The following is a 57,671-nucleotide window of genomic DNA, read 5'->3' as shown; positions in this document are numbered from 1 at the left end:
GACGTTTTCCAAGTCTCATCCATAACCATGCAAAAATTGGAGCTAAAGTAATAATAAATAATGGATTTAAAGATTGGAACCAAGCTGGAGAAATCGAAAACCCAGCAAATTCAAGCTGTGTCCGTTTATCAGCGTAATTCGCTAAAATGGTTGACCCTTGTTCTTGAATGGCCCAGAACATTACAGATGCAACAAATAACGGGATATAAGCAATTAATCTAGAACGTTCTACAGATGTCGTTTTCTTGCTTCGATACATCACAGTGAAGTAAATAATTGGTAAGCCAATTCCTAAAATCCCTACGAGGGCGACAAAGCTATCAAACGTAAGAAGCCCCATCGGAATCGCCACAGCAATCATGATGGCAAGAATAATTATCGATAAGCTAACGATTGTAAAAGTCTTCTTCTTTTCAGATGCTGACATCGGGTTTGGAACAATGGTACCAGCAAGCCCTAAGTTCTTTTTCTTTGTAAAAATAAATAATAGAAGTCCGATGAACATACCTACGGCCGCAATTGCAAATCCTAAATGGAAATCATGTTTCATTCCTACCTCACCAACGATAAGCGGTGAAAGGAAACCACCAAGATTAATCCCCATGTAGAAAATACTAAAACCAGAATCACGACGGTTGTCTTGTTCGCTATAAATATCCCCAACGACGCTTGATACGTTTGGCTTCAGTAAACCTGTTCCAAGTACAATAAGAACCATGGAGATAAAGAATAAAGGAAGATTTCCTGGTATGGCAAGCGCAATATGACCAAGCATAATCAAAATTCCGCCGTAGAAAACAGCTTTAGATGTACCGAATATGCGGTCTGCTAACCAACCACCGATAATTCCGGACATATAAACTAAAGAGCCGTAAATAGACATAATTGATAGTGCTGTCGTCTGATCTAAACCAAGACCACCTTTTGAAACCTCATAATACATATAATAAACAAGGATGGCTCTCATTCCGTAGTAAGAAAATCTTTCCCAAAACTCTGTAAAGAAAAGGGTAAATAATCCTTTAGGATGTCCAAAAAATCCCTTTTGAGGTACACTTTCCACAATTTTCTGTTTCATTTCATTACTCATACTGAATCCTCCTTAACATTATTCCATAATACTTTTAATAGTTTAGTATTGTCAAAATAATTTGTTGGATTGGGAGTAAATTCCTATTTTTAAAGTGTTTACACTGGTTCAAATGGAATATATTAACGTTTTAATATTATTTTTAAATATTAATCATGAGGATGATACTTTTTTTTCTTTCCCATTCATTACCACGATAAACATCATCCATGTAAAATAGGAGGAAAAAGAAGGAGAGGGAGATAAAGTGAGAATTGGAGCATTGAAAGAAATCATCCGTCACCCTGTAAAATCATTTCGAGGTGAAAATGTTTTAAAAACGAAAGTTGTTTCCTACGGTTTATATGGAGATCGTAGCCATGCTTTTTTAGACGAGAAAAGACCTGGAAAATACTTGACCCTTACTCAAGTACCCGAGCTAGCAAACTATCATGCCATATTTGTTGGAGAAGAAAGCTTAGATAGATTTCCATCCATCAAAATACAATCACCATCAGGGAGTAGTTTCCAATGGGAAGATGTGAAGTTAGCGGAAGAATTGGAGGAGTTGTCTGGTAGAAAAGTGAAGCCAGTTCAATATTCTCCAGACTATGTTCCATTTGGAGCGATCGAAGAAGAGCATATATTAATTACGACAGAGGCTTCTCTCTTAAAAATGTCAGAGATTTGGGGCAAACAAGTAGACTATAGGAGGTTTCGACCTAATTTAGTTCTCTCTCTTAACGAACATGAACCTTTTATTGAAGAAACATGGTTTGGGAAGAGAATGCAGATAGGTGAAGCAGAAATCATTGTGAAAAGGCATTGCGAACGTTGCCAAATTATTAACATTGATCCCGAAACCGGATTATCTGATCCAACGTTATTAAAAACTGTATACAAGGAAAGACACAATTGCTTTGGAGTTTATGCTTCTGTTGTAAAGACTGGAAATATTGCAGTTGGAGATAGTATTTCGCTTTTCGATTAATAATGAAAGCTCATTTCACAAACTTACGTTCAAAAATAATTTTCAGCTTATATTCCAATAAAAGCGATTATGAAAGAGGAACATCATTTACACTGTTCCTCTTTCAATCAGCTTTGCTTGAATTTCTATAGAAGATATTTCTTCATGAATCGCTTGAAGGAAAAGATCTTTTCCGATGTCCTCGAGTGGAATTTCGATCGTGGTAATGTCCAGCATTCTCGCAATCGGTTGATTATCGAAGCCGATAAGAGCAAGCTCTTCAGGAATGGAGATTTGCTCGTTCTGACAATGAGTAATGATTCCAGCTGCAACTTGATCCGAAGTAACTAGTATTGCACTTGGAGGCTCTTCCATCTCTTGAATGCGCTTGACTATCTGTTCACCGTCTTCTAAATGATAGTATCCGTAAATGATGTAATCTGGGTTTAACGGCAACTGATATTTTTTAATGAAATCCTCATAAGCTAATTGACGCTCATGACTATTCGTCCCCTTTTTTCTGCCAATCGTATAACCAATCCTTCTATGACCCTTTTCGTATAAATACTCCAATGCCATCATAAATGCTTGATATTGATTGACGAAAGTGGCTGCCAATTCTTCATCTTCTACCTTTTCGCATAAGACGATTGGACCGTAGGGGAGGTATTCCTTAATAATGGCCATTTCACAAGCTCTAGAGCAAATAATTAAGGAGTCGATTTGTTTTTGCTTTAACATTTGCAGGGCTTCTAACTCTCTGCTCTCGATATAGTCAGTTTGGAATAACATAAGCTTATAATTATGTTCGAGTGCTTGACTAGCAATCCCTTTTAGTAACTGTCCAAAATAAGGAATATCGGTAAAAGGAAGGACGACTCCTATTAGTTGCGTTTTTCCCTTACTTAAGTGAACAGCATTGATGTTTTGCTGATAATTACTTTTCCTGATCGCTTCTAATACGGCTAGTCTTTTTTCTTCCTTTACATAAGGATGGTTATTCAATACTCGAGATACAGTTGAGACAGATACATTCGCCATTTTGGCTAAGTCTTTAATATTTGTCATAAACATCATCCTTTTAAAGCGTCAATAATCGCCGTGTAATTAACTAAAATAGTCATCAAATTTCTCAAATGGCTGAACATCCATGGATTGGCCAGAGGCCCTCAAACAATAATATGAAGAAGATAAAATAATGAAACAAAGAATGATTAATCCGAACATACATATACGCCTCCTTATCTCTTTGATAAGAGCGTAAAGGATGAAACGCGTTTCATGTCAATATATAGATTTAGAACGATTAAAAGAAGCTCCTATATTAGTTTACACATGCTGTTGAGTTTGTGGATTCAATATACATGTTAATAGGGTTCTAACAATCAAACAAGCATGGAATAATTATGGATACAGTATTGTTCATTGTGGGGAATATACAAATTTCTTTCAAAAAAGAAATGAAAATAAGGAAGAGCGATTTCAGTGATAGTATAATAGTTATAAAAAAACAACCCAGCCCAGCAAGTATGGTAGCTGAGAAAGGTTGTTTTATCTGAGCATTCACCAGCCTCGCAAAATGGTAGCAAAGAAAGTGAATACTCAACCGTATATTTTGTAAAGTAAATTATAATATACATACAAATAAAAGTCAATTTCTTAAAGGAAAGCAAGGGGGAATTTTTGTTGAATTATACTATTTATTTTGATGAATCAAATAAATTAGATCAACCAAATGGAGGATATTCCTATTATGGAGCGTTTGGTACTAGTGAAGTAAAAATGAACCAAATTATAGAAAATATTAAGTGTATAACTAACAGTAAAAGTGAATTACACTTTGCGGAGTATACAAGCGATACTAATTTTGGAAATTATTTTAAGGCATTAGACTATGTTATAAAACAAGATATAAATATTAATATTTTCATTATAAACAACGAGGATGCTAAAAATATTGCTGATAAAATGGGAATAACGATGACTCAATTCCGCGAACTATTTTACGTAAAAATTCCTGAGCGCCTGTTTTATGGTGTTACGAGAAACCTGAAAAATGGAGAACAAGTACGAATTGTTGTTGATGAAAATGAGGAATATGAAACTTGGAATGTTTACACTAAATTGGAAGAACAAATGAATGCTCATTCTGCGTATAGGAATAAAGGTTATAAAGTTAATTCTGTAACACCTGAGTCTTCCGAAAAATCAATCCCGTTACAAATTATAGATGTTTTTATGGGGATTGTAGTTTTTCTGTTGGAAAAACATTATAAAAACGTAAATGAAAAAAACGATGATATTACATTGAAAGTTAAAAGCGATTTAATTTATCGCTTTTTAATACAAGATGAGAATTTAAACTTGTTTCAAAGTAAAATTACATTATTTAAGTGGGAAGGAAATAGTGATCAAATACAAGATGTGAAAATAAGTGATTTTACATCGGAATTTATTATTGATAAAACACACTATGACATTAAAGAACTGAACTACCTCCAAAAACTTATGATTGAAAACCCTGGTGAGGAGACACGTTTCTATAGAGAAAAAATGGGCTACAAAAATCGAGAACTAAAAAAAATTCAAGGATATATTGATGTGATAAACGGAAAAGGTCGAAATAGCTTTTTTATTAAAGATGTATAGGTGTAGATAATTAAGCAAATTCCCTCGCAATGATTCAATTTTTTATTATCGTTTTTTTATGTTGTACAATTAGATAAAAAACCAAATCAACACGATTTGGTTATTTTAAAGACTTGCTAATTGTTGATGAAGGGCCTTCAATTCCACTTCAATCTCACTAATTTGTTTTTCAAGTGGAGAGAGCTTTCCTTGGACAAACTCCAATTTTTCTAAATCGTTTTGCAAACGGACATATTCATACTTCAATTCTTGAATTTTATATTCAATTTCTTTTTTATTCATTCGTTAGCACCTCGATTCTTACTTATATTCATAACATATATTCCTCAATTCGTCATTGCTAAAGGGTATGAATTGCTCCTCTTTTTTCTTCTAATACGTATTGATTTCGTCCAGCTCCAATTCCAGCAACAGTCATGATAATAGTAAGAACCATTAGGAGAAACAAGGCAATGGTCCAAGAATGAAAAACGTCATAAATAAAGCCTAAGAGGATGGGACCTAATGCTGCTAAAAAATAGCCAATCGACTGGGACATAGCTGAAAGATTAGCAGCCTGTTTGGCATTGGCTGCTCGTAAAACCATTAGAGTTAAAGCAAGACTTATGGCGGCTCCTGTTCCTAGACCAATTGAAATAATCGAAAGGCACAAAAGAACCAAATTTCCTCCAACGAGTAACCCAATAAGGCCACTCATACAAAGTGCGCCGATGGCAATGACGATTCCCTTTTGATTTGGTACTCGGTCTGCGAGAATCGGGATGATAAAATTGGCTGGGATTCCGGAAAACTGAAGAATCGAGACCATCCATCCAGCTGTAGAAATATGAACACCATGACTATAAAGCATTTCGGGAAGCCAGGTGATAAAACAAAAGTATATCGTCGATTGTAGACCCATAAATAATGTTACCTGCCATGCGAGTCCAGAAGAAAGCAGAGAAGAATGAGCTGGTGTAACTTGGAAATATTGACCAGGAATTTTTTCTTTGCGTTTGCTTTGAACGAGCCAAATAAATAGGGCAGGAATAATTAAAATCATCCAAACACGAAGTGAACCTTGCCAGCCTAAATGTAAGGTTTCAGCTAAAGGAACACTAATTCCAGGTGCAATTCCAGCCATTGTTCCCATAGACACAGTATACATACCGGTCATCAAACCCACTTTAGTAGGAAAGCTTTGCTTCACAATCCCTGGTAAAATGACATTACAAATCGCAACACCGAGTCCAATAATGCCCGTTCCAAGAAATAATGTAAAGAGCATTCCTGATGACCTTATAAATAAACCGATCCCTAGGAAAACAAGTGCAATAAGGACGGTAAGTTCTTTGCCAATTTTTTGCGAAAGCCTTGGTGCTAAGGGAGAAAGAAACGCAAATGCGAGTAAAGGAAGTGTTGTGATAAATCCAGCTGCACTATTTGACATTCCTGTATCCTCTTTTATAAAGCTAATCAGTGGTCCGACAGAAGTGATCGATGGTCTTAAGTTGAAGGCCACGAAAATAATTCCGAAGATTAATAGGGTGTTTCTTGATACCATCACTTTAGGTGTTATTTTGCGGGCCTTTTCCATATATATGCACTCCCAAAATAAAGTTATAAACATTCTATAACAATTCTGACTATTATGAAAGTGTTGGATTGCTTATAGAGAAACGATAAAAGAGAACTTATGTTAAGATTATTTATGAGGGAATTTTCCCCGAGAAAATAGATTACTAAAAAGGAAAGGTCGTATGATGAAAACAAATCGCAAATTTTTACTCGTAATGTTTACCCTACTATTTGTAAGTTTAGCTGCTTGTGAAAAATCTACTGATGAATCAAATGCTTCACCGGACATTGACGAAGAATCGACAGAGACATCTTCGAATACCGATAAACCTGGATCAGAAGGTAATAATGCTAACTCAGAAAATGATAATACGGATTCAGAGAGTAATAGCTCAATTAAAAACGAGGAAACATCAGTTAATACAAAGGAAAAGGAAGATGAAGTTAGTCTCAAGGAAGATTATCTTAAGAAACTAGATGAGACGAAAATCGAAATGGACTATCTACGACAAAATCCAACTGATTCCAGTACATACGCTATGAAAAATGCGGAAGGGCAGCGATTTGATGTTTGGGATGGATTATTAAATGAAGTTTATGGTGTTCTTCAAGGGCAACTTTCTCCTGAAGAAATGAATAAGCTTCGCGAAGAGCAGCGTGCATGGATTAAGCACCGAGATAGCACTGCGTTGGAGGCATCTGAAAAATACAAAGGTGGAACACAGGAACAATTAGAATATACAACGGTCTTGAATAATCTCACCGAAGAAAGATGTTTCGAATTAGTGGAAGTGTATATGAAATAATTTCAAAGCTCAGGAGACATGATGCTCCTGAGCTTTGCTATGTGAGTTCTATGCCTTTTTTTCAAATAAGCGCAGGATTTCAACCATCACTTTTGTTGCTTTTTCCATATTATCAACGGAAATGTATTCAAATTTCCCATGATAATTTTCTCCACCAGTAAAGATATTAGGAGTTGGCAGTCCCATATAGGACAGCTGCGAACCATCTGTCCCACCACGGACTGGTTCAATCACTGGTTTAATGTTGAGATTTGTCATCGCTTCATGGGCAATGTCAACAATCTCCATCACGGGCTCAATTTTTTCACGCATATTGTAATATTGATCATTCATGTCAAGAACAACCTTGTCTTGACCATATTTCTCGCGGAGTTCTTCGACAATTTTAACGATTGTTTCTTTACGATGGTTAAAATTGTCACGATCAAAGTCACGGATGATGTAAGAAAGAGTCGTCTGTTCCACATCTCCATTAATAGAGAGAAGATGGTAGAAGCCCTCATACCCTTCTGTATATTCAGGTGCTTCATCAGCAGGAAGTTTGCTATTAAATTCCATCGCCATTTTTCCCGAGTTGACCATTTTTCCTTTCGCAGTTCCAGGGTGGATATTATTGCCCTTAAACGTTACTTTCGCATAAGCGGCACTAAAGCTTTCATATTGAAGCTGTCCAAGTGGGCCGCCATCCATCGTATAAGCATATTTTGCACCGAATGCCTCTACGTCAAATTTATGAGGTCCTCGACCAATTTCTTCATCAGGAGTAAAAGCAACTCTTACTTTTCCATGTTTAAGTTCAGGGTGTTCGATCAAGTACACAAGCGCAGTCATGATTTCAGCGATGCCAGCTTTATTATCTGCACCTAAAAGAGTCGTTCCATCTGTGGTCATTAAGGTATGGCCTATGTAATTCTTTAGATTTGGATAGTCTTTTGGAGAAAGAATGACACTCAAGCTTTCATTAAGGACTAGATCATTTCCATCATAGCTTTCAACAATTTGTGGGTTGACACCAGCACCAGTAAAGTCAGTTGCTGTGTCCACATGAGCTAAGAAGCCAATTGTTGGTACATCCTTATCTGTGTTGGCAGGGAGTGTTGCCATCACATATCCGTTTTTGTCGATCGTTACGTCGCTCATACCAATCGATTTAAGCTCATCCACAAGCATATTGGCAAGCTCCAGCTGACCTGGTGTTGAAGGACATGTTGGGGAGTCTTCATTAGATTGGGTATCGATTTTCGCATAGCGAACGAGTCTTTCAATTAAATCTTGTTTCAATTTTCTCAACTCCTAATGATTGTTTACTGCTATTATGAAGATCGCTACATTTTTGAAATATTTCGATAAAATGTAAAATCTGTTTTCATTATACTACCAAATTGTCGTTTTTGTCGTAGGTGAAACTTTTTCATTCCATAATCGTAAAAAAATTACAAAAAAAAAGTAAAGTAGGGAAGATGTTGAGGACGGTAAAAGAACATATAAGTTTGAAATTTCTCTTGTTCATTGGAATGGCTATTTTGTTGACAAATGTCCCTTTCCTTGGAAATTATGTCAGGGTCGTCAATACTTTAGTACATGAGTCAGGTCATGCCCTTATTGCCTTGATTGGCGGAGACGTCCATTCGATTTCTCTTTTTATGAACACAGAGGGTGTCACATACACGAGTCATAAATCATGGTTAGGAGGCCTCTTTACAGGGGCAGCGGGATATGTAGCTTCATCGGCTATGGCGTTCGTAGCACTCTGGCTGATTAGTAGAAAAAGGTATAAGGTTTTAACAGGCATATTAATCGGCTTCATCCTCCTTAATTCTATTTTTTGGGTGCGTAATCCGTATGGCATATTTTGGCTTATTTCTTTTGGTGCTGCCTTTCTTTTATTGTTATACAAAGGATCGACGAATTTGATTCAAAACTGCTTACTTCTTATTGCAAGTATTTTATTCGTCGAATCTGTTTCAAGTGCTTTTACGATTCAAATATTAGGATTCATGCAGCCACATGCTGCTGGAGACGCTACTGGTCTTGCAAGAGCAACAAAGATCATCCCTGCCCAAATATGGGGAATCATTCTTTTTGTCCAATCCCTTCTGTTTGTATGGTTGGGATATAAAAATAAAATCTATCGTATTGACTAGAGATGATATCGATCACACCTTTAATAGTCGAAAATGATTATGATGAGGATGTAAAACATCCTATAGGAATAGAAAGGTGTGCATGATATTGAAACAAGCTAACATTCATGATTATATAGAGTATAGTGCAGAGCGATTTACGAAACGAATCGTATTTAAAGAAGGAGAAAGCACCGTTTTTGTCCTTAACTTCACCCCAAAGCAGTCATTGCCGACTCACAAACATCCAGGAACAAATGTTTATCTACTCGTTGTTAACGGTGGAGGGACTTTCACGATTGATGGGAAGGAAGTAGTGGCAAAGGCAAATGACGTCATCGTAGCAGACGGAGAAGAAGAGTTTGCTTTCGTGAATGACACAGATGAAAATACGAGCTTATATGTCATGCTGAACAAAATTCCAAGTGAGCAATATGTTCAAAATATATAACGATGAGAAAAGTGTCCAATTTGAGAGTGAACTCAAATTTGGGCACTTTTGTTCTGTTTAAGATTCTCGTTTACTTACCATCTCAATCAATAGCTTAGAGACAAGAGATAATGTTTTCATTTCATTATAAACAAGATAAAAATAGCGCTCATCTTCAAATCCTTGTAGCTCATGAAGATGAAGTTTGTTTGAAACGGCATATTCCTGTGCTGCAATTTCTGAAATAATGGCAATGCCGATTCCTTGTTTGACAAATTCAATTAATGTTTGACTGCTATCTGTATGGGCAACAATATTCAATTGATCCTCTTTGATATGCTGCTTCTTTAGAAACTTTTCTAAAATGGCCTTCGTTCCAGAATCAGACTTTCTCATCACAAAAGGGTAATGAAGGATATTTTCGATTGAGAGGCGCTCCTCTAATTGAAACTCATCTGATGAAATCACTACTAACCTCTCTTTTTGTAGAGGGTGGTAATGAAGTCTCTCGTCATCGTATTTTTCACCTAGAAATCCTACATCTACTTTTCCGCTCATGACTTTTTCGGCAACAATTTTTGATGGGAATTCACTTAGCATAAACGTAACATTTGGGTATTGGAGTCGGAATTCCTTCACGATTTTCGGCACTAAAAATTGTCCTGGAACAGAGCTAACACCAATATGAATCTTTCCTTTCAGATCGGTAACACTTTCTTTGATATCGTAGAGCGCCTGATCCTTTAGTTCTAGTAATTTCAATGCCCAGTAATATAAGCGCTCCCCGTATGGAGTAACAATGGTGTCCCTGCCAACTCGATCAAATAGGCGCACATTCAACATTTTTTCCAATGATTGAATATGGGAGCTGACAGTCGATTGACTTAAATAGACAGCTTCGGCAGCCTTTGAAAAGCTCTTATGTTCAACCACTTTCGTGAAAACGAAAAGCTGATGTAATTCCATTCTCAAAAACCTCCTACTATATATATTTATCAAAACGATTCATTTATATAGGTATTATCGATAACTTGAATTTATATAAGTTTATCACTTTTTTATAATGAAAGAGGGCTTTAAATAGTAATAGATTATGACAAGTGTGTGCTCCATATTTATTTAGTATACGCTTTCATGTGGAGGAGGTAGCAAAGTGACATCTGAATTAGAACCGGACTTTATCTATGATGCAGGACCTACTGGTTGTGGAGAGCTGATTATGAATCTGTTTTTAACGATAAAAAAGATGCAAACAGGACAGGTGATTAAGGTTATTTCATATGATGCCGGAGCTCGAGAAGATATTCCAGCATGGTGTAGGCTACAGAAACATACTCTAGTGAAACGTGAAGATGAAGGAAAAGTAAGTCAGTATTACATTCAAAAAAACAAAATGGAGGAATGAACATGTCAGGAAAATTTCTAGTCAGTATAACAAATGCAACTAATGATGGGGACAAAGCAACAGTTGGATTTGTAGTTGCGAATGCCGCTGTCGCTTCAGGTCAAGAAACGGTTGTGTTTTTAAATGTGGAAGGAGCCTATCTTGCTGCAAAAGGATATGCAGAGGACATTAATGAAGAAGGCTTTGCACCGTTAAAACAGTTAATGGATCAATTTGTGGAAGCGGGTGGCACCCTTTGGGTATGTAGCCCTTGTTATAAAAAACGTGGTCTTGAAGAGGAAGATCTTATCGAGGGAGCTACAATTGTTGGTGGTGCAAAATTAGTAGAGTTCCTCAGTCAGGGAGCGGCGTCTATTACCTATTAATTCATTTAAAAATGAGAGTTAGAGGGTGAAGAAGTGTACAATCCTCAAGCAGTTTGTGATGGAGGAGATTTGGACTGTGGTTCAGGTCTTCTCCTCATTATAAAGAAAACGATGGATCCACTCGAGTCAGGTGAAATATTAGAGGTTCGTAGTAGAGAAAGAACCGTTTCAGAAGATTTACCTGCTTGGTGTCGGATGGTTGATCATGAATTTCTTGGTTCGGAACAAGGAGAGGGAACAACCTGTTATTTTATCCGCAAAGGGCAAACACAATCTAATTTAAACCATGAATTAGAAGCAGCCAAAGGCTATCAATGGAGCGTCCGTGTTCAAAGTGGAAACCAACTTACAGCAAAAGTTCATACTCGAAACCATACTTTTGTGGCTGGACAACCTGCTGACTTTAGCTCAAAGGTAGATGCACCAAGTGCGATAGACTACTTACTCGCTTCGTTAGGGAGCTGTTTGACTGTTGGCTATAAAGCACTTTCTTCGAAAAGAAATGTGGTGATTGATCATGCTGAGCTTAGTCTAAAAGGCAGCTTAGATAATATTCTCTACCATATGGAAATTGAAGAGGTGGGGAGCCCAAAAATCAGTAAAATAGTGGGAACATTCTATGTTTCTTCTCCTAGTGAGGAAGATTTAGTAGAAGAGATTTGGAAAGAGACGTTAAAACGTTCACCGATTTATCAAACATTAATCAATACGATTGAAATCGACATAAAGCTTGCGATTGTGTTTTAAACGGTGGAAAAAGGATGAGATTGATATGACGAATGTGAAGTTTTTAACGAGCATGATAGGAAGTTGGCCAAGAACGAAAGAAGTGCAAAGGGCAATGCGTGATAAAAAGGCAGGGCGAATCAGCGAAGAACAATTTAATGAAATCGCAGATCAGGCCATTTTACAAATTCTGAAGTGGCAAGAAGAAGCTGGACTTGATTATGTTTCAGATGGTGAACAAAGAAGAGACAATTACATCTCTTTTGTAGCTGAGCATTTACACAATGTTCGCATGCTTTCAGTTGCTGAACTCCTCGACTATGTGGAAGATAAAGCAAGTTTTGAGGAGATTCTCGGAACTTTGGATGTCCCTGCTTATTCGATGACGAATCCAGCAGCGACTGGAAAAATCAGTCGGAAGAAACCATTGGCATTAAATGATTTTTTATTTCTTAAAAAACATACGAATAAAGCCATTAAAGTTACGTTGCCAGGACCGTATCTTTTAACACGCTCGATGTGGGTTGAGGGATTATCAAAAGAGTCATACCCTACTAAAGAAGATTTGGCCATAGATATTATTCATGTGCTTAGAGAAGAACTAGGAGACTTAATCGAAGCAGGAGCTGATTTTGTTCAATTTGATGAACCGGTTTTAACAGAGGTTGTATTTACGAAGAAAAATGCTAACCGTACCTTTATGTGTGGGGCTCTTACTGCTAAAGCGGACGCAGAAGAAGAGATTGCCTTTGCACTTGATTTAATGAACCAGGTGACAGAAGGAATGCTTGAGCGTAAAACGAAAATAGGCGTTCATGTTTGCCGTGGAAATTGGAGCACAGAAGAGGATGTTCTTCTAAGAGGGCCATATGATCCATTAATTCCGTATCTTGCTGAAGTGAAAGTAGACCAGCTTGTCCTAGAGTATTCGACCCCTCGTGCTGGTGAAATAGAAGTAATTAAGGAATTCGCTGGTAAAGAACTAGGGTTTGGGGTCATCAATCCTAGAACAGAAGCAGTTGAGTCGGTGGAAGAGGTTGTAAGCCGTGTACAAGAGGTTCGTAAAATATTGGCTGATGAGATGATCTTTTTGAATCCTGATTGTGGCTTTGGCACTTTTGCTCAACGACCAATGAATCGTGACGAGACTGCTTTCAATAAATTAAAGACGATGGTAGAAGCTGCAAAAGTTTTACGAGAAATGGTCTAGGAGGAGAAAAAATGGCACAGATTTTAGATGTAAAGGTTGAGGGAACTGGTTCAGGAATGCGCTTGGATGCAAGTGCGGGAAAACATAATATTGCTGTCGATGAACCAGTAGCAATGGGTGGTAAGGACTCAGCGGCAGATCCGTTATCGACGTTTTTAGGCGCACTTCTAGCTTGTGAAAATGTAATGGCGCAGATCATCGCAAAGGAAATGGAATTTGACCTCCAAGGTATTACCTTTGAAGCGGAAGGAAATATCGATATTAGCGGCTTGATGGGGAATTTGGAAGTGGACCCGAAATTTCAGGAAGTAACGATTAAGGCTTCCATTCAAACGAGTGAAAGCAAAGAGAGAGTGAAAGAAATGCAAGAAGCTGTGGACTTACGTTGCCCTCTATTTAGAACGGTAAAGGACGCAGGAATCCCAATTCAAAATATATGGGTAAAGGCGTAAAAAAAAAGTCCAACTGAGGACTTTTTTTTTATTCGATCAGTTTAAATTCCACTGATAAATTCTCTTCCTGTAGCTTTTTATTAAATTTGTAGGAGGCGTCACGTAAATAACGGTTATCTTTAATCTTCATCTGATTCCCATCCGCAAAGACGAATGCGTACTCTGATTTATCTCCGATTTCATCTCGATAACGGATGACTTCTGTCACTTCTTCCCAAGAATAAGTTTCTTTTTCAAAGGAAAATAATGGACTATAGGAAATATGATCCGTTGCTAATGCCCGATAGGATTGTGAACCAATAAAGAAAGTAGTCAGCGCCAAGCATAAAAAAATGATGCTGATGATGATGGATAGCTTTCTAATGTTTAATAAAAATAATGTAATAGCAGCTAAAAAAATAAATCCATAGCCAAAAGCAAAAACGGTGAAATTTTCATCTGGTACAGAGACGAAAAATACGTTCTCTTTATGGTGTACAATGTCAGCAACCGTTTGTGGAAGGAAAAAGTAAAGAATCGGTGCAAACACAGCTGTAATAATCGCAATGGCAAGAAAAAGGTGCTTTGTTTGATCATTTTTTTCCATATATAATTCTCCTTAAAAATTCGTTACATTTATATTGAAACAAAGATTACCTCATGTGTATAGATATAAATGTAAAAATTTAGTTAATTATCTCCAATGTTTTTCCACAGCAAAAAAGCTTAAATAGCAGTCATCCACAAAGTTATACACATTATCCACAAAAAACGAGAGGCTTTTTATTAACAATTTTTATCAGGGGAAAAAGCTTATGGAAAATAGCGTTATGAATTGTCATCCACATAATTAACACGCTTGTGGATAAATATGTACACAATTCATTCACAGTTGAACTATAAAATTGTGAAAGAATTGTGAAAAGCATTGTTTTCACTATGCATAAGGTATATATTATAACTGTAGAGAATAAGTGGAAAACTTCACAAGATATGACAATAAATTCTCTACTAAATAAGCAGGCCGGCTTAATGAAGAACGAAAAAAATTTTTTTACTTCGCTTTGTGAAATAAATCACAAATAAAGGGGACGGTTAAAATGAAATGGTGGACAAATCCGAAAGTAGCGATCATTTGGACAATAGCAAGAATCTGGCTTGGAATCCAATGGATTGAAGGCGGTTGGCATAAAGTAGTAGATGGTTTTGATGCAACAGGATTTATACAAGGGGCAATTGCCAAAGCAGCGGGTGAGAATCCGGCAGTACAAGGTTGGTATGCAGCGTTTCTAGAAAACATCGCTTTGCCAAATGGAGATATTTTCAGTGTGTTGGTTGCGTATGGTGAAGTGCTAGTTGGATTAGGATTAATTTTTGGAGTAGCAACAATCCCAGCCTTAATTGCAGGTGCATTCATGAACTTCAACTTCCTAATGGCTGGAACAGTAAGTACAAACCCAATTCTCTTTACAACAGCAGTCATTCTTCTATTCGCAGGTAAGGGAAGCTACTACTGGGGTGTTGACCGATATGCAATTCCATATGTAAAAGAACTGCTAAACAGAAGTAAGAACCTAGCAAATACTCATTAATTTAGATAGAAGTGCTCTAAAAGCCTAAGCTCTAGAGCACTTCTTTTTTCTGATGGCTGTTTTTGTATAGAGTGTAGTTTTTATGAAAAAAACGAGAAGTGAAACTTAAATCCTAGTAAACCAAATCTATAAAATTCATCCACTTGTCTTCTCCACAAATCCTCTATAATATAGAAAGTATTCAACAGGCAGGAAGGAGTCATACATTTTGGAAACAAGGCTTACACTCAAACAAATAAAAGAAATGTGTGGAGATCTCTCCTTCAAAAAAGGCGAAACCTTTTATCACAAAAATAAAGTGCAATTTCAACAAAATAACTCCGACTCCTGCGAAGCGCTCGTCATGGCAGGAGATGAATTTCAAGTATCGATACATTTAAATGACCAAGGAGATGTGCTAACAAGCTGTAGTTGTCCAACCCTTGCTTCTTTCCAAAAAGATTGCCAGCATATTGCAGCCGTTTTAATCGCGCTTTATCATCAACAAACTGCTCCTCAACATTCTGAATTAGCAGAAGGGTTATTATCGATTTTTCAAGAAAAGCCGAAACGTTCAAGTGGGCAACAGCTTCATTTTGAAGACAGACAAGTACTAAATCCCGTTTTCACATGTACACCGATTACAGGAGAAAATGGGCAAATGATGATCGGTATCGCTATTCAAATAGAGGCAACTCCAGTCTTGAATATCAGTAACTTCTTAGAGTCTGTAGGAAGTGGAAAAAGAAGTGTCCTTTCCATTACCTATACGTATGATCCAAGTGCTCATTGTTTTCAAAGAGAAGCTGATCAAGTGATTCATGAGATGATTCAGGTTAATCGTGACGAGGAACTTTTGTCTGAGCAAGCATCTTCTGATAGTAGCATGTTAATCGTTCCTCCAACTTCATGGAAAAGAATTCTACCATTACTCACGACTATCCCGCAAACAAGACTTAACTATGGTAGAAATGCTTATCAAGGACCACAAGTCTCAAACAAGTCATTAGATTTGCATTTTGAATTTCAAGCTACTAATGGAGCTGCTTATCAATTAGCCGTAACAGGGTTAGATCGCTTCGTTGTTTTATCCACCTATGAAACCGTACTTTGTGATGGACAAATCTTTCACTTAGACTATGACGACTGCGTAAGATTAGCTCATTTGCAGGAAATGCTATTTTCATCAAAAACCAATCATATTCCAATTCCGAAAGAGCAAGTTCACTTCTTTTTAGAAAAAATATTGCCTGGCTTAAAAAAGCTAGGGACGGTAACGATTGCAAGTGAATTAGAAAAGAATCTGGTAAGAACTCCTCTTGTTGCGAAGTTGTTTTTAGACAGAGTGAAAAATCGGCTCCTTGTTGGGCTTGAATTTCATTATGGGAAACTAGTCATTAATCCACTTGGAAACTCCAATATTACCTCAATGATCGTGAGAGACATAGGAAAAGAAGAGGCCATTTTGTCGTTAATCGAAGAGAGTGATTTAGCAAATACAGATGAGGGCTATTTTCTTCATAATGAAGAACTCGAATATGAATTTTTAACTTATACCGTTCCGAAGTTGCAAAAGCTAACAAAGGTGTATGCCACGACAGCGGTACGAAATCGAATTTTCAAAGGACATGCCCCACCAAAAATAAGAGTGAAATTTAAGAAAGAGCGGACAAACTGGCTTGAATTTAAATTTGAAATGGATGGAATTCCAGAAACTCAAATTCGCGAACTTCTTCAAGCATTAGAAGAAAAAAGGAAGTACTATCGTTTGCGTAATGGTTCCCTGCTTTCCCTTGAGACAAAAGAGTTTGAAGAGATGCAACGTTTTTTAAATTCGGTGCCGTTACAAGAGGATGCCGATCATTCATTCGAGCTTCCGTTGTTAAAGGGGATTGCTTATCTCGATTCCATTATGGAAAATGAACTCTTTACCCCAGAACAATCGTTTCGCCAGTTTTTAAAAGAGATGACCGACCCAGACGTGAGTCGAGCAAAAGTTCCTGGAAATTTAGCGCATTTTCTTCGCGATTATCAGAAGAAGGGTTATCAGTGGATGAAAACTCTTGCCAGTTATGGTTTTGGTGGTATTTTAGCAGATGATATGGGTCTTGGAAAAACCATTCAAAGTATCACCTATATCCAATCTGTGATAGATGAAATTCGCAAAAGTAGTCTGCCGGTACTAATCGTCTCTCCATCTTCTGTCACATACAATTGGTTAAGTGAGTTAAAGAAATTTACACCAGAGATTGATGCTGTTGTGGTGGACGGAGACAGGAAGAAAAGAACAAGTCTATATGCTGAATTGAAAAATACAGATGTCTGCATTACTTCTTACACCTTACTTAGGAAAGATTTACATTTACTTGAACGGGAAAAATTCCATACGGTATTCTTTGATGAAGCGCAGAGCTTTAAAAATCCAACGACGCAAACGGCGAAAGCAGTTAAAAAAATTCAAGCTGATTATCGCTTTGCTTTAACTGGAACACCAGTCGAGAACTCTAGTGAAGAACTTTGGTCGATTTATCATGTCGTTTTTCCAGAACTTTTTAGAGGATTAAAAAGTTACGCAAACCTAACTAGTAAACAAATTGCAAGAAGAACAAGACCATTTCTTCTGCGCAGATTGAAAGAGGATGTACTGGAAGAACTTCCGGAGAAAATTGCTCTTCAGGAATCGGTGGAGCTGGTTACTGAGCAGAAGGAGTTGTATGCTGCCTATTTAGCAAAACTCAGACATGACACCCTTAAACATTTAGACAAAGATACGATTCGGAAAAATCGCATTCGGATTTTGGCAGGCTTAACAAGACTGAGACAAATTTGTTGTCATCCGGCTCTATTTGTTGATGGATACAAGGGTAGGGCTGCTAAGTTTGAAAAGCTTATGCAAATCGTCGAAGAAGCTAAACTAGCAGGCAGAAGAGTATTGATTTTTTCACAATTTACAAAAATGCTCGATTTAATTGGCAGAGAGTTAGCTGAAAAAGGCGATCCGTTTTTCTATCTAGATGGTACTACGCCATCAGAAGAACGAATTGAGATCTGCAATCGATTTAATCAAGGGGAAAATAGTTTCTTTCTCATTTCATTAAAGGCTGGTGGAACAGGGTTGAATTTGACTGGAGCGGACACGGTTATTCTTTATGATATTTGGTGGAATCCCGCTGTTGAGGAACAAGCTGCAGACCGGGCCCATCGGATTGGCCAAGAGAATACAGTTAAAGTCATTAAATTAATTTCCAGGGGAACAATTGAAGAAAAAATGGATCAGCTTCAAGATAAGAAACGACATCTCATCGATGAGTTGGTGAAATCCTCAGGCAATCAAGCATGGGCATTAACAGATGAAGATATTCGTGAGCTTTTAGAAGTATAAAGTCAGTGGGGAAGGACCCCACTGAAATTAAAGAATAATCTACAGCAGTTCCCATCAGGCTGATTGAAAACGTTTGTCTTTCGAGGCGCGAAGTCTTGGGAGGAGCGGAGTTACCATAGTAGGTAATGAGCACCGGACAAGGCGAAGCAACGAAGAAAGCGAGCGTTTGTCAACAGCCTGAGTCAGTGGGGAAGGACCCCACTGACAAAATGCTATTTTTTTGTTTTCGCTCGTTTGTCAGCTGCGTTTGAGCGAGCCATTGCTTCTAAATCTTCATGATCGGCTAAGTCACGATCAAACTCCACATCAAGTCCATCAGATTTCATGTTTTTTGGAACCTGTGGTAATTTCGCTTTGTTCTTATCTCTTGTTTTATGTCCATGTGCACGACCCATAAGGTAATACCCCTTTCAAAGAAAAAAGTACGGAAAACACGAATGTTTCCGTACTTATTTTCTCTTAAGATGCGAGAAAATATGTTAGTGTCTCGCTTTCTTTTTTGTAAATCCTCCTGCTTGATCGGCAAGTTTAAACTCATGGGAATAGATGACTTCCTGCATACTGGATAAAGTACTTTTCGATTTATCTTTTCTTTTTTTATCAGACATCAAAATCATCCCTTCTAGAATTATGTACACTTCCTATTTTTCCCTTGTTAAGTGGGAATGATACTTTATTTCTGATAAATATCATTAAGGGCCGAATCAATTTGCTCATATTGAAAAGAATAGCCTGCACTTTTAAGTTTTGTCGGCAATACACGCTGTCCTTCTAATACTAACAAGCTCATCTCTCCAAGTGCTGCCTTTAAAACAAAAGCTGGTGTGGGGAGCCAGTGCGGTCTTTTCATCGCTTGAGCGAGCGCTTTTCCCAAGTCGGTCATTTTTACAGGTTTTGGTGCGGTGAAATTAACAGGACCTGAAAGCTTCTCATTCTCCATGGCAAAAATGATTCCATTTACGACATCTTTAAGATGAATCCATGACATCCATTGCTGTCCCGAACCTAAGTTTCCACCTGCAAATAATTTATAAGGAAGTGCCATTCTTGGTAAAGCTCCTTCTTTGTTGTCTAAAATAATGCCGAACCGACATAGAACAGTGCGAATATCGAGTTTGTGCGCTTCCAACGCTTTTGCTTCCCATTGCTTGACGGTATCTGCCAGAAAATCGTCTCCAGGAGTGATTTCATTTTCTGTAAAGGTATCGTGTAGTGAAGTACCGTAAAAACCAATTGCACTTGCGCTAAGGAACACCTTTGGCTTTTTTCGGAGGTCTTTCATAAGCTGTAACACTTCTGCGACTGTTTGTAGTCGACTTTGGAGGATACGGTTTTTTCGTTGTGGTGTCCATCGTCCAGCACCTATTGATTCACCGGCTAAATTTATCATGACATCAATGTCTTGTAGATGTTTTAAGGGGTCACTTTCATTAGTAAGCCATTGTACGTATGTCATATTGTTTCCGTTCCTTGAAGGATTTCGGGTGAGAATAAATACGTCGTGCTCAAGTTCTACCAGTCTTTTTGCTAAAGCTTTTCCAACAAAGCCTGATCCACCTGCAATGGCAATTCTCATATAAATGCCTCCTCTTTTTTCTTATATGGACTAATTAGCTTTCAGATGTGAAAATCCCTCTTTTTTAAACGCTGTTTTCATAATGATTGTGGTTTTATCGTAAATGTCCAGATTTTTTCCTTGAAAGAAATTAGAATCCCTTCGATTAGGTTTTGAAGTCCAACTTATTTTTGCACAGCATTTTTCGCCATTATCATTATTGAATTCACATGCTGTATGCGAAAAGAACCTTTTTTTATAGAGAATATGGTACATTTATAGTGAGGTGAGGATATGGCTATAATTACGAAAATCACCGTCCAAAAAAAGAACACAGATCGATATAATATCTTCTTGGACCATGGAAAAGGTGAGGAATACGCTTTTAGCGTTGATGAAGATGTGTTGATAAAGTTTAATTTAAAAAAGGGTCTTGAGCTTGATGACTTTGCATTCATGGAAATTCATTATCATGATGATATCCGCAAAGCATATAATTTGGCAGTCCACTTTTTATCTAGGAAAATGAGATCAGAGCATGAAGTTCGCAAATATTTAAGCGAAAAAGAAGTGGAAGCCCCCGTTATTCAAGAAGTTATTCATAAATTGTATGAGTATCGGTTTCTCAACGATGAAGAATATGCTCTGGCTTTCGTCAGAACGCAAATGAACACAACGGATAAAGGGCTTGAGGTAATTCGCCGTGAATTGAAGGAGAAGGGAATTGTCCCCACTTTAATTGAACAAGCCTTGGAGGAGTACCCGTTGGAAAGACAAGTGGAAAAAGCAACTGAACTATTGGAAAAGGCATTTAAGAAAGGTTCCCGTGATTCAGAAAGAATAGTAAAGCAGAAAGCAGAACAACATTTGATCCGAAAAGGATTCCCTTTTGATGTCATCCAGGTTGCAGCAGAAACCATTGATGATTCTAAAGATGTCGATGAGGAAATGGACGCCTTGAGATATCAAGGGGAAAAGGTTCATAAGAAATATGCGAAGTACGAGGGATATGAGTATGAACAAAGGATGAAACAAGCCTTGTATCGAAAAGGCTTTTCACTCGATATGATTGAAGTATTTTTAGAGGAAAAAAAGGAGCTATAATCAGAGGTGACAATAATGGAAGATAAAAGATTCAGCGAATTGAGTGAGCACGAACTTAGACAGGAAATTGCCAAGCTTAAAGAACAAGCTCGAAAAGCGGAACAAATGGGGATGGTCAACGAATTTGCTGTCCTAGAGCGCAAAGCAATTATGGCAAAGGCATATTTAATGAACCCGAAGGATATTAAGAAAAAAGACATTTATGAAATAGAAGGGGATCCAGGGAAGTATTTTCAAGTATCGTATTTGAACGGGGTCTTTGCTTGGGGATACCGACTTGGTGAAAGTAAGGAAGAAGAGGCATTACCCATCTCGATGCTAAAAAACTTAAAATAACCAGAGCCAAAAAAGCTCTGGTTATTGGTTTGACGAAGGTGTGTGAAATTTTAAGAATTTTTCCGGATTTGGTGATGGAGGATAATGATATCTTGCGTTTCCTTTGTTTCTCCGTTAACTTGAGAATGTGCATGCTTCGTACGAAAATTTGGCGAAGTAAATGGGCTTGAATACGGATTCTTGTCAAAGAATTTTTTCGAATTTCCCATTTTATGCAGCCTCCCGAAAAAAAGTATTTTTCAGAGAAAAACATGGATGCAAGCAAAATCAAAATTCCTACTCAAACAGTTCTGATGTGTCTGATTCTCGGTTATTCGATGCCCTCATCCGTTCTTGTGGATGAGTATTCGTTGTGCCATTTGCCCTCTTGGAGGCATATTCTGCTTTAGCTCGAGGTTCTCCCTCGAACTTATTTTGATTCTCATATGGGAAACCTTTAGCTTTATTACGCAAAACAGTTACCCCCTAAAAACGTAATCAAAAACGTGAAGAACATCAATCAATCATGCTAATCACGTACTAATAGTATGAGCACATTTACAATGAAGTATCATAATTATGACAGACTAAAAGTTGCCAGTGAGGTGGAAAGAAATGCAGGAATACCAACAGAAGTTAGTGGAACTTTTACTTTCAAAAAACAAAAAAATGTCGGTTCATCAAGCACAAACATGGGTGGAGCTTCTTTGGGATGATTTTGAAACAACGCGGGCAAAGGCAGGGAGAGAGTATAAAGGCAGCGAAATGACCGAACGAATCGTCCGCCAATGGATTGACAATTACGGTGAAAAGCTACATGAATTTTTCGCAAGCAATCCGAAATATAGTCATTTATTTGAGGACAAGAACGAGAACTAAAAATGTCCAATTCCACCGAGGAATTGGACATTTCAAATTAGCCTGGAATAATTTCTAACTTCTTTCTCAGCTTCTCTTCGCTAAAGATCCAACCTGTATAAGAGGTTAGAATATTTAAGTCTTGATCAAGCTGAACGACGGCAACAAAAGGATAATGGTCTTTACTACGATAACGTAAGTCAATGAACTTCACTTCGTAATAATCATCGTATTCGTCTACTTCCCAGCGATATACAGGAGAGAAGGAAAGAAAGGCAGATAAATTCTCATCCTTTTTGGCTGCATCAATGACAGGTGAAGATGGAACTTTTACTCGATCAAATTGGTCAAGAATGGTTACATCGTTATCATGGGCACGGCCCACGAAAAATTGATTTTTGTTCATTACAGCAATACGCCATTGATGGAACTTCATTGTCGGTGCAATGATAATATCCGTCGCATCTGGGATGAGGCTCCGCACTTCATTCATCACTTTTCGCTGTGTGAAATAGCGCATAATATAATAGGCCACAAGGATGACATATAAGGTTAAGAACGTATATCCGGGGTCAGCTCCCATTAACCAAATAAACAATCCAAGTACATGTAAGCCAAAAATATAAGGGTCAAACGTATTAATTACTCCTAAAGCTACCCACTTGCTCGAAAATGGCCGTAATGCCTGAGTTCCATAGGCATTGAAAATGTCGACAAAGACGTGAAGAAAGACGGCAAGAAAGGTCCATAACCAAAGATGCAGAAGGTTCGCTTCTGGGAAAAATGGATAGATAACTGCTGTGATGGCAATTGGCCATAATAACACAGCTGGAATTGAGTGAGTAATTCCTCGGTGATTTCGAATATATACAGCATTATTTCTTAGTTTAAGAACGGTATCAACATCCGGAGCTTGTGAGCCAACGATCGTTCCAATCATGACGCTCGTTGCCGTGGCGGCACTACCTGCAACGACTGGATCGAGAGTAGCAAGTCCCCCGAGGGCTATCCCCATAACTAAGTGAGTACCAGTGTCCAAAAGGATGAACCTCCTTATAGGATAGAATTAAAGTGATCTTATGAAAGAAAAAAGATCTACTTGCAAGATTGACTAATATATAATAATTTTAACAACATCTGTGGTGTAAATATAGTTGCATTACACAATTTTTAAAACTGATTTAAAAAAAGTTCACAAATAATTATTAATATAATTTACAGCCGGAGGCATAATCATGACAGATTCACTTAAAAACCTAAAATTAGTTAACAAAAATGCCTTCCAAAATGATCTGATTGATTGGTTCACGAAAGAACAACGGGTTCTTCCTTGGCGAAAGGATCAGGATCCATATAAGGTATGGGTTTCAGAAATCATGCTTCAGCAAACAAGAGTAGACACTGTTATACCTTACTTCAATCGATTTATTGACCAATTTCCCACTTTGGAGGATTTAGCAGATGCCGATGAAGAAAAGGTGTTAAAAGCCTGGGAAGGATTAGGATACTACTCAAGAGTAAGAAATCTTCAGTCAGCTGTTAAAGAAGTCAAGGAAAAGTACGGTGGAACTGTCCCTGACACAAAGGATGAAATTTCTACTTTAAAAGGGGTAGGACCTTATACAGCAGGAGCCATTTTATCGATTGCTTACGGAGTTCCTGAACCTGCCGTGGACGGCAATGTGATGAGAGTTATTTCTCGTATTTTATCGATTTGGGATGATATTGCGAAACCGTCAACACGAAAAATTTTTGAGAAAGCAATTGAAGAAATGATCTCACATGAAAATCCATCTTATTTTAACCAAGCCTTGATGGAACTTGGTGCTCTTATTTGTACACCAACTTCTCCATCGTGTTTACTATGTCCGGTTCGAGAGCATTGCCACGCCTTTCATGAAGGAGTGGAAAAAGAACTACCAGTCAAAACAAAGGCAAAAAAACAGAGACTCGTTCGCCTTGCAGCAGTTGTATTGAAAGATAGTGAAGGTAAAACCGTCATTCATAAGCGTCCAAGCAGCGGCTTATTAGCGAATATGTGGGAATTTCCTAACGTCGAAATATCCATCCCTTTTGCTCGAGAAAAGAGTCATATTCAAAGCTTACTATCAGACCAGCTCGGAATAGACGTAAAACTGGGAAAAAATATGGGGCAATTAGAACATATCTTTTCACATTTAAAATGGGATATTCAAGTGTATGAAGGACAACTTGTTAACCAGATAACAGAGACTGATACCTTAAAATACGCAACCCTAGAAAATATTGATGAGTATCCATTTCCCGTGTCCCATCAGAAAATCATGAAACAATATTATAAAGATGTGTCTACATTAAAAAGCGCCGATTAAATACGGCGTTTTTTTCTCATAGTATGAAGTTTATTTTCAATGGAGTGGGCCGATCAGCCTTTTTTTAAACCACCGCGATTTTCGATTTCTTCCATAATTTCGCGATGAATCGTTTGACCTTCAGCGTTTAAGTAAGGCATCATTTGTTGCAAAGAATGATGAAAATAGGCAAGTTCTTCTTCATCCCAGTTTGCTATCGACATCATTGAGAGTTCTGTCATATCTCTTCCTTCGTACATTTTTTAACATTCCTTTCAAATATGTATATGAGTATAGTCTTTTGTTCTGAATTGATATCTATGCAAAGAATGACTAAAATTGAAGAAGAATAATTGGTAGATAGGGGATTAGATATTATGGCAAAAGTTGCATTGGTTACAGGAAGTAGTCGAGGAATTGGTAAAGCAACAGCTCTTCGTTTAGCAAAAGAAGGTTATGACATTGTCATCAACTATGCTAGAAGTAAAAAGGCAGCATTAGAAACAGCAGGAGAAATTGAAGCATTAGGAAGAAAAGTATTAGTGGTCAAAGCGAATGTTGGGGATGTTGAGAAAATAAAAGGGATGTTTGAGGAAATTGATCAAGTATTCGATCGTTTAGATATTTTGGTCAGCAATGCTGCATCTGGAGTACAAAGACCAATTATGGAGCTAGAAGAGTCTCACTGGAATTGGACGATGAACATTAATAGTAAAGCCCTTCTTTTTTGTGCCCAAGAAGCGGCAAAACGAATGGAAAAAAACGGTGGCGGAAAAATCGTGAGCATAAGCTCATTAGGGGCGATTCGCTATTTAGAGAATTACACAACAGTTGGAGTATCAAAAGCGGCAGTCGAAGCACTTACCCGCTATTTAGCAGTGGAACTTTCTGAGAAAAATATCGTTGTAAATGCGGTATCAGGTGGTGCAGTCGATACGGAGGCTTTGAAATCATTCCCGAATCGAGAAGAGCTTCTTGCTGAGGCGCGAGCGAAAACACCTGCTGGAAAAATGGTTGAAATCGATGATATTGTCGATACGGTTATGTTTTTAGTAAGTGAAAAAGCAAGCATGATAAGAGGACAAACGATTATAGTTGATGGTGGAATCTCATTGTTAGTGTAAGTAATTATTTTCCAATAAAATAATTGGATAGTAATCTCCATGCATGGATAAATTAATATGCGTGGAGGTGATATCAGTGGCAAAGCCAAACAAATCTCAAGCTGGAACTAACATTCAACAAGTTCGCCAACAAAACGCTCAATCAGCTGGCTCACAAGGGCAATTCGGTACTGAATTTGGTAGCGAAACAAACGCTCAAGAGGTAAAGAAGCAAAACCAACAAGCTGAATCTAAAAAATCTCAAAACTCTGGCCAATTCGGACAGTCTTAACAGCGCATATACTTAGAAAAAGAGTGCCCCTTCTTATGGTAGAAGGGGCATTCTTTTGTTTTTGTGAAAAGGCTAGGGAATTTTCGATTTTTTAGAAGAAATCTCGGGTTTTCGATGGGAGTCCGAATGAAAGGGGAATTCGGACAGGTCGAGCAGGAAAAGGAGGAAGGGAGTCCGAATAGAAGGGGAATTCGGACAGGTTGAGCAGGAAAAGGAGGAAGGGAGTCCGAATAGAAGGGGAATTCGGACAGGTCGAGCAGGAAAAGGTGAAAGGGAGTCCGAATGGAAGGGGAATTCGGACAGAGCGAGCTAGGAAAGGTGAAAGGGAGTCCGAATGAAAGCGGAATTCGGACAGGTCGAGCAGGAAATAGGCCAAGGGAGTCCGAATAGAAGGGGAATTCGGACAGAGCGAGCGGAAAAAGTGGAAGGGAGTCCGAATAGAAGGGGAATTCGGACAGGTCGAGCAGGAAAAGGAGGAAGGGAGTCCGAATAGAAGGGGAATTCGGACAGAACGAGCTAGGAATGAGGAGAAGGAGTCCGAATAAGCTTATTAAGCTAAGGACGAACAGAGTTAATCAACCCCAAGTAAATTTCCCCAGCTATATTAAGCATGCCACTTAAAAACAGAACACAATAAAAATATGGAAGAATCCTCATTTTCGACAAAACCTCCGTTATCATTACATAACTAGTCAAAGGAATACATCCAAGGGGAACGAATATATTTAAACGTGGAATTAAATCAGCTATAGGACGGTGTTAAACATGAATAAATTTAACCGTTTAGTCAGTGAACAGATGGATACGATGGAAAAACTGTTATTTCTTCAATCGGAAATTGAGCGTTGTCAAGGTCTCGAAAAGGAGCTTATCGAGTTGCAGGAGCAAGCAAAATTAGAGAGCATTCAGCAGGAAATTGCCAGCAAGAAAGCAGAGTTAAAGGAAATCCATGAGATGTTTGAACAACAGACAGAGGAATTAATTCAATCATATCAAGATGTTCGTGCCCTTGTGTAAAGTGTATGGAATCGAAAAAAAATAATGGATAAAGGATGGAGTCGTTGAAATATTTCAATGGCTCTTTGTTTTAAATTCCGTCTTTTACCGTTATAATAATAGAAAGAGAAACTGGACAGGCTTTGTTATTTTTGAATAAGGTTAACGAATTCAATGATTTTACAATGGCTGTAAGTGAAGAGTCATTGTCAAAATGTACTCGAACGTGTTCGGAAATGAAAGTAGGGAGACTAAAATGGAAGTACCTGTGGAGGGTGAACCAATACAAATTCATAGCTATAAGCATAATGGTCATATCCACCGAGTATGGGATGAAACGACAGTGCTTAAAGGCTCTCAAAATTTAGTTATAGGTGGAAATGATCGGACAATTGTGACTGAATCGGATGGAAGAACGTGGGTGACACGAGAGCCTGCAATCTGCTATTTTCATGCACAACTATGGTTTAATGTGATTGGAATGATTCGTGAGGATGGCATTTATTATTATTGCAATTTAAGCTCACCATTTATTTTTGATGGAGAAGCTTTGAAGTACATAGACTATGATTTAGATATTAAAGTTTTTCCAGATATGACGTTTAATTTACTTGATGAGGATGAGTATGAACGGCATCGAAAGGAAATGAAATATCCTGAGGTCATTGATCAAATTTTAAAAAGCCATGTGGATAAGCTCATTCGCTGGATTCGTCAAAGAAAAGGCCCTTTTGCAGCGGACTTTATTGATATTTGGTATGAGCGATATTTAACATACAGACGCTAAAGTAAAGTAGAAAACGCCTGTTGATGAATTCAACAGGTGTTTATTTGGGTAAATTATAATCGTCCTCAAATGAAAGTAGTGTCCAGGAATACAGCGTTTTTTTAAGGTCCGTTTCAACTAGGGGGGAACAGGTTGGATAGTATACGTAGGTATATGCATTTTGTAAAGCCATATAAGATTCAAATCATCGGAACGATTTTGATTGGAATTATTAAGTTTGCCATTCCATTATTGATTCCATTGCTAATTAAATATGTATTGGATGACATTGTTGGAAATACAGGGTTAACGGCAGATGAAAAAGTAAGTAAGCTCGTCTTAATTATGGGGATTATGATTGTTATTTTTCTCATTGTCCGGCCGCCAGTAGAATATTATCGTCAATATTTTGCGCAATGGACGGCAAGTAAGATCCTTTATGATGTGAGAGACCGTCTTTTTACACATATCCAGAAATTAAGCTTCAAGTATTATTCGAATACAAAAGCTGGAGAAGTTATCTCTCGTGTTATTAATGACGTGGAGCAGACGAAAACCTTTGTCATCACAGGGCTGATGAATTTATGGTTAGACCTTGCCACGATTGCCATTGCCGTTGTGATCATGATGACGATGGATGTGAAGTTAACGATTGTATCGCTCATTCTGTTTCCTTTTTATGCTTTTTCGATTAAGTATTTTTTCGGGAATTTAAGAAAGCTGACAAGGAGACGCTCTCAAGCTCTGGCAGAGGTGCAAAGTTATTTGCATGAAAGGGTATCAGGAATGCCTGTCATAAAAAGCTTTGCGATCGAAGATGAGGAGCAAAAACGATTTGATTCGCAAAATAGTAACTTCTTATCTAAAGCGATCGATCATACGAAGTGGAATGCGAAAGCCTTCGCCGTCGTTAATACGATTACCGATATTGCTCCATTACTGGTTATTGGATTTTCTGGTTACCAAGTCATTCAAGGTCATTTATCGATCGGAGAAATGGCTGCCTTTATCGCCTATATTGATCGTCTTTATAATCCATTAAGAAGACTTGTGAACTCCTCAACTACGTTAACCCAATCGATCGCTTCAATGGATCGAGTCTTTGAATTTATCGATGAAAAATATGATATTAAAGACAAACCAAATGCGATTCCCTGTGAAAAAGTATCAGGTCATATTCAATTGGAAAATGTAAGCTTTGCCTACGATGAAAAGGAAGAAAAAGTGTTAAAGAATATCTCACTAGATGTGCAGGAAGGGGAGACGATTGCACTTGTCGGTATGAGCGGTGGCGGTAAGTCATCACTCGTGGGCCTTTTGCCAAGGTTCTATGATGTTACCGAAGGGAGAATTCTTCTGGATGGCATTGATATTCGTGATTTCCAAGTTCGGACATTGCGAGATAAAATCGGAATGGTTTTACAAGATAATATCCTCTTTAGTGAGTCAGTTAAATCCAATATATTGATTGGAAAACCTGATGCAACCGATGAAGAAGTGATCGAAGCAGCAAAAGCGGCGAATGCCCATGATTTTATTATGAATTTGCCTGAAGGTTACGAAACTAAAGTAGGCGAACGAGGGGTAAAGCTTTCTGGTGGTCAAAAGCAAAGGGTGGCAATTGCAAGAGTTTTTATTAAGAATCCTCCCATTCTCGTTTTAGATGAAGCAACCTCCGCTCTAGACTTAGAAAGTGAGCATTTAATACAAGAAGCACTTGAGAAGCTTGCAAAGGAACGTACGACTTTTATCGTGGCACACCGACTTTCAACGATTACTCATGCCGATCGAATTGTTTTAATTGAAAATGGTGAAATCGTCGAAATGGGACGTCACGAAGAATTAATGGAAAAGCAAGGAAACTATTATAAACTTTTTCAAATTCAACAGTTAGAGAATTGATTTTAAGTTATCGTTGTTTTCGTAATGATGGTCGTGAATGAGGTTTTAGAACACACATTAATTTCGCTTACTTGAACCTCGAGTAATAATAGGGCTTTTTTCTCCTATCTATGACTAAAAAGCAACAATGTTTACGAAATGAGCCTAAGTTATATAACAAAAAACAGTCAAGAGAACAATGCTCTTGACTGTTTTTTACTGCTTTAAATCAATTACGATTCCACATTCAAGGTTAGTAAAGGAATACGTTTTTCATATTTTTTAACTAATGCTTCATTATGCGCGTCAGAACCTTCCATATTTCCACTTAAGAAGATGGGTGGTTCAAAGTTATGATCCGCCATCAGTTTAATAGCTTCTGCAAATATGCTATTTAAAATAGCTGCACCAATAACAGTAGAAGTAGGAGCAAAGGGTACCTTTACTTTATCGTAGCTTAAAATAGCATCTCCTTTTGCAGAGTAATTATTAATTACTAAATCAACTGAATTATAAAGATGCTTTCCGCTTTTATGACGAGATGGTTGGCTTTGAGAATACTCTAAAGAAGTCAGTCCAATGACAAAAGCTCCTTTTTCTCTCGCGTATTGGGCGACATCAACAGGTACAGGATTTCGACCAGAAGTAGATAATACAAAGACAATATCATTTTCTTTAATCTCATGCTCTGTTAAAAAGTTCTGTGCATAATCATTTTTACGTTCCAACTGGGAAGATCGCATTGCCCCTTCATGGAGCATTAGAGGTTCAAATAAAATCGGTTTAATCGGTACTAATCCACCAGCACGATAGAAAACTTCTTCAGTGAGGATGTGTGAATGGCCGCATCCAAACAATTGAATAATGCCACCGTTTTCGATACTCATTGCGACTTTTTCAGCTGCTAATTGTAATTGTTTATTTTCGTTTTCTAAAACGAATTGTAGTAATTGGCTTACTTTTTCAAAATAGCTATTTAGCATCGGTTAAGCCTCCAGTGAATGTAATATTTGTGCTACTTCAGTTGGAATTGTTTTTCCTGTTGCTTGATCAATTGTGGACCCAAAGATATGTGGCATGAAGAATTCTATTTCAATATTCTTAATCGCATGGATGATCGTCTTAATATTGGTCGTGCTAATACCACCTGCTGGTTCAATGCCACGAATTCCTTTTCGAGCGGCGACTTTTGTTAAATAGACGAGTTCTTCTAAATGAACTTCACCTGATAGAGGCATAAATTTAATCGACTCCACCCCTAATGCACGTGCCATTTCCACAAATTCCTCCACCTTTAGTTCTAAACCAGAAGCGAGTTTCACTGTTCCTACCTTCCCACTTGGAGTTACTAATGCGTTAACGAGTTGTGGAGTGGTTCCTTTTCCATCAAGGAATCCTTTTGCATATATAGCATTTTCAAATGGTTGATTGATATGTCCTGGATTCGAGATAGCTGCAATATCGAGCACGCGTTTCGCGTACAGGGGATCACCGCCACCGCCGAGACCGATCGAGACGAGATCTACCACTTCTTTAAGTTCTTTAACCTTATTAGCACCGTCCTCAATATTTGAAAAATCGGACGCGACGATTCCAGGAACGACAAATCCTTTTCCGGCATCCATAATGTCCTGTGCATTTTCTTTATCCTTTGCTAGAAAGTTGAATAAAACAAAATCAAAAAGCTTTTCTTTTAGCATGTTAGCGGCCTTCTTTCATTTTTTCAATAATTTGGACCATGTTCTCGAGGGCAACTTTGATTACTTTTTCCCCTTTATCTGTCCGAGCTAATGTTGCATCACTTAAAACGGCCGTTTCCGTGAACTCTTCCCATGGTGTAGGTGTCACATCAGCTGTCAATGGAATCGAGGGCATATCATGTATAGCTTTATCCATATCGACAAATTCTGGAGCTAGGTATAGCATATAGGACGTTTCTATTTCATCTGCATGAAAGTATGTGCCGTGACTTGCAGGAGTTTCTCTAACTTCAGCAATGGCTTTACTCGTTCCAGGATAAAATAGATAGAGTACGATTAAATTTGGGTATTTTTCATAAAGCTTTCGTGCTGCTTCCTTCATGGCAACAGCATTTCCTAGATGACCATTGACCATGGCAAAAATTTGAAAGCCTTGACGATATAAACTTTCTCCAATATCGAATAACATACTAATTAAAGATTCATTCGATACATTGATGCTACCAGGGAAGTTCTTTAAACTCCAAACTTGTCCATAAGGTAAGGTAGGTAAAACAAATCCATTGATTCGTTCGGCAAGTTTTGCGCTTAACCGTTCTGCTAAAAGATTATCAGTACCTAATGGCAAATGTGGGCCATGTGCCTCTACTGCACCTATTGGTAAAATGGCGACCTTTTTATCGATTATTTTTTCTTTGACTTCAAAGGAGTTTTCAAATTGGAATTGCATGTCTACACCCCGCTGACTATTTTTTAAATGTGAAGCATTTTGCTGGGTTTTCTACAAAGAATTTATGAATTAACTGCTCCCCATTAAACCCTTTTTGATTCGCTTCATCAATGAATCTTGGAACCCACTTGGCAATAATGTATTCTAGACCTAAACCGTAATCATAGTGCTTATAATAACTTTTACGAGCTGTATCTCCAGAAATGAGGATTTGGTTTTCATAGCCTTTTTCTACTAAATTTAAAATACATTCAATTCTAAGTGATTCTGGTGCGTATTTGATTTTCGCTATCCCATCAAAGCTTAAGAGTGCTCCTGTTTTGGCTATTTTCTCATGATAGTATGGATCTGGATTGCGATCCATATGTCCGAGGCTTAAGAATTCGAGATTTACATTTTCTGATTTTAATAGCTCAATTTGCTCTAATGCCATTGTGCCAACTTCGGTATGTGAATGAATGGGAGCTTTTGTTTCATGGTGAGCCCTAGCGACTGCTCGCAAAGTTTTTTCCTCTAAAGGTGTAATCCGGTTATAACCTGTTCCGAATTTTACCTGTCCGGCTTTAAATGGGGTGCCTTCCAGCCCTTCTTCTACTTCTCTAATGACAAATTCAGTTAGTTTATTAATACTTGTATTGTCAATCCATTCTGCATAGGTTTCATAATTGCCAATAATGGGTTTGAGTTCTTCTTTAATCTTTCCATCCCATAGAAAACTCTTGTTAAAACCAGCTGTACCGATAATATGGAGATCAAGCTCATCCGCAATTTCCTTGACAGCGGGAACATCTCGACCATAATCAATGGCAGTAGCATCAACAATTGCCTGTCCGCCATGATGTTTGAAATCGGCAACATCTTTTTTAGATTTTTCTTTGTCATCTAATAGTAAATCATTGGCATCTCTTTCAGCCCAATAGGCTGGACGACAAACAATATGTTCATGAGAATAAGTAAACCCTAACTTTTCCGGCTTAATATCTCCTCTTAATGTACGAATAAAACTCATCTCAATTCCTCCTAGTTGACTAAATGAAAACCGACATAGATTCATGTCGGCTCAGGCGGTTATCGCAAACGTCTGCTTTCTTTCCCTTTTCTCGTGCTTGTTCCCTTCATGGGAAACTCCGCTTTTCTCAAGATTTAGCAAGGTGAACCAAACGTTGTCATTCAAACTGAAGACTGATGGATGTCGGTTTTCATTTTGTTGTTAATTAAATAGCATTCCGATTAATTTGAATAGTGGTCCTAAGATGAACATATCAGAATCTGCGGCCCACATGGCGGTGTCTGGTATTGTAGAAGAAATGAGTGTTTTAACCATGAAATATTGTCCCCAAGCGACAATAGTTGCTGTGATGAAACCACCCATTAGGGCACCTCGTACACCACCAGTTGCGTTTCCAAATACACCAGCTGTTGCTCCGTGGAAGAATAGTACAATCATCGTTGGTACAAACACATAACCTACTGTTTGACCTAAAACAACCAGCCAGATAAGTCCACCTACGAATGCTCCAAGGAAACCAAGAATAACTGCATTTGGCGCATAAGTGAAGACGATAGGTGCATCTAATGCAGGTCTTGCACCTGGAACAAGTTTTGTAGCGATACCATTGAAGGCAGGAACGATCTCACCAATGAACATTTTTACCCCGAAAAGGACGACAGCTATACCAGCTGCAAAGGTAAAGGATTGAATAATCGCGTACATAATAAAGTTCTGATCGCCAGCTTGAGCGATTAACGCTTCTGCTGCTGGAGTATCTTTTAGTGAAAGAATGACGGCACCTACTACGAATAGAATACTCATCGTGAGTGCAGTGATAACATTGGAGTCTCGAAGGAATTCAAGACCTTTAGGCAATTTGATTTTTTCTGAATCGTTTTCTTTATTTCCGAACCATTTTCCAAACCAAGATGCAAGTAGGGCTACAAGCGCAGAAGTATGCCCTAGCGCTATTTGATCATGTCCAGTAATTTTGCGCATATATGGTTGGACGATAGCTGGTTGAAATGTCCAATAAATCCCCATAAATACGGATAATATAAGAACTAATGCGGCGAACGGAATATTTGTTGTAGTGTCGATGAGGACACCAGCGAAAATCATCGTTGTCCAGAACATCATATGTCCTGTTAAGTAAATATACTTAAAGCGCGTAAACCGTGCTAATAATACGTTGATGACAAATCCGATAAACATCGCTAATGTTACAGCTGAGCCGTATTTCGCATTGAACGCTTCTTGCCCCATAAAGGAACTAAATTCTGCGCCTTCAATCCCAAATACCTCACTCCACATTGGTTCAAAAACTCCTAGGGAACCTGTAATGACGCCTGCACCAGCATTAATGATTAAGAAACCAATCATGGCTTTAAATGTACCGCTGATGATTTGACTTGTATTCTTTTTCTGTAAGATCAACCCAAGCAACACGATAAAACCTAATAAAATAGCTGGTATCCCGAAGAAGTTAGATGCTAACCATTGAATAACCTCCATTGTTTTCCCTCCTTTATTAACTTGCCTTTACTAAACGATATTCGCTTCAAGAGCTGTTTTAATTTCATTTGTATCAAAGTAGTTATTAACGATGATGATTTTCGATGAATGGCCTGCTAGTGATTGTGATAATTCATTGCTTGTAATGATATAGTCAGGACGTTCTGCAGAAGCGCTGGAAACGTCGGTGTTTTCTACATCTGCTTCAATTCCCATAGTGCGCAATACGTTTTCAACATTAATTCGTAAAATTAAACTTGTTCCTTGTCCTAGACCACATACGCATAAAATCTTCATGAGTTTTGTCCCCCTATTAATGGTTTAATATCTTCATAGCTTTTGGCATTTAGTAGTTTTTCAACATTTTCTTGATCGGATAGAAGCGCCGTTAACTTTTGCAGTACGGTAACATGCTCGATGCTTGAGGAAGCACCTAAGGCGAATACTAACCTCACTGGGTCGTTAAAAGAATGACCAAATTTAACAGGTGTCTTTAGTCTTACAAATGACACACATGCCTCTTTAACGCCATCTTCTGGCCTTGCATGGGGAAGAGCTATATTGGGTGCCAGAACAAAATATGGACCATTTGTTTGAAAGGATTGCACCATGGCATGTACGTATGTTTCTTCGACAAGTTCATTTTTCATTAGAAGCATGCCTGTGCTAAAAATCGCTTCTTCAGGTGATGCAGCTTCTACGTCTAAAGCAATTAATGATTCCTCCAAAAATTTCATTTATCACACCTCCATGTTCGTTAACCTAATGCTGTTCAATTAAGGATTGTTTAATATATTGATAGATTTCCTGTGATGATTGAAGTTTGATTAATCTGTCCACTGTGTCTCTTTTGGAAAATAATCCTGTTAATTGGGATAAAGCCCTGAGATGTGACTCTTGATCAAATGGAGCAAATGTAATGATTAAGAAAACATCATGCTTTGAATCATTTGAAAAGGAAACGGCTTCTTCAAGTTTTAACAGACTCATACCAAGTTGTTTGACGCCATCTTCTGGTTTCGCATGAGGAATCGCTACTTTTGGAGAAATAACGATATAAGGTCCATGCTTTTCAACATTTGAAATCATCGCATCTCGGTATGTTTCCGTAATATAGTCATCTTCTATAAGGGAATGCGCCGCCAATTTAATAGCAGACTTCCAATCTGAAACACTTTGTGCTGTGTGGATATATTCTTCTTTTAAAATGTCAATTAAATTAGGTTTATACGTCTCAGCTATCGTGATTTCTGGTCGATTTAAATAGTGTCTTAGTTCTTTAACGAGTTCATCTTTTTGGTGAATCGTGGCATACCGTTCAATAACATCGATGATTCTATCTGTTGCGAGATGTTGTTTTTGCGAACGATTAAAGATGGCGTTGACCTTTTTTAATAAACTTTCTTTTTCAGCATCAGATAGAATGGGACTAACGACAAATACTGGAACATCCTTTTTTTGAATCGCTATTGTTGAAAAAACGAGGTCAATCATATAGTCCTTTTCCTCATAATCTCGAACAGAAACAGAATCAATAATATCAATAGTCGAAAATAAACCTTCTATTTGCTGTTTTAATATTTGCGAGGTGCCAATTCCGTTTGCACATACGACTAATGCTTTTTTTCTAGAAATCAATGTAGTCCCGGCTCTTCGTAGACAACCGCCAAAATGAAATGAAATGTAAGCTATTTCATTTTCAGGTAATGGTTTGCCAATTAATGTTTCGAAGGGCTCGATTACTTTTTGTGTGAGGGAGTACACCTCTTCAAATTTAGATTTCACAGAGTCAACAATATTTTTTTCAACATCAAGCCCGTATTTGACACGATAGAATGCTGGCTTTAAATGAAGAACGAGATTTTTTACGAGCATTTCCTGATCATCAAATAATGTACAAGCAAGAATTTGAAATTGATGAGTCATTTTTTTGGCAACATTCATTAATTCCTCTGAAAGGATATTGTCATTTCGATCTTCCTCAGAATAATTAACGCGTGCCCCTAATAAATAAGTTGTTAAATAGAACTTCTCATCATCAGGAAAGGGTGTTTTAAATATACGTTCAAGTTCACAGCAAATTTGTTTTGTTACTAAAAATGCCTTCGTTTTCCGTAAAACTTCTTTCTCAACTACATCCATTTTTATATCATTTTTTTGAGTAATCCGGATGCTAAATAACACTATTCGCAAACTTAAGCTATAAAGCATATCATCTGTAAACTTGATATTTAGTTGTTTTTCGCTTTGGTAGAGTAGATGATACACCTGTCTTAGGAACTCTAAAAGTTGAGCACTACTGATTGAGTCATTAAATTGGATTTGAAGGGCTGCTACTAATGAATGCTGATTTTGTATAGGGATTGCAATCGACAAATAATAGCCAATGGCTCTTCGAATTTCAGCTTCCTCACCTCTTATGGTGTAGCCTGTTTTTCGCTCGAAATCCAACTGAAGATGGAAGGAGCGAATATCTGCTTTTAATGATTTAATATCTTCAATCGTAGTAGTCCTACTAACTCTAATTTTCTTCATTAAATCCTCGAGAAAATATCTTTGTCCACCCATTAAAATATAGATAGCAATCCATGCCTTGCGTTCATCCTGTGAATATTCATAGTGCCAAGCTTGCATACTCTCAAGGTTGTTTGGAATCTGTTTTTTTGCTTCGGCTGTTAGAATAAATCCAGCACTACGAACTTTTGCAATCTTGTCGATCCCAAGGCTATCAAGCCAATCATTGATTTTTTCCATATCATAATAAATGGTTCTGCGTGAAACATTTAATTTCTCTGTTAATTCTTCTGCAGACAAATAAGAGTCAGCATTGATTAATTGCATCAAAATGGCAGTACTGCGTTTATCTAGTGACATGTCAAATTCCTCCTTGCACGTAAGGGTGGTGCAGAAAGATAAAGCAATTGCTTACCTTGATCGTACAACTTCTCTATTGATATTAAAAGAACGATTGCTATCATCATCTTTTGTGCAAAACCGTACTGATTAATCGAAATTATCAAAAAACACATATGGTTACATTTTCAAAAATATTTCTAAAGCTCTTTTGGGAATTATCGTCATAATGAAGGAAATGTGTTGAGGATATTTATTTCGCAAAAATATTTTTAGAATATAACAACTATTTATAGTTGATATGACAGGTTTTGTAATCTAATTATTATTAATAGAAAATTTATTATATACAAATAATTCTGGTTAATAGTGGACGAATAGGGAATTTTTTTATAAAATGTAGAATATTAGAAAGATTGAAATAGTAAATGATCCTAAGAAGCGAACTATTCAGTGGAATAAAATGTTTTAAATTTTTCTACAAAGGTTCAGTTTTTGAATTAAAAATGCAACTTTGAAAGGAGTAAAGGTGTGAATCAAGCTCCCGTTTTAGATGTGAAAGAGTTAAGAACGTCGTTTATTTCATCTGACGGTGAAATTCCGGCGGTCGATAATATTAGTTTTGCAGTTCATAAAGGAGAGATTCTTGGGATCGTTGGAGAATCAGGCTGTGGAAAAAGTGTAACTTCCTTATCGATTATGAAGCTTGTTCCTCAACCACCGGGAAAAATTGTCGGTGGAGAAATTCTCTTAAATGGAGAAGATATCGTTCCCGCTTCAGAAAAGAGAATGCGTCAAATAAGAGGAAACGATATTGCGATGATTTTTCAAGAGCCGATGACGTCCTTAAATCCTTTATTCACGATTGGAAATCAATTGGTGGAAGGAATTATTTTACATAAAAAAGTAAATAAGAAGGAAGCATTCAAAATCGGCGTCGACATGCTTAAACTTGTTGGGCTACCGAGAGCAGAGCAAATTATGAAAGAATTTCCGCACCAGCTTTCGGGTGGAATGAGACAGAGAGTCATGATTGCCATGGCGTTATCCTGCGATCCAAAGCTTCTTATTGCAGATGAACCTACGACTGCCTTAGATGTCACCATTCAAGCGCAAATTCTCACACTAATGAAGGATTTAAATAAAAAACTGGACACGGCGATTATCATGATCACTCACGATTTAGGTGTCGTTGCGGAAGTTTGCCAAAGAGTTATTGTCATGTATGCAGGTAAAGTTGTAGAAGAAGCAAATGTACGGGAGATTTTCAAAAATCCAAAGCATCCGTATACAGTTGGTCTTTTGCAATCTGTTCCAGATGTACGGGAGAAGAAAGATAGACTCTATTCAATTCCCGGAAATGTACCAAAACCAGGAACGGTTTTGAAAGGGTGTCGCTTTGCTGCAAGATGCGAGAAGGCACATGACCGGTGCTTTGTAGAGGATCCAGATCTATATAAACAGGATGACGGCCATTATGTTCGCTGCTTCCTGCATGCTGGAGGTGAACAGTAATGGCAGAAGTGTTGTTAAAGGTGGACAACCTGAAAAAATATTTCCCGATTACTGGTGGGATTCTTGGAAAAAAGATTGGTGATGTAAAAGCAGTTGATGATGTTAGCTTTTACGTAAATAAAGGTGAAACACTTGGGCTTGTTGGAGAGTCAGGTTGTGGAAAGTCGACTACTGGTCGAGTCCTTATGCGATTACTAGAACCGACAGCAGGAAACGTGAAATTTGATGGTAAAGATTTGACGAAACTGAAAGCAGAAGAAATGAGACAAATGAGAAAAGAAATTCAGATGGTCTTTCAAGATCCATTTGCCTCATTAAATCCACGGCATACGGTCGAGAAAATCCTTGAGGAGCCACTTATCGTTCATGGAGTGAAAGATAAGGATGAACGAAAAAGAAGAGTAAAGGAAATGCTTGAAGTCGTTGGATTAAATAGCTACCATGCGAAGCGGTATCCACATCAATTTAGTGGGGGCCAAAGACAACGTATTGGCATTGCCCGAGCCTTAATGACAAGGCCGAAATTAATCATTGCGGATGAACCAGTATCCGCCTTGGACGTTTCTATTCAATCACAAGTTCTTAACCTGATGGAGGATTTGCAAAAAGAATTTCAATTAACTTACATTTTTATTGCGCATGACCTCGGTGTTGTTAAGCATATAAGTGATAGAGTGGGAGTGATGTATTTAGGAAGATTGGTAGAGATTACTGAATCAGAAAAACTCTATGAAAAACCACTGCACCCTTATACTAAAGCGTTATTAGCTTCCATTCCGATACCAGATCCAGATGTAGTGCAAGAAAGAGAAATATTAAAGGGAGACTTGCCGAGTCCATCAGACCCTCCGCTAGGATGCGCATTCCATACAAGATGTGGAGAATGCATGGAAATTTGCAAGACGACAAGGCCTGAATTGGTCGAGATTGAACCTGGTCATTATGCAGCTTGTCATTTGTACAATAAATGATAAGGGCATTCAATGATATAGAAAAAAGAAAGAGATTCTCAAAAAATTAAAGGGGGAAAAGAATGAAGAAGAGTAAAGGTATTTGGGCTTTAGTATTGATGTTGGTTCTTTCGTTGGCTTTAGTAGGTTGTAATAGTAATTCAGCAGGAAACGAGGAAGAAGAGCCAGATGATTCAGGCACTGACAATCCAACAGAAGAAGCAGCATCTGGTGGACAGCTTGTATTTGGACGTGGCGGAGACTCTACATCCCTTGATCCAGCGGCAACAACAGAAGGTGAAGCCTTTAAAGTTACTGTGAACCTCTATGAAACGTTAATTAACTTCGGAGAACAAGATACAGAAATCGAAGCAGGTCTTGCGACAGACTGGGACACAAGTGATGATGGCTTAACACATACACTTACCCTTCGTGAAGGCGTTAAGTTTCATGATGGAACAGATTTCAATGCTGATGCAGTTGTGTTTAACTTTGAGCGTTGGATGGGTGGCGACAAAGAACAGTTTTATTATTACAATTCTCAATTTGGAGACAAAATTGATTCCGTAACAGCAGTTGATGAGTATACAGTTGAATTTAAGTTAAATACGCCAATTGCTCCATTCTACAAAAACTTAGCGATGTCACCGTTTGGAATTGCTAGTCCAGCAGCAATCGAGGAGTATGGAGACAATTTCTTCAAAAATCCAGTAGGTACGGGTCCATTCAAATTTAAAGAGTGGAGAGAAAATGACCGTATTACAATTGTGAAAAATGAAGATTACTGGCAAGAAGGTCTGCCTAAGTTAGATGAAGTTATTTTCCGTGCAATCCCGGATAACTCTGCACGATTAAATGCTTTAATTGCAGGAGAAGTTGATTTAATTGATGGTGTCAATTTTAGTGATAAAGCAACAATAGATGGAAATCCAGATCTTCAAATATTTGAGCGTCCATCTTTAAACATTGGATATTTAGGATTAACGTCTACACGTGAACCACTAGATAACAAACTTGTACGTCAAGCACTTAACTATGCGGTTAATAAGCAAGAGATCATTAATGCATTCTATGCTGGTGCTGCTGAGCCTGCCATTAACCCAATGCCGCCAGTAGTTGCTGGTTATAATCCTGATGTTGAGGATTATGAGTACGACCCAGAAAAAGCAAAGGAATTACTGGCTGAAGCTGGCTATCCTGATGGTTTTGAGATGGAACTTTGGGCAATGCCTGTTCCAAGACCATATATGCCTGAAGGGGAAAAAGTAGCACAAGCACTACAAAGTATGTTTGAAGCAGTTGGAGTGAAAGCGAAAATAGTCACTTACGAGTGGGGGACTTACTTGGATAAGGCTATGAAGGGAGAAGCAGATACATTCTTGCTAGGTTGGACTGGCGATAATGGGGACGCTGATAACTTCTTATATGTATTACTAGATGAAGATTCTATCGGCTCAAATAACTATTCTTACTACAAGAATGATGAAGTCCATGAGCTTTTACTAAAAGCACAAGCAAGTGCAGACCAAGCTGAGCGTGAAGAGCTTTACAAACAAGCCCAAGTAATTATAAAGGATGACGCACCTTGGATTCCTTTAGTACACTCTACACCGCTCCTTGCAGGTGGTTCGAATGTCTCTAACTTCTTAGCGCATCCAACAGGTTCTGATCTTTTATCATCTGTTGAAATCAATAACTAAGGTGGAGGAAAAGGGAGCTCAAAAAATGGTGTCTCCCTTTTCTTTATCCTGCTCTTATAGAAGGTTGTTTTTCAAATGGAAAAACAACTTTCTATAAGAGCTACAATTTCCTAGCAAGAGAGGTGCAATCATGCTTTCTTATACGATTAAACGACTCTTTTCACTCATTCCAGTTTTACTCGGCCTTGCTTTAATCGTCTTTTTCATGATTCGAGCCATTCCGGGAAATCCAGCCCAAATCATTTTAGGACAGTTAGCAACAGAGGAAGCGGTTGCACAACTGACGAAAGAACTAGGATTGGATCAGCCGTGGTATACACAATTCTTCCTTTACTTAGGTGGACTAGTAACGGGTGATTTAGGAGAGTCGTTACGAACAAAATCTCCTATTAATGAAGAAATATGGCCATTTTTAGCAGCAACTGCAGAACTAGCTTTCTGTGCCATGCTCATTGCGATCGTCATCGGAGTAAATGCAGGAATTATTAGTGCATGGTTCCAAAATTCTTGGTTCGATTATATCGCCATGGTACTTGCCTTAATTGGAGTATCGATGCCGATATTCTGGTTAGGTTTAATGGAGCAATGGATATTTGCGATTAATTTAGATTGGCTCCCAACTTCGGGGAGAGAAAATGTACGAGCCCCAGTAGAGGCAATCACGAATTTCTATATTATTGATACGCTCATTCAAGGAAGAATGGATCAATTAGGGGTGGTAATCAAGCACTTAATTTTACCAAGTGTGGCCCTTGCGACCATTCCGATGGCGATTATTGCTCGTATCACGCGTTCATCGATGATTGAAGTGATGAAATCGGATTTCATTCGTACGGCAAGAGCCAAAGGCTTACGCATGTTTTGGGTGGTGTACAAGCACTCCTTAAAAAATGCGATCATTCCTGTATTGACAATTATCGGCTTACAAACAGGACTTCTCTTAGGGGGAGCGATTTTAACAGAAACGATATTTAGTTGGCCTGGGATTGGACGCTATATCTATGACGCCATCAACTATCGTGATTATCCAGTGATTCAATCAGGAATTTTAATTATTGCGGTCATCTTTGTCCTGATTAATTTAATCGTTGACTTATTATATGCTGCGATAGATCCAAGGATTAAATACAATTAGTGAGGGGGAGAGAAATTGGAACTTTCAACGAATAAACAACAACTTCATGGGCCAATTGAGCCGATTGAAGAAAAAGCAGTCTCCCCTTGGCTAGAAGCATGGAGGAGCTTTCGAAAAAATAAACTCGCTGTAATAGGAACACTGATCGTCCTGTTTTTCATTTTAATCGCCATTTTTGCTCCGCTTATCGCACCAGAAGGAATCAACGAACAAAAGTATGATAAAACGTTGTTAGCTCCATCCAGTGAATATTGGTTTGGCACAGATGATTTTGGGCGGGACATATTTTCAAGGGTTGTTTATGGAGCGCGCATATCACTATGGGTTGGTTTTATCTCCGTTGCAGGTTCGATCATTGTCGGCTGTCTATTAGGGATCCTCGCGGGTTATTATGGGAAATGGGTAGATACGATTATTTCACGGTTCTTTGATATTCTATTAGCATTTCCTAGTATTCTACTTGCTATTGCGATTGTGGCAGTATTAGGACCATCCTTAAGAAATGCACTTATTGCGATTGCGGTTATCAATATTCCAAACTTTGGCCGACTAATTCGCTCCCGTGTTTTAAGTGTCAAACAGGAGGAGTACATTCTAGCCGCTCGGGGAGTGGGAATGAAAAATAGTCGAATCCTATTCCATCATGTTTTGCCAAATAGCATTGCTCCAATCATTGTTCAAGGAACATTGGCAATCGCTACAGCTATTATTGAAGCGGCCGCCCTCGGCTTTTTAGGGCTAGGGGCAGAAGCACCAAATCCTGAATGGGGGAAAATGCTCGCAGATGCAAGAACTCTCTTAACTCAGGCTCCGTGGACGATGTTCTTTCCAGGATTAGCGATTATGTTAGCTGTACTTGGATTTAACCTAATGGGAGACGGACTAAGGGATGCCTTAGACCCGCGGATGAAAAATTAAAAACGATTAAAAAAAGCAGCTGACCATCAGCTGCTTTACTCTTGCACCGGTTCTTCCAAATGAACTTCATTTTCCTTCGTATGATACGATTTGAAGCTCGTCACGAGCACATCTAAATGATTTAAATGCTCATCGTACTCGATAATAAAGGAAATTAACTGCATGATATGAAAAAATGTTACTTCATTTTCATAATCGATTTCTTTTTGCTTTGCGATAAAGAGGCTAAATAATTCTTGTCGGTTAAGGCAAAGCTTATCATCCTCAATCGTTCTCTCACGTTTTACTTTGCCAATGAACTTTAACATAATCTGCTCATGCCGTTCGATTAAGAAATCTAGCTGATGCTGAATTTCTAAATGAAAGTCATCTGGTAAATGAATGACGTCATTTTCAAAGCGATGAAGTCTTTTCAGGATTTCAATGGCTTTTTTTGTCGTGGAAATCATTTGGCGGTAAATGACGAGTTTTCTTGCTTTTGTAGTTGTATTTTTCTTGAAATAGCTTCGTTCCTCTTTGTACATCAAGTAAAGCTGATTCACCTTTACAAGATCATCCTTAATTTTTTCAATATCCTTTTTTAAAAAAGAATGTTCGGACGCATGTCTTGTATTCATACGAATCCATTTCGTAGCTTCTTCTGTCATATTGGCAATACGAAAATAGAGCTTTTTTTCATATTTAGGAGGTAAGAAAACAAGGTTTACAATAAAGGCGGACAAGATTCCGAGTAATATGGTTAAAAAGCGAATGACGGCAAACTCGATAAATTCGTCTCCAGGACTTTCCATAATTGCAATTAATGTTACGAGAGATAAGCTGATTGTATTAGATATGTTTAATTTCAAATTAATCGTGATCACGATGATGGCAGCAAGCCCGATCACAGCAACATTATTACCCAGCGTTAGAACAAACAATACGGCAACAATTGCCCCAATGACATTCCCCTGAACTTGCTCAATGATGGACAAATATGAGCGATAAATTGTTGGCTGCACAGCAAATATAGCTGCGATACCAGCAAAAATAGGAGAAGGCAACTGGAATACCTCTGCAAGTAAGAGGGCCAGAACGATTGCAATTCCGGTCTTTAAAATGCGGGCACCAAGCTTCATAAGTAAATATATCCTTTCTTTACAACAAAAATAACACTTCTCATTATAGGAGATGTGTATACATACTTTAAACTATTTTATTTTATTTCACAATAGACAAAAATTCATATTGTGTGACGGGAGTATGAAATAGGCAAGATAGTCAATTTGGGGATGGGCCATGAGACATGTTTTGCTGAAAGAGAAGGGGAGAGCTCTGGTTCATGAAGGGGTCAATTCCTCAGTTAAACCCACCAAAAAACGCCCGCTTAAAACAAAAGCGGGCGCCAAACTAATTTATTCTATAAACTAAAATCACTCAGTAGAGACAGAAGGGTCTGCTTGTTCTTTGACTGGTACGACTTGAACGAAATGCTCTTCTGGGTCTTGCAAGAGAAGGGAGAGTTCATTTGCTTCTTCCAATTGACCTTCACTCTTAAGCATGTCAACGTATTGGCCAAGAAGCTCCTTAACATCAGATAGCCCTTTTTCTGTTAAAGATGCAACGGAAACTTTTGCACCTTTGGCAATTCTTCGTTGAATCGCATCCTTCGTTAAACCGATCTCTGGTTGATGTCTTAAGTAAACGACACCACCGGTCATACCAGCACACGCCCATGGACCAGGATCGCCTAGTACTAAGCCGCGACCATTGGTCATGTATTCAAAGGCAAAGCCTTTAATGTTAGCTCTAGAACCGATATTGCCATTTTCCTTTGCTGGAATCGGCTTTTTCACTTGGCCACCGATAATCATATCAGCACCTGATAGGCGGATACCAGCGCGGGCATCGGCATTTCCTTGGGCAACGAGTAATCCTTGTTGAGCTCCATAACCGAAGCCTTTCCCGACTGAACCATTATAGTATTGGCCGTTTTTACCCTTTGACTTAAAGATAACAATTTGGCCGCCAAAGGATGTTTTACCAGTACCATCTTGAGAACCACCAGCAACTTCAATTTTGATCCCTTCGCTGTTATATGCTCCGAGGCCATTACCTGGAATCGAGCCGTTTTTATATTTCAGTTCAACAGCAGGAAGTGTTTTATAAGAGCCATCGAGACGACCGCGAACACGGTGACAAGAAACACGGCTACCTAATACTCGCTGCTCAGATGTAATGCTGTGATATTCACGAGATTGCTCCAGTTCTCCAACATTTCCATCTAAAAATTCAGCGCCAACAGCCATTTGAAGCTGTGTAGCTTCTGAAGCAGCTGCGGCTTCTTTTTGATTAAACTGACCAATATCAAGTGTTTTCAGAAGATAAGTTAAATCTAACTGTTCATTGCCTTTTGCTTGCTCTAGGAGGTCAGAACGTCCGACGATATCCTGTAAATTATTGAATCCTAGAGAAGCGGTTAATTCTTTTAGTTCATTGCCAAATGCTGTGAAGAGATTCATAATTCCTTGAACAGCAAGGTCGAATTGTCTTGGAACAAATCGTCTTAAACCATGATCCTTCGCTTGTGCTTCAGATTCAATTTGCGTTGCAATACCGACATGACAAGTATCTAAATGACAGCCACGGCAAGTTGTACAGCCGATTGCAATCATCGATAATGTACCAAATCCAACACGGTTAGCACCGAGTAGCATCACCTTAATTACATCTTTTGCACTCTTGATTCCGCCATCTGCCCAAATTTCCACATTGTCACGGATTCCAGCTTCTAATAATGCATTATGAGCTGCTTTAACTCCGATTTCGACTGGGAGTCCAACATATTGTAGGGCATGAATTCTGGCTGCACCAGTACCACCATCAAATCCGCTTAAAGTGATAATGTCAGCACCAGCTTTCGCAATCCCAACAGCAATCGTACCGATATTTGGTACAACTGGAACTTTGACGGCAACCTTTGCTTTATCATTAGCCGTTTTCAGCTCGTGAATCATTTGCGCTAAATCTTCAATTGAGTAAATGTCATGGTTGTTTGACGGTGAAATTAAGTCAGAACCAACCGTAGCATTTCTTGCTTCAGCAATTTTTTCTGTTACCTTTGAGCCTGGTAAATGTCCACCTTCACCAGGTTTTGCTCCTTGCCCAATTTTAATTTCAAGGAGGTTAGATGAATTGAGAAGTTCTGCATTTACACCAAAACGACCGGAGGCCACTTGCTGCCCACGAGTTCTCGGGTATTTGCCGAGCATATCTTTGATTTCTCCACCTTCACCATTTAAACTCACCATATTTAAACGGTCAGCACCTTCTGCATAAGCACGGAACGCAATTTCGTTCTGAGAACCGAAGGACATGGAAGAAATCACAAATGGTAAACTATGTTCTCCAACACTAATATCAACATCACTTGCTGAAAACTTAGATTCGGTTTCCTTCAAATTTGTTAAATGACGAATCGTCGTTGGATTTTGCTCTTCTTGTTCCGTAATTTTTTCTTTATAAGCACTGTAGTCACCTGTTGAAGCAACATCGCCAATCGCTTTCCAAATACGAGGGAAGAGGTTGAAGGACTTGCCAACACGCTCTTTTTCGTTTTGGTAATCAACCGCTCTTGCAATTGCGTCATTTTTCATCGTTTCAAAATTAAAGCTGAGATCAGGTGAACCAAAGAAGTTAACGATATTGAGTACATTGGCAACTTCTTCGTTTAAGCCAATCGCCGAGAATAATCTCCCATAACCACGAAGTTCGTGAATTCCAATGGTCGAGATAACCTTCTCTAAACCTTTCGTTAAGGCAGAGTATAGGTTAACTAATGGCTTAATCGAATCATCAAGAACTGTCATAAACATGTAATAAGGGCTAATTAAGTCAGCACCTAATCCGAAAGCAACAATAATATCATGTAAAGAACGGATTGAAGCAGAACGTAATAGAATCGAACAATTTCTTCTTAACTCTTCCTTTACAAGCGCTTGATCGATAGCAGATGTAGCAAGATGCGGATCAAGCCATAATGAATCATTCAAATGAGCTTGGCAATCATCGAGGACAATTAGTGTTTTGCCATCCTTTACGGCATTTACCGCCTCAGTTTGTAGGCGAGTTAATGCTGCTTGCACCGTTTCTTCTTTTTGTAATGTCGTAGACAAGTAGGCAATGAGATTTTCCTTTTGGAAAACGTTCGTAACCTGGTCATAGCTAGGTTGATTTAATTCTAATGAGCACTCATAGCCAGCTGCCCCTTCAATAAGAAGTGGAGTAAGGAGTTCAACGACTGTACCTGCTGATTTTTTCTCAAAAAGGGTAGGGCGTCCTCCAATAATCGTTCTTGTTGAAAAATGCTCTGACTCACGGTCACGATCAATCGCAGGGTTTGTCACAACCGCAACACTCTCTTTGATAAAATCAGCGACGTTTTTGCGATTCGGATTAATCGCAGCTAGCGGAGAATCGTGACCAAGAGAACGAATTGGTTCGACACCCTTTTCCGCCATTTGTTCAATTAATTGAATATGATCTCTTTCCCAACCGAAAGCCTTATATTGACCGTTATGAATTTTCGTAGGATAGGTTACGCTAACTGTTTTTTCAAGCTTTGGAACGGATAGACGCTTTCTTGCATCTTCAATGATTGTTCTTTTTGAAAATCTATCATAAACAGTAGCTTGGTATTGATCTTGCTCATATACTTTTAATATATCGCCATCCCACTTCAAGCCCACTTTTTCTCCAGGAGCAAGTGGTTTTGGCTCATTGACGTATTCGCTTGAAGGGATAATCCCGGGCTCAGATGAGAAAAGGTAAGAGCTTTCTGTTTCAAGCATCCATAAAGGACGTAATCCTAACGCATCGACACTAAAGACTGCCTCATCACCAAAGCGGGAGATAATTCCAGCTGGTCCTTGGGCAAAGTGCCCCCAAGCTTCACGCATGTAGCTATACAAGTCTTGAAGATGTTTTGGATAAGCTTTCATTTCATTAATAATCGGTGGGAAAAGTAAATCCAATGCTTCAAATAAAGAATAGCCATCACGGCAAATAAGCGTTTCGATCGTTCTGCTTAAGTCTTGAGAATCACTGCCGTCCTTAACTAGCGGGACACCGATCATTTTTGCTTCATCACGGAGCTTCGCAATCGTATTAATTTCACCATTGTGACCAAGGACGCTAAACGGCTGCACACGATTGAAGCTTGATAATGTATTTGTAGAATAGCGATTATGTCCTAATGTCATCGTGGAGGCGACAATTGGATTTGCTAAGTCATGATAATACTTTGGTAAAATATCACCAGCGCCCATTACTTTGTACACAGCATGATATTGACTTAATGAAGCAACATGGACATTGTCATCTTTTTCTATCTCTACTGTTAGTTCGAAAAGCTTCTTTGAAAGCTCTTGACCTGTAACGGAACTTACGAAAGCAACTTGCCAAAAAACAGGATTTTCTTGAATGGCAATCGGTCCTAGAGCAGAAGAATTAATTTCTTCTGTTGATTCAAATAAAATCTCAAATTGAGAGTTTGTAAGTTTTGAAAGCAACTCTTTTTTAATAGATTGTGGATTTTCTTTTCTATTAATAAAAATATGACCGATTACAAATCCAGCTTGGTCAACAAGCGTGGCGTCTTGCCCTGCTTTTGTCAGCTTCTCTTTCCAAAGTGCGCGTGGGATGTCGATATGAATTCCTACTCCATCACCTTCACCGTTAATGAATCCTGCGCGGTGATTCATTGTCACAAGTGCATTAATACAATTGAAAATATTTTCGCGTGTAGGAGTATTGGTTTTTTCCATCGATGCTACAATTCCGCATGCATCGTGCTCATGACGGTAATATTCATTAAATTGTGAGGGGCTCCATTGTTGATTTTTCATAACTTAGGCTTAAAAAAGGCTTTGCCTTAAAAGCCGTTCACCTCCTAAAAATTCATAAGCGGTCTCCCGAAGTTTCCTGATTGGTATGCTATGTATTAAGTAACCAATCGGCGATAAACCATCAGTCAAACCATAGGCTTTAATTTGAGTGGAAAATTGAAGGAAGCATCTCTATCATTCTCGAAAATGATAAAGTCTGCTTTTTTTGAAAACTATTGGGGAAGAGCTCGAAAAGGTGAAACTCCGTCTCTAGTTTGTTGTGAGATTATATGACAAAAAATAACCACACCTAAAGTAGCCAAATAGTAATTCCAGTGTATCATAAGAATTTTCAGAAATCAATTATTTATACAGAAACTTGGATATATTTTTAGAAAAAACAGGGAAAAATTTACCATGAAATCTAATATTGTAAACGTTTTCAATGAATATTATACAAAAAAAGAGAGCCAATCAAGGCTCTTTGATGCATAAAATATGAATATTTATGCTCGTTCTTTTAAGAGTTTGTTGCTGCTAATTCCTGAAATGCTTGGTTAACAGCGTGAAGGGTTGCTTCAATATCTTCTACTGTATGAGCGATCGTGACGAACCATGCTTCGTATTTTGACGGAGCAAGATTGATTCCTTGTTCTAGCATGAGTTTAAAGAACTTAGCGAATATTTCGCCATCCGTATTCTCAGCTTGCTCATAATTTTCGACTTTCACATCTGTAAAGTAAACAGTTAAGGCTCCCTTAAGTCGGTTGATTGTAATTGGAATTTGATGTTCTTGCGCTGATTTTGTAATTCCTTCTTCAAGCATTGCGCCGAGTTTATCTAAATAATCGTATACACCATCTTGTTTTAACACTTCTAGACAGGCGATACCAGATAAGATAGAAGCAGGGTTTCCTGCCATTGTACCAGCTTGGTAGGCTGGTCCAAGTGGAGCGACACTTTCCATTATCTCCTTCTTGCCACCGTATGCGCCAATAGGGAGACCACCACCAATGATTTTCCCCATAGCGGTTAGGTCAGGTTGAACGCCTAACATATCCTGCGCACCACCATACATAAAGCGGAAAGCAGTAATGACTTCATCGTAAATGACAAGGGCTCCGGCTTCATGGGCAAGGTCATTGACTTGTTGTAAAAAACCTTCCTTCGGTTCAACGATTCCAAAATTTCCAACGATTGGTTCAACGAGAACACCAGCAATTTGGTCGCCCCATTTTTGCAATGCTTCTTTAAATGGTTCGATATCATTAAAAGGAACGGTAATCACTTCTTGGGCAATGCTCTTAGGGACGCCAGCAGAATCTGGTGTACCAAGAGTAGATGGACCAGAACCAGCCGCAACAAGAACGAGGTCGGAATGGCCATGATAGCATCCGGCAAATTTAATGATTTTGTCCCTGCCAGTATAAGCGCGGGCAACACGAATCGTTGTCATAACGGCTTCAGTACCAGAATTGACAAAACGAACCTTTTCCAGATTAGGCATTGCCTCGCGGAGCATTTTTGCAAATTTCACTTCGTGTGGTGTAGGGGTGCCGTATAAAACACCTGTCTCAGCCGCTCGTTTAATGGCTTCTGTTATGTGTGGGTGGGCGTGTCCTGTGATGATGGGACCATATGCCGCTAAATAATCGATATATTGGTTGCCGTCGACATCCCAGAAATATGCACCGCTTGCTCGCTCCATCGCAACAGGGGAGCCGCCGCCAACCGCTTTATAAGAACGGGATGGGCTATTAACCCCGCCAACTATGTATTCTAACGCTTCCTCGTGAAGACGTTCTGAATTTGTAAACTTCATCATAATCCTCCTAATACTTTAATAATACCTATCCCATTTTAGCACTTTTTTGCTTGATTTGCTGTTAATGGAAAAAAGGATTACCAAGTAGGCAATCCTTTCTAAGCTAATAGTTTTTCAATATCTTTTTCGATTTGACTTGGTTCTGTTGTAGGTGCATAGCGCTCTACTACATGCCCATTTTGATCAACGAGGAATTTCGTGAAGTTCCATTTAATATTTTTGGAAAGAACACCTTTTTTCTCTTCTTTCAAAAATTTGAAAAGCGGGTCGGCGTTATCACCATTTACATCGATTTTTGCAAACATTGGAAAAGTGACCCCGTAATTCATTTGGCAAAATTGCATGGTTTCATCAATATTAGCGAATTCTTGGTTGTTGAATTGATCACAAGGAAAGCCTAAAATCTCTAAACCTTGGTCAGCGAACTGATCATATAGTTCTTGGAGTCCTTTGAATTGGGGAGTTAGCCCACATTTGCTTGCGGTATTGACGATAAGCAATGCTTTACCAGAAAAGTCTCGCAAAGATTTTTCCTCACCAGTCGTCATCTTTACATTAAAATCATGAACGGTTTTCATGTTCACCCTCCTAAGTTCTTCTTTACCTCAGTTTATCATTTTTCTTATGATAAAGCTCTTTAGACAAGCTGTTCTATCTGTGCTTAATGAGACGTATAAATAGAAGAGACTCGAACGATTATATCTGCTTGAGATGAGGGGAATGGATGGTTTTTTACTCGTCAATTATTCTAATTGTGATTTGTATAGTAAGCAGTGTACGACTTCTTTTTACTCCGAATAAAATCAAAGGGAAGCGAGTATCACTTGAAAATTTTTTATTTTTAGCCTCTATTTATGCAACCGTTATGATTAGTTTTGGGCTTTTATATATATTGCTAGAACTACACGACTTCCCGGTACTGGATGACAATTATGTACCAGTTGCAAATCGATTTATAGAACGTCTTGAAACAGGGCTGTATTTTAGTGCTGTTACATTATTTTCAGTAGGGTATGGGGATATTGCGCCAATTGGAGTGGGACGAATTATTGCCGTTATTGAAGCGTTGATTGGCTATACGATTCCGGCAGCTTTTGTAGCGAGGACAGTACTTGACATGGAGAAATAGTGTATAGCTTGTTTTTGCTCTTCCGATTCGTTACCCTAATGATAGGAATGAATTGGAGGGATCGATATGTCTATTGAACAAGGTCAGTTGGCACCGGATTTTCAATTGCCAGCAAGTGATGGAAGTACGGTGAAGCTTTCAGATTATCGCGAAAAAAATGTCGTTTTGTATTTTTACCCGAAGGATATGACTCCTGGATGCACAACTGAAGCATGTGATTTCAGAGATCAGCACACGAACTTTGAGGATGTTGATGCAGTGATTTTAGGAGTGAGTCCTGACCCGATTGCAAGACATGAGAAGTTTATTGAAAAGCATGGACTTCCTTTTCTTCTATTGGCAGATGTTGATCATGAAGTGGCCGAGAAATTTGGCGTTTGGAAGCTGAAGAAGAATTTTGGGAAAGAATATATGGGAATCGAACGCTCTACTTTCATCATTGACAAAGAGGGAAAAATTGCTAGAGCGTGGGAAAAGGTCAAGGTTAAAGGGCATGTAGAAGATACTTTACAATATTTGAGAGAATATCTATAAATATGATCTGGATCAGACCAAAGGTTCATAGTATGATTTCATTAAGACATACGTGTCGCTCTTGAATCATTTAGTTGAATATTGGTCATGAATCCTATGAATAGGATGCAATTGATTGACTACCAATTAAGATTGGGGTCAATTTTTTTATTTTTTTAAAGAAAATTGCAAAAAAATGAAGTAATTTCTTGTTTAAATACGTCTAATACTTATGAAAATAGAAAAATGTTGTGGATTCCGATAAAAAATGAGCCAAAGAAGGTGATAGAATTTGAGAGAAAAAGAGATATATATTCTTCTAACAGATACAGGCACCTGGTTTTCTAAAATGATTAAAATGTACACAAGATTTCCATATAATCATGTTTCCATCGCCTTAGATGAAGGCTTGGAGGATATTTATAGCTTTGGACGAAAGGTATACACAAATCCTTTCTCGGGAGGTTTTGTGAAAGAACGCATGGACCAAGGCGTCTTTTTTCATAAAAAGGAAACAAAATGTGTATTGTATAAATTAACGGTGAACGAAGAACAATTTAATCACATTATCCAGATTATTTATCAGTTTGAACGTTTTTCGGCTAATTATAGATATAACTTGATGGGAATTTTCGCCATTGCTCTTAATATGGAGCTAAAGCGAAACAATGCCTTTACATGTTCCCAGTTTGTCGCTACTGTTCTGAGGATGAGTGGTTTGAAACTTTGGAAGAAATGTCCAGAACTTGTCCGACCAGATGATTTTGTCCTAATTCCTACATTGGAACTTGTATATGAAGGAAAGCTTCATGAGTATCAACATTATTATCAAATGACGACCATACCAGTTCGAAATGTTATCGGAGTTTAATGAACTTATTTCTTATATTATATTTTGATGAGCTGCTTATTATTGAGGCAGCTTTTTTGATCTGTTTTTTTAGAAAGCCTGTGCTGGTGTCCACGCAACTATACAAGTGTTGAATATGATTGTATTAGGGCATACCTCCTCAGACAAATGTTTATTTTTCACAGGTCACATTGTTGGCCTGCTTTTTTTGGAATAAATCAACCATTAACGTGTTAAAAAAGTTTATAATAGAAGGAAATAAGGAGGGTGTTAATGTGAAGGTTGTTTCATCGATTTTACCTGCTGAGTCAATCCAAGAAATGATTCGTTCCAAATTTCCGGCTATTCAATTCGAATTTTTCAAAGGAATGAAGAATGCATTCGAAAGTTTTCAGGAGGCTGAAATTTTTATCACCTATGGCGAAGATTTAACCGAAGAACGAATTGAGAATGCCCGAAATTTAAAATGGATTATGGTGATGTCTGCAGGTCTTGATAAAATGCCGCTGTCAGCTTGCCGTAAAAAAGGCATTATCGTTACCAATGCTCGTGGAGTACATAAGATTCCGATGGCTGAATATACAGTGGGGACCATGTTGCAATATGTTAAGCAAGCGCGATTGTTATGGAAAAATGAAGAAGAGGAACGATGGGATCGTCGTGTGTCAATGGAAGAGCTCTGTGATAAAACGATTCTTATATTAGGTGTAGGGGCAATTGGTGGGGAAATTGCCCGACTTGCTAAAGCATTTAGAATTAAGACAATTGGTGTAAATCGAACGGGGAATCCGGTTGAATTCGTAGATGAATTGTGTAAATTAGATGGTATTTCTACAGTAGTAGGAAAAGCGGACTTTGTTGTTTCTGTATTGCCAAGCACACCGGAAACGACTCATTTGCTAACATATGAGCACTTTAAATCGATGAAAGATACGTGTGTCTTTATTAATATTGGTCGTGGTGACCTGGTAGAAGAAGATGTTCTTTTTGAAGTGATAAAGAACAAAGAGATTGCTCATTTATTTTTAGATGTGTTTGCAACGGAACCATTGCCAGAGGGACATTCATTTTGGAAAGAGGAAAGAGTAACCATCACCCCACATTTATCGAGTTTGACAAAGAAATATTTGCCAAGATCATTTGAAATATTTGAGAAAAATCTACATACATATAATAATAAAAGTGACAAAATGATTAATTATATAGATTTAACCCGTGGGTATTAGCGGATATATTGACAAACGGGGCTCGATACGAGTACACTAATTATAAATATTATAAAATAAGAATTTATACTAGAAAAGAGGTGCATGGCGGTGTCACATAGTGAATTAAAAGAAGCACTTGATACCTTAAAAGGAACTGGGGTTAGAATAACTCCACAACGTCATGCGATACTTGAGTATTTAATAAACTCAATGTCACATCCTACTGCCGATGATATTTATAAAGCATTGGAAGGTAAGTTTCCAAATATGAGTGTGGCAACGGTTTACAACAATCTAAGAGTATTTCGTGAGGTTGGTCTTGTTAAAGAATTAACCTATGGGGATGCATCTAGCCGCTTTGATTTTATTACAACACATCATTATCATGTTATTTGTGAAACTTGTGGAAAAATTGTCGACTTTCATTACCCAGGATTGGATGAAGTTGAACATCTTGCTTCACACGTAACTGGCTTCAAAGTAAGCCATCATCGGATGGAGATCTATGGGTCTTGTCCAGATTGTTTAGCTAAAGAAGCTCATTAACTGATAGTTCCTGCTATCAGTTATTTTTTTGTAAAAAAATAACTCGGCGTGGTTACCGAGTTTGGTCTAGTATGTAAGCTTTAAGAATCTGCTTTTTTACTATTATATTTTTCGTTAAACTCTAAGCCTTCTAATTTTGGATCAAGGGTAAGCGGTTCGTTACAGTGCATGCATATATCGACTCGACCTAATATCTTCGTTGGCTTTTGGCAATTCGGACATTTAACTTGAACGGACTTCGTCGAAAGCATGCCAATCCAAAAATAAACGACAGTACTTGCGATAATAGATAGTAAACCTAAAAACATAAAAATAGAAACTAAAATGACGGACTCTCTAAAAAATATTCCGAGATACATAATGAAAAATCCGACAAAAATTAAGCTTAAGGCAAATGTACGGATTTTATTTATTTTACTTGAATATTTAGCCATGATTGTACCCTCCTAAGACATTACTATATCACATAATGGAAGATGAATTAAATGATTTGAAAAAGGTTCTGTCGAAGTTTGTCTAGAAAATAAGCAGGAGATCGTATAGAATTGTCGAAGATATAGGCTAACAAAATAATGGGGGAATGATGATGGAAGACATTCTTCGTCCGATTTATCAAGAGAGGGCAAGTCACCCAAATACACTTGGTGTACTAACGATAGAAAAAATCCAATACTCTATACCAACGACTGATACATTCGATACAGTTCTTTTGATGATCGTAAAAGAAGCAGAGCAACCGATCTTTGTGAAGCATTATTCGTATGAAGGAAAAAAAGCAGCGCTCTACATGGTAACGGAAAAGAAGTTAAATGAATGGCTCTTACTAGGAACAAATAAGAGAATATTCGATTGGCTTTATAATGGGAAAATCCTTTTCGATCGCAATGAATATGTTGCGAAATTAAAAGAAGAGATGAAGGAATTCCCTTTTTACGGACGTAAGGTAAAAATGGGATTAGAATTTGCTAAGCTTATTCGCAGGTATATGGATGGCAAGGCGTTCTTTGAAAATCATCACTACCTAGATGCGTATAATTATGTTATTCATTCACTACATCATTTAGCTAGACTATCTATCATTGAAAATGGATTCCATCCAGAGGTAACGGTTTGGAGTCAGGTAAAACAGATGGAGCCTGAAATTTATAAGTTATATGTAGAATTAGTAAACAGTGATGAAACGATGGAAAAACGTCTAGAGCTTCTCTTCCTAGCAAGTGAGTTTTTAATTCATTCACGAACTAAAGTAGGGATCGCTCATTTATTAGAAGTGATGGAGAAACGTGATTTCTGGACCTTTAATGATATGCTTACTCATGAAGAACTGGTGGAGTATTCAGTAGATCTAACGATTCTAATCGAGTATTTAATTGATAGAGGGTATATTGATGTGAAGAATGTGGAAACAAAAGGACAGGGTGTTTTTCACCGTTGCTATTTTGTTGCGAAAAAATTATCGTAATAAAATATCAAAAAGGGTTGCATTATTTTAAAATACTTGGTATATTAATATCCGTCGCTGCGAAACGCATTGAAAAATGCTTTTGCTTTGACGGATTTACTTTTTAAAAAGGTGTTGACATTAAAAACACCACATGTTATATTAAGAAAGTCGCCTCTGAAGCGATAACGAATTTTTCTTACTAGCGAAAAAAGCGATTAACGAAAGAAATTTTCGCTTTCGTGAAAAAGAGGAAAGATATTTTCACTAGCGTGAAATAGAGGGATGGAATTTCCCTAAAGGAAAATCCACTGCACTTTGAAAACTAAACAAATCATACGTCAACATATAATAGTGAAGGCGACTGTAAAGCTTCGACAGACATTGGAGCTTC

Annotated in this window: 60 protein-coding genes (1 of these 60 running past the window's edge); 33 read left to right on the top strand and 27 right to left on the bottom strand. The window is 38.1% G+C overall.

The features are described 5' to 3' along the window. On the bottom strand, positions 1 to 1,090 hold the 5' portion of the coding sequence (locus BMSHG_RS13695; protein WP_019155017.1) for a peptide MFS transporter. It extends 404 nt beyond the left edge of the window; only the first 1,090 of its 1,494 coding nucleotides appear in the window; the start codon lies at positions 1,088 to 1,090; the stop codon falls past the left edge of the window. 247 nt (positions 1,091 to 1,337) lie between these two features. On the opposite strand from BMSHG_RS13695, the gene BMSHG_RS13690 reads away from it, so the two are divergent. Continuing rightward, a complete protein-coding gene (locus BMSHG_RS13690) occupies positions 1,338 to 2,060 on the top strand; it encodes an MOSC domain-containing protein (RefSeq protein WP_019155016.1) in 723 nt (240 codons plus the stop codon). 87 nt (positions 2,061 to 2,147) lie between these two features. Here the strand turns inward: BMSHG_RS13690 and BMSHG_RS13685 are convergent, their stop codons facing one another. Further along, complete coding sequence (locus BMSHG_RS13685; RefSeq protein ID WP_019155015.1) at positions 2,148 to 3,107, bottom strand: LacI family DNA-binding transcriptional regulator; 960 nt, start codon at positions 3,105 to 3,107, stop codon at positions 2,148 to 2,150. 618 nt (positions 3,108 to 3,725) lie between these two features. Between BMSHG_RS13685 and BMSHG_RS13670 the strand changes: the two genes are divergently transcribed. Then, complete coding sequence (locus BMSHG_RS13670) at positions 3,726 to 4,688, top strand: DUF3800 domain-containing protein (RefSeq protein ID WP_019155012.1); 963 nt, start codon at positions 3,726 to 3,728, stop codon at positions 4,686 to 4,688. Between the two features lie 105 nt (positions 4,689 to 4,793). Here the strand turns inward: BMSHG_RS13670 and BMSHG_RS28705 are convergent, their stop codons facing one another. Both BMSHG_RS28705 and BMSHG_RS13660 read right to left on the bottom strand, forming a co-directional pair. Then, entirely contained in the window at positions 4,794 to 4,970 is a 177-nt protein-coding gene (locus BMSHG_RS28705) for an SE1832 family protein (RefSeq protein ID WP_019155011.1), read from the bottom strand. A gap of 58 nt (positions 4,971 to 5,028) precedes the next feature. Further along, a complete protein-coding gene (locus BMSHG_RS13660; protein ID WP_019155010.1) occupies positions 5,029 to 6,264 on the bottom strand; it encodes a CynX/NimT family MFS transporter in 1,236 nt (411 codons plus the stop codon). Positions 6,265 to 6,427: 163 nt separating this feature from the next. On the opposite strand from BMSHG_RS13660, the gene BMSHG_RS13655 reads away from it, so the two are divergent. Further along, complete coding sequence (locus BMSHG_RS13655; RefSeq protein ID WP_019155009.1) at positions 6,428 to 7,051, top strand: lysozyme inhibitor LprI family protein; 624 nt, start codon at positions 6,428 to 6,430, stop codon at positions 7,049 to 7,051. 48 nt (positions 7,052 to 7,099) lie between these two features. Here the strand turns inward: BMSHG_RS13655 and pepT are convergent, their stop codons facing one another. Next, complete coding sequence (gene pepT, locus BMSHG_RS13650; protein ID WP_019155008.1) at positions 7,100 to 8,332, bottom strand: peptidase T; 1,233 nt, start codon at positions 8,330 to 8,332, stop codon at positions 7,100 to 7,102. A gap of 179 nt (positions 8,333 to 8,511) precedes the next feature. On the opposite strand from pepT, the gene BMSHG_RS13645 reads away from it, so the two are divergent. Continuing rightward, a complete protein-coding gene (locus BMSHG_RS13645; protein WP_034658874.1) occupies positions 8,512 to 9,195 on the top strand; it encodes a M50 family metallopeptidase in 684 nt (227 codons plus the stop codon). An 88-nt stretch (positions 9,196 to 9,283) separates the two neighbouring features. Further along, on the top strand, positions 9,284 to 9,625 hold the full coding sequence (locus tag BMSHG_RS13640; protein WP_019155006.1) for a cupin domain-containing protein: 342 nt from the start codon (positions 9,284 to 9,286) through the stop codon (positions 9,623 to 9,625). A 57-nt stretch (positions 9,626 to 9,682) separates the two neighbouring features. Here the strand turns inward: BMSHG_RS13640 and BMSHG_RS13635 are convergent, their stop codons facing one another. Further along, complete coding sequence (locus BMSHG_RS13635; RefSeq protein WP_019155005.1) at positions 9,683 to 10,570, bottom strand: selenium metabolism-associated LysR family transcriptional regulator; 888 nt, start codon at positions 10,568 to 10,570, stop codon at positions 9,683 to 9,685. Positions 10,571 to 10,757: 187 nt separating this feature from the next. Here BMSHG_RS13635 and BMSHG_RS13630 point away from each other — a divergent pair, with 187 nt between their 5' ends. The 5 genes from BMSHG_RS13630 to BMSHG_RS13610 are packed head-to-tail and all read left to right on the top strand — an operon-like array spanning position 10,758 to position 13,762. Beyond that, complete coding sequence (locus BMSHG_RS13630; RefSeq protein WP_019155004.1) at positions 10,758 to 11,009, top strand: sulfurtransferase TusA family protein; 252 nt, start codon at positions 10,758 to 10,760, stop codon at positions 11,007 to 11,009. Positions 11,010 to 11,011: 2 nt separating this feature from the next. Continuing rightward, complete coding sequence (locus tag BMSHG_RS13625; protein ID WP_019155003.1) at positions 11,012 to 11,374, top strand: DsrE family protein; 363 nt, start codon at positions 11,012 to 11,014, stop codon at positions 11,372 to 11,374. 33 nt (positions 11,375 to 11,407) lie between these two features. Next, entirely contained in the window at positions 11,408 to 12,121 is a 714-nt protein-coding gene (locus BMSHG_RS13620; protein WP_019155002.1) for a sulfurtransferase TusA family protein, read from the top strand. Positions 12,122 to 12,146: 25 nt separating this feature from the next. Further along, positions 12,147 to 13,310 carry a cobalamin-independent methionine synthase II family protein gene (locus tag BMSHG_RS13615; RefSeq protein WP_019155001.1) on the top strand — a complete coding sequence of 388 codons (1,164 nt, stop codon included), beginning with the start codon at positions 12,147 to 12,149 and terminating at the stop codon, positions 13,308 to 13,310. 11 nt (positions 13,311 to 13,321) lie between these two features. Next, positions 13,322 to 13,762 carry an OsmC family protein gene (locus BMSHG_RS13610; protein ID WP_019155000.1) on the top strand — a complete coding sequence of 147 codons (441 nt, stop codon included), beginning with the start codon at positions 13,322 to 13,324 and terminating at the stop codon, positions 13,760 to 13,762. A 28-nt stretch (positions 13,763 to 13,790) separates the two neighbouring features. On the opposite strand, the gene BMSHG_RS13605 is transcribed toward BMSHG_RS13610, so the two are convergent. Then, a complete protein-coding gene (locus BMSHG_RS13605) occupies positions 13,791 to 14,348 on the bottom strand; it encodes a hypothetical protein (protein ID WP_019154999.1) in 558 nt (185 codons plus the stop codon). A gap of 493 nt (positions 14,349 to 14,841) precedes the next feature. On the opposite strand from BMSHG_RS13605, the gene BMSHG_RS13600 reads away from it, so the two are divergent. Both BMSHG_RS13600 and BMSHG_RS13595 read left to right on the top strand, forming a co-directional pair. Beyond that, positions 14,842 to 15,333, top strand: coding sequence for a DoxX family protein (locus BMSHG_RS13600; protein WP_019154998.1), 492 nt, complete (start codon positions 14,842 to 14,844; stop codon positions 15,331 to 15,333). A gap of 208 nt (positions 15,334 to 15,541) precedes the next feature. Beyond that, entirely contained in the window at positions 15,542 to 18,694 is a 3,153-nt protein-coding gene (locus BMSHG_RS13595) for a DEAD/DEAH box helicase (protein ID WP_019154997.1), read from the top strand. Positions 18,695 to 18,906: 212 nt separating this feature from the next. Here BMSHG_RS13595 and BMSHG_RS13590 read toward each other — a convergent pair whose 3' ends face one another. From BMSHG_RS13590 to BMSHG_RS13580, 3 genes are all read right to left on the bottom strand, one after another. Further along, positions 18,907 to 19,089, bottom strand: coding sequence for a YfhD family protein (locus BMSHG_RS13590; RefSeq protein WP_019154996.1), 183 nt, complete (start codon positions 19,087 to 19,089; stop codon positions 18,907 to 18,909). Between the two features lie 84 nt (positions 19,090 to 19,173). After that, on the bottom strand, positions 19,174 to 19,302 hold the full coding sequence (locus tag BMSHG_RS27610; protein ID WP_019154995.1) for a YfhE family protein: 129 nt from the start codon (positions 19,300 to 19,302) through the stop codon (positions 19,174 to 19,176). A gap of 65 nt (positions 19,303 to 19,367) precedes the next feature. Next, positions 19,368 to 20,270 (bottom strand): TIGR01777 family oxidoreductase, encoded by a 903-nt coding sequence (locus tag BMSHG_RS13580; RefSeq protein ID WP_019154994.1) that lies wholly within the window; start codon positions 20,268 to 20,270, stop codon positions 19,368 to 19,370. Between the two features lie 273 nt (positions 20,271 to 20,543). Between BMSHG_RS13580 and recX the strand changes: the two genes are divergently transcribed. Both recX and BMSHG_RS13570 read left to right on the top strand, forming a co-directional pair. Continuing rightward, positions 20,544 to 21,353, top strand: coding sequence for a recombination regulator RecX (recX, locus tag BMSHG_RS13575; RefSeq protein WP_019154993.1), 810 nt, complete (start codon positions 20,544 to 20,546; stop codon positions 21,351 to 21,353). Between the two features lie 15 nt (positions 21,354 to 21,368). Continuing rightward, positions 21,369 to 21,689 (top strand): YfhH family protein, encoded by a 321-nt coding sequence (locus tag BMSHG_RS13570; protein WP_019154992.1) that lies wholly within the window; start codon positions 21,369 to 21,371, stop codon positions 21,687 to 21,689. Positions 21,690 to 21,739: 50 nt separating this feature from the next. On the opposite strand, the gene BMSHG_RS27605 is transcribed toward BMSHG_RS13570, so the two are convergent. Together BMSHG_RS27605 and BMSHG_RS13560 are read right to left on the bottom strand one after the other, a co-directional pair. Further along, positions 21,740 to 21,898: a YpzG family protein gene (locus BMSHG_RS27605; protein ID WP_019154991.1), complete on the bottom strand. Its 159-nt coding sequence runs from the start codon at positions 21,896 to 21,898 to the stop codon at positions 21,740 to 21,742. A 67-nt stretch (positions 21,899 to 21,965) separates the two neighbouring features. Beyond that, positions 21,966 to 22,142 carry a small, acid-soluble spore protein K gene (locus BMSHG_RS13560; protein WP_019154990.1) on the bottom strand — a complete coding sequence of 59 codons (177 nt, stop codon included), beginning with the start codon at positions 22,140 to 22,142 and terminating at the stop codon, positions 21,966 to 21,968. Between the two features lie 141 nt (positions 22,143 to 22,283). On the opposite strand from BMSHG_RS13560, the gene BMSHG_RS13555 reads away from it, so the two are divergent. Beyond that, positions 22,284 to 22,547 carry a YfhJ family protein gene (locus BMSHG_RS13555; protein WP_019154989.1) on the top strand — a complete coding sequence of 88 codons (264 nt, stop codon included), beginning with the start codon at positions 22,284 to 22,286 and terminating at the stop codon, positions 22,545 to 22,547. 37 nt (positions 22,548 to 22,584) lie between these two features. Here the strand turns inward: BMSHG_RS13555 and BMSHG_RS13550 are convergent, their stop codons facing one another. Next, positions 22,585 to 23,565 carry a metal-dependent hydrolase gene (locus BMSHG_RS13550; protein WP_019154988.1) on the bottom strand — a complete coding sequence of 327 codons (981 nt, stop codon included), beginning with the start codon at positions 23,563 to 23,565 and terminating at the stop codon, positions 22,585 to 22,587. Positions 23,566 to 23,761: 196 nt separating this feature from the next. Here BMSHG_RS13550 and mutY point away from each other — a divergent pair, with 196 nt between their 5' ends. After that, positions 23,762 to 24,877 (top strand): A/G-specific adenine glycosylase, encoded by a 1,116-nt coding sequence (mutY, locus tag BMSHG_RS13545; protein WP_019154987.1) that lies wholly within the window; start codon positions 23,762 to 23,764, stop codon positions 24,875 to 24,877. A 53-nt stretch (positions 24,878 to 24,930) separates the two neighbouring features. Here the strand turns inward: mutY and BMSHG_RS13540 are convergent, their stop codons facing one another. Next, positions 24,931 to 25,116 (bottom strand): hypothetical protein, encoded by a 186-nt coding sequence (locus tag BMSHG_RS13540; protein WP_019154986.1) that lies wholly within the window; start codon positions 25,114 to 25,116, stop codon positions 24,931 to 24,933. A gap of 114 nt (positions 25,117 to 25,230) precedes the next feature. On the opposite strand from BMSHG_RS13540, the gene fabL reads away from it, so the two are divergent. The 6 genes from fabL to BMSHG_RS13500 all read left to right on the top strand — a co-directional run bounded on the left by fabL (position 25,231) and on the right by BMSHG_RS13500 (position 29,915). Then, positions 25,231 to 25,980, top strand: coding sequence for an enoyl-[acyl-carrier-protein] reductase FabL (fabL, locus tag BMSHG_RS13535; RefSeq protein ID WP_087946638.1), 750 nt, complete (start codon positions 25,231 to 25,233; stop codon positions 25,978 to 25,980). A gap of 76 nt (positions 25,981 to 26,056) precedes the next feature. Further along, the gene (locus BMSHG_RS13530) at positions 26,057 to 26,251 is read left to right on the top strand and encodes a gamma-type small acid-soluble spore protein (protein ID WP_019154984.1); all 195 of its coding nucleotides are present in this window, start codon (positions 26,057 to 26,059) and stop codon (positions 26,249 to 26,251) included. Positions 26,252 to 26,585: 334 nt separating this feature from the next. Next, positions 26,586 to 26,744 (top strand): hypothetical protein, encoded by a 159-nt coding sequence (locus BMSHG_RS28235; RefSeq protein WP_019154981.1) that lies wholly within the window; start codon positions 26,586 to 26,588, stop codon positions 26,742 to 26,744. A 272-nt stretch (positions 26,745 to 27,016) separates the two neighbouring features. Continuing rightward, complete coding sequence (locus BMSHG_RS13510) at positions 27,017 to 27,268, top strand: YgaB family protein (protein ID WP_019154980.1); 252 nt, start codon at positions 27,017 to 27,019, stop codon at positions 27,266 to 27,268. A 235-nt stretch (positions 27,269 to 27,503) separates the two neighbouring features. Next, complete coding sequence (gene ntdP, locus BMSHG_RS13505; RefSeq protein ID WP_019154979.1) at positions 27,504 to 28,034, top strand: nucleoside tri-diphosphate phosphatase; 531 nt, start codon at positions 27,504 to 27,506, stop codon at positions 28,032 to 28,034. 132 nt (positions 28,035 to 28,166) lie between these two features. After that, complete coding sequence (locus BMSHG_RS13500) at positions 28,167 to 29,915, top strand: ABC transporter ATP-binding protein (RefSeq protein ID WP_026073451.1); 1,749 nt, start codon at positions 28,167 to 28,169, stop codon at positions 29,913 to 29,915. A 212-nt stretch (positions 29,916 to 30,127) separates the two neighbouring features. Here BMSHG_RS13500 and BMSHG_RS13495 read toward each other — a convergent pair whose 3' ends face one another. From BMSHG_RS13495 to BMSHG_RS13460, 8 genes are all read right to left on the bottom strand, one after another. Beyond that, a complete protein-coding gene (locus tag BMSHG_RS13495) occupies positions 30,128 to 30,877 on the bottom strand; it encodes an SIS domain-containing protein (RefSeq protein WP_019154977.1) in 750 nt (249 codons plus the stop codon). A gap of 3 nt (positions 30,878 to 30,880) precedes the next feature. Then, the gene (locus BMSHG_RS13490) at positions 30,881 to 31,594 is read right to left on the bottom strand and encodes a KDGP aldolase (RefSeq protein WP_019154976.1); all 714 of its coding nucleotides are present in this window, start codon (positions 31,592 to 31,594) and stop codon (positions 30,881 to 30,883) included. Position 31,595: 1 nt separating this feature from the next. Further along, positions 31,596 to 32,324, bottom strand: a complete 729-nt coding sequence (locus BMSHG_RS13485) for a creatininase family protein (protein ID WP_019154975.1) — start codon at positions 32,322 to 32,324, stop codon at positions 31,596 to 31,598. Between the two features lie 16 nt (positions 32,325 to 32,340). Then, on the bottom strand, positions 32,341 to 33,333 hold the full coding sequence (locus BMSHG_RS13480) for a phosphotriesterase family protein (protein ID WP_019154974.1): 993 nt from the start codon (positions 33,331 to 33,333) through the stop codon (positions 32,341 to 32,343). A 201-nt stretch (positions 33,334 to 33,534) separates the two neighbouring features. Further along, positions 33,535 to 34,830, bottom strand: coding sequence for a PTS ascorbate transporter subunit IIC (locus BMSHG_RS13475; RefSeq protein WP_019154973.1), 1,296 nt, complete (start codon positions 34,828 to 34,830; stop codon positions 33,535 to 33,537). A 30-nt stretch (positions 34,831 to 34,860) separates the two neighbouring features. Next, positions 34,861 to 35,127: a PTS sugar transporter subunit IIB gene (locus BMSHG_RS13470; RefSeq protein ID WP_019154972.1), complete on the bottom strand. Its 267-nt coding sequence runs from the start codon at positions 35,125 to 35,127 to the stop codon at positions 34,861 to 34,863. Then, a complete protein-coding gene (locus tag BMSHG_RS13465; RefSeq protein WP_019154971.1) occupies positions 35,124 to 35,567 on the bottom strand; it encodes a PTS sugar transporter subunit IIA in 444 nt (147 codons plus the stop codon). Before BMSHG_RS13465 ends, BMSHG_RS13470 begins: the two co-directional genes overlap by 4 nt. Positions 35,568 to 35,592: 25 nt before the next feature. Then, positions 35,593 to 37,704, bottom strand: a complete 2,112-nt coding sequence (locus tag BMSHG_RS13460) for a BglG family transcription antiterminator (RefSeq protein ID WP_019154970.1) — start codon at positions 37,702 to 37,704, stop codon at positions 35,593 to 35,595. 510 nt (positions 37,705 to 38,214) lie between these two features. Between BMSHG_RS13460 and BMSHG_RS13455 the strand changes: the two genes are divergently transcribed. From BMSHG_RS13455 to BMSHG_RS13435, 5 genes are all read left to right on the top strand, one after another. After that, on the top strand, positions 38,215 to 39,198 hold the full coding sequence (locus BMSHG_RS13455; protein ID WP_019154969.1) for an ABC transporter ATP-binding protein: 984 nt from the start codon (positions 38,215 to 38,217) through the stop codon (positions 39,196 to 39,198). Beyond that, positions 39,198 to 40,169, top strand: coding sequence for an ABC transporter ATP-binding protein (locus BMSHG_RS13450; protein ID WP_019154968.1), 972 nt, complete (start codon positions 39,198 to 39,200; stop codon positions 40,167 to 40,169). The genes BMSHG_RS13455 and BMSHG_RS13450 overlap by 1 nt, the downstream gene beginning before the upstream one ends. Positions 40,170 to 40,231: 62 nt before the next feature. Next, positions 40,232 to 41,848 carry an ABC transporter substrate-binding protein gene (locus tag BMSHG_RS13445; RefSeq protein WP_019154967.1) on the top strand — a complete coding sequence of 539 codons (1,617 nt, stop codon included), beginning with the start codon at positions 40,232 to 40,234 and terminating at the stop codon, positions 41,846 to 41,848. A gap of 130 nt (positions 41,849 to 41,978) precedes the next feature. Continuing rightward, positions 41,979 to 42,983 carry an ABC transporter permease gene (locus BMSHG_RS13440; protein ID WP_019154966.1) on the top strand — a complete coding sequence of 335 codons (1,005 nt, stop codon included), beginning with the start codon at positions 41,979 to 41,981 and terminating at the stop codon, positions 42,981 to 42,983. Positions 42,984 to 42,998: 15 nt separating this feature from the next. After that, complete coding sequence (locus BMSHG_RS13435) at positions 42,999 to 43,901, top strand: ABC transporter permease (protein WP_019154965.1); 903 nt, start codon at positions 42,999 to 43,001, stop codon at positions 43,899 to 43,901. A gap of 35 nt (positions 43,902 to 43,936) precedes the next feature. Here BMSHG_RS13435 and BMSHG_RS13430 read toward each other — a convergent pair whose 3' ends face one another. The 4 genes from BMSHG_RS13430 to BMSHG_RS13410 form a co-directional block, all read right to left on the bottom strand. Continuing rightward, positions 43,937 to 45,019, bottom strand: coding sequence for an FUSC family protein (locus BMSHG_RS13430; RefSeq protein WP_019154964.1), 1,083 nt, complete (start codon positions 45,017 to 45,019; stop codon positions 43,937 to 43,939). Between the two features lie 294 nt (positions 45,020 to 45,313). After that, positions 45,314 to 49,786 carry a glutamate synthase-related protein gene (locus tag BMSHG_RS13420; protein ID WP_026073450.1) on the bottom strand — a complete coding sequence of 1,491 codons (4,473 nt, stop codon included), beginning with the start codon at positions 49,784 to 49,786 and terminating at the stop codon, positions 45,314 to 45,316. A 499-nt stretch (positions 49,787 to 50,285) separates the two neighbouring features. Further along, positions 50,286 to 51,587, bottom strand: coding sequence for a glutamate-1-semialdehyde 2,1-aminomutase (locus BMSHG_RS13415; protein WP_019154961.1), 1,302 nt, complete (start codon positions 51,585 to 51,587; stop codon positions 50,286 to 50,288). Between the two features lie 101 nt (positions 51,588 to 51,688). After that, complete coding sequence (locus BMSHG_RS13410; RefSeq protein WP_019154960.1) at positions 51,689 to 52,168, bottom strand: glutathione peroxidase; 480 nt, start codon at positions 52,166 to 52,168, stop codon at positions 51,689 to 51,691. Positions 52,169 to 52,314: 146 nt separating this feature from the next. Here BMSHG_RS13410 and BMSHG_RS13405 point away from each other — a divergent pair, with 146 nt between their 5' ends. The 5 genes from BMSHG_RS13405 to perR all read left to right on the top strand — a co-directional run bounded on the left by BMSHG_RS13405 (position 52,315) and on the right by perR (position 55,836). After that, a complete protein-coding gene (locus tag BMSHG_RS13405; RefSeq protein WP_019154959.1) occupies positions 52,315 to 52,719 on the top strand; it encodes a potassium channel family protein in 405 nt (134 codons plus the stop codon). A gap of 66 nt (positions 52,720 to 52,785) precedes the next feature. Next, positions 52,786 to 53,253 (top strand): thioredoxin-dependent thiol peroxidase, encoded by a 468-nt coding sequence (bcp, locus tag BMSHG_RS13400; protein ID WP_019154958.1) that lies wholly within the window; start codon positions 52,786 to 52,788, stop codon positions 53,251 to 53,253. A gap of 271 nt (positions 53,254 to 53,524) precedes the next feature. Further along, entirely contained in the window at positions 53,525 to 54,103 is a 579-nt protein-coding gene (locus BMSHG_RS13395; RefSeq protein ID WP_019154957.1) for a hypothetical protein, read from the top strand. 254 nt (positions 54,104 to 54,357) lie between these two features. After that, positions 54,358 to 55,308, top strand: a complete 951-nt coding sequence (locus BMSHG_RS13390) for a D-2-hydroxyacid dehydrogenase (RefSeq protein ID WP_019154956.1) — start codon at positions 54,358 to 54,360, stop codon at positions 55,306 to 55,308. Between the two features lie 90 nt (positions 55,309 to 55,398). After that, positions 55,399 to 55,836 (top strand): peroxide-responsive transcriptional repressor PerR, encoded by a 438-nt coding sequence (perR, locus tag BMSHG_RS13385; protein ID WP_019154955.1) that lies wholly within the window; start codon positions 55,399 to 55,401, stop codon positions 55,834 to 55,836. A gap of 80 nt (positions 55,837 to 55,916) precedes the next feature. Here the strand turns inward: perR and BMSHG_RS13380 are convergent, their stop codons facing one another. Next, positions 55,917 to 56,270, bottom strand: a complete 354-nt coding sequence (locus BMSHG_RS13380) for a YgzB family protein (RefSeq protein WP_019154954.1) — start codon at positions 56,268 to 56,270, stop codon at positions 55,917 to 55,919. 152 nt (positions 56,271 to 56,422) lie between these two features. Here BMSHG_RS13380 and BMSHG_RS13375 point away from each other — a divergent pair, with 152 nt between their 5' ends. Next, complete coding sequence (locus BMSHG_RS13375; RefSeq protein WP_019154953.1) at positions 56,423 to 57,298, top strand: nucleotidyltransferase-like protein; 876 nt, start codon at positions 56,423 to 56,425, stop codon at positions 57,296 to 57,298. The last annotated feature ends 373 nt before the right edge of the window (positions 57,299 to 57,671 follow it).

The organism is Robertmurraya massiliosenegalensis JC6 (genome assembly GCF_000311725.1).
In the GTDB taxonomy this organism is placed as follows: Bacteria; Bacillota; Bacilli; order Bacillales; family Cytobacillaceae; genus Robertmurraya; species Robertmurraya massiliosenegalensis.
Note: the sequence above shows the minus strand (reverse complement) of the source record. Positions and strands in the feature narration are given on the sequence as shown.

What these genes read in the sequence shown, in the direction of transcription:
- BMSHG_RS13475 (WP_019154973.1), bottom strand. Translation starts at nt 34,830, where the DNA reads ATGGAGGTTATTCAATGGTTAGCATCTAACTTCTTCGGGATACCAGCT.
- BMSHG_RS13470 (WP_019154972.1), bottom strand. Translation starts at nt 35,127, where the DNA reads ATGAAGATTTTATGCGTATGTGGTCTAGGACAAGGAACAAGTTTAATT.
- BMSHG_RS13610 (WP_019155000.1), top strand. Translation starts at nt 13,322, where the DNA reads ATGGCACAGATTTTAGATGTAAAGGTTGAGGGAACTGGTTCAGGAATG.
- BMSHG_RS13420 (WP_026073450.1), bottom strand. Translation starts at nt 49,786, where the DNA reads ATGAAAAATCAACAATGGAGCCCCTCACAATTTAATGAATATTACCGT.
- BMSHG_RS13580 (WP_019154994.1), bottom strand. Translation starts at nt 20,270, where the DNA reads ATGAGAATTGCCATTGCAGGTGGATCAGGCTTTGTTGGAAAAGCTTTA.
- BMSHG_RS13380 (WP_019154954.1), bottom strand. Translation starts at nt 56,270, where the DNA reads ATGGCTAAATATTCAAGTAAAATAAATAAAATCCGTACATTTGCCTTA.
- BMSHG_RS13460 (WP_019154970.1), bottom strand. Translation starts at nt 37,704, where the DNA reads ATGTCACTAGATAAACGCAGTACTGCCATTTTGATGCAATTAATCAAT.
- BMSHG_RS13645 (WP_034658874.1), top strand. Translation starts at nt 8,512, where the DNA reads ATGTTGAGGACGGTAAAAGAACATATAAGTTTGAAATTTCTCTTGTTC.
- BMSHG_RS13440 (WP_019154966.1), top strand. Translation starts at nt 41,979, where the DNA reads ATGCTTTCTTATACGATTAAACGACTCTTTTCACTCATTCCAGTTTTA.
- BMSHG_RS13605 (WP_019154999.1), bottom strand. Translation starts at nt 14,348, where the DNA reads ATGGAAAAAAATGATCAAACAAAGCACCTTTTTCTTGCCATTGCGATT.
- BMSHG_RS28235 (WP_019154981.1), top strand. Translation starts at nt 26,586, where the DNA reads ATGAAAGCGGAATTCGGACAGGTCGAGCAGGAAATAGGCCAAGGGAGT.
- BMSHG_RS13615 (WP_019155001.1), top strand. Translation starts at nt 12,147, where the DNA reads ATGACGAATGTGAAGTTTTTAACGAGCATGATAGGAAGTTGGCCAAGA.
- BMSHG_RS28705 (WP_019155011.1), bottom strand. Translation starts at nt 4,970, where the DNA reads ATGAATAAAAAAGAAATTGAATATAAAATTCAAGAATTGAAGTATGAA.
- BMSHG_RS13485 (WP_019154975.1), bottom strand. Translation starts at nt 32,324, where the DNA reads ATGCAATTCCAATTTGAAAACTCCTTTGAAGTCAAAGAAAAAATAATC.
- BMSHG_RS13495 (WP_019154977.1), bottom strand. Translation starts at nt 30,877, where the DNA reads ATGCTAAATAGCTATTTTGAAAAAGTAAGCCAATTACTACAATTCGTT.
- BMSHG_RS27610 (WP_019154995.1), bottom strand. Translation starts at nt 19,302, where the DNA reads ATGTCTGATAAAAAAAGAAAAGATAAATCGAAAAGTACTTTATCCAGT.
- BMSHG_RS13625 (WP_019155003.1), top strand. Translation starts at nt 11,012, where the DNA reads ATGTCAGGAAAATTTCTAGTCAGTATAACAAATGCAACTAATGATGGG.
- BMSHG_RS13490 (WP_019154976.1), bottom strand. Translation starts at nt 31,594, where the DNA reads ATGCTAAAAGAAAAGCTTTTTGATTTTGTTTTATTCAACTTTCTAGCA.
- BMSHG_RS13445 (WP_019154967.1), top strand. Translation starts at nt 40,232, where the DNA reads ATGAAGAAGAGTAAAGGTATTTGGGCTTTAGTATTGATGTTGGTTCTT.
- recX (WP_019154993.1), top strand. Translation starts at nt 20,544, where the DNA reads ATGGCTATAATTACGAAAATCACCGTCCAAAAAAAGAACACAGATCGA.
- BMSHG_RS13635 (WP_019155005.1), bottom strand. Translation starts at nt 10,570, where the DNA reads ATGGAATTACATCAGCTTTTCGTTTTCACGAAAGTGGTTGAACATAAG.
- BMSHG_RS13450 (WP_019154968.1), top strand. Translation starts at nt 39,198, where the DNA reads ATGGCAGAAGTGTTGTTAAAGGTGGACAACCTGAAAAAATATTTCCCG.
- BMSHG_RS13415 (WP_019154961.1), bottom strand. Translation starts at nt 51,587, where the DNA reads ATGAAGTTTACAAATTCAGAACGTCTTCACGAGGAAGCGTTAGAATAC.
- BMSHG_RS13540 (WP_019154986.1), bottom strand. Translation starts at nt 25,116, where the DNA reads ATGTACGAAGGAAGAGATATGACAGAACTCTCAATGATGTCGATAGCA.
- BMSHG_RS13660 (WP_019155010.1), bottom strand. Translation starts at nt 6,264, where the DNA reads ATGGAAAAGGCCCGCAAAATAACACCTAAAGTGATGGTATCAAGAAAC.
- BMSHG_RS13410 (WP_019154960.1), bottom strand. Translation starts at nt 52,168, where the DNA reads ATGAAAACCGTTCATGATTTTAATGTAAAGATGACGACTGGTGAGGAA.
- mutY (WP_019154987.1), top strand. Translation starts at nt 23,762, where the DNA reads ATGACAGATTCACTTAAAAACCTAAAATTAGTTAACAAAAATGCCTTC.
- BMSHG_RS13555 (WP_019154989.1), top strand. Translation starts at nt 22,284, where the DNA reads ATGCAGGAATACCAACAGAAGTTAGTGGAACTTTTACTTTCAAAAAAC.
- BMSHG_RS13375 (WP_019154953.1), top strand. Translation starts at nt 56,423, where the DNA reads ATGGAAGACATTCTTCGTCCGATTTATCAAGAGAGGGCAAGTCACCCA.
- BMSHG_RS27605 (WP_019154991.1), bottom strand. Translation starts at nt 21,898, where the DNA reads ATGGGAAATTCGAAAAAATTCTTTGACAAGAATCCGTATTCAAGCCCA.
- BMSHG_RS13465 (WP_019154971.1), bottom strand. Translation starts at nt 35,567, where the DNA reads ATGAAATTTTTGGAGGAATCATTAATTGCTTTAGACGTAGAAGCTGCA.
- BMSHG_RS13405 (WP_019154959.1), top strand. Translation starts at nt 52,315, where the DNA reads ATGGTTTTTTACTCGTCAATTATTCTAATTGTGATTTGTATAGTAAGC.
- BMSHG_RS13510 (WP_019154980.1), top strand. Translation starts at nt 27,017, where the DNA reads ATGAATAAATTTAACCGTTTAGTCAGTGAACAGATGGATACGATGGAA.
- BMSHG_RS13600 (WP_019154998.1), top strand. Translation starts at nt 14,842, where the DNA reads ATGAAATGGTGGACAAATCCGAAAGTAGCGATCATTTGGACAATAGCA.
- BMSHG_RS13570 (WP_019154992.1), top strand. Translation starts at nt 21,369, where the DNA reads ATGGAAGATAAAAGATTCAGCGAATTGAGTGAGCACGAACTTAGACAG.
- ntdP (WP_019154979.1), top strand. Translation starts at nt 27,504, where the DNA reads ATGGAAGTACCTGTGGAGGGTGAACCAATACAAATTCATAGCTATAAG.
- BMSHG_RS13590 (WP_019154996.1), bottom strand. Translation starts at nt 19,089, where the DNA reads ATGGGTCGTGCACATGGACATAAAACAAGAGATAAGAACAAAGCGAAA.
- bcp (WP_019154958.1), top strand. Translation starts at nt 52,786, where the DNA reads ATGTCTATTGAACAAGGTCAGTTGGCACCGGATTTTCAATTGCCAGCA.
- BMSHG_RS13685 (WP_019155015.1), bottom strand. Translation starts at nt 3,107, where the DNA reads ATGACAAATATTAAAGACTTAGCCAAAATGGCGAATGTATCTGTCTCA.
- BMSHG_RS13655 (WP_019155009.1), top strand. Translation starts at nt 6,428, where the DNA reads ATGATGAAAACAAATCGCAAATTTTTACTCGTAATGTTTACCCTACTA.
- BMSHG_RS13430 (WP_019154964.1), bottom strand. Translation starts at nt 45,019, where the DNA reads ATGAAGCTTGGTGCCCGCATTTTAAAGACCGGAATTGCAATCGTTCTG.
- BMSHG_RS13480 (WP_019154974.1), bottom strand. Translation starts at nt 33,333, where the DNA reads ATGAGTTTTATTCGTACATTAAGAGGAGATATTAAGCCGGAAAAGTTA.